Annotated in this window: 41 protein-coding genes and 1 riboswitch; of the genes, 17 read left to right on the top strand and 24 right to left on the bottom strand. The window is 71.2% G+C overall.

What is annotated here, in order from left to right:
• Window positions 1-134 precede the first annotated feature (134 nt).
• The gene (locus ACH5AO_RS23285; RefSeq protein ID WP_398927571.1) at window positions 135-1,001 is read right to left on the bottom strand and encodes a GNAT family N-acetyltransferase; all 867 of its coding nucleotides are present in this window, start codon (window positions 999-1,001) and stop codon (window positions 135-137) included.
• A gap of 198 nt (window positions 1,002-1,199) precedes the next feature.
• Between ACH5AO_RS23285 and ACH5AO_RS23280 the strand changes: the two genes are divergently transcribed.
• Window positions 1,200-1,829, top strand: a complete 630-nt coding sequence (locus tag ACH5AO_RS23280; protein ID WP_398927569.1) for an HAD family hydrolase — start codon at window positions 1,200-1,202, stop codon at window positions 1,827-1,829.
• 10 nt (window positions 1,830-1,839) lie between these two features.
• Here ACH5AO_RS23280 and ACH5AO_RS23275 read toward each other — a convergent pair whose 3' ends face one another.
• From ACH5AO_RS23275 to ACH5AO_RS23255, 5 genes are all read right to left on the bottom strand, one after another.
• Window positions 1,840-2,322: an NUDIX domain-containing protein gene (locus tag ACH5AO_RS23275; protein ID WP_398927567.1), complete on the bottom strand. Its 483-nt coding sequence runs from the start codon at window positions 2,320-2,322 to the stop codon at window positions 1,840-1,842.
• Between the two features lie 87 nt (window positions 2,323-2,409).
• Window positions 2,410-3,315 (bottom strand): LysR family transcriptional regulator, encoded by a 906-nt coding sequence (locus ACH5AO_RS23270; protein ID WP_398927565.1) that lies wholly within the window; start codon window positions 3,313-3,315, stop codon window positions 2,410-2,412.
• A 214-nt stretch (window positions 3,316-3,529) separates the two neighbouring features.
• Complete coding sequence (locus ACH5AO_RS23265; protein ID WP_398927563.1) at window positions 3,530-4,699, bottom strand: cystathionine gamma-lyase; 1,170 nt, start codon at window positions 4,697-4,699, stop codon at window positions 3,530-3,532.
• Window positions 4,696-5,187 (bottom strand): low molecular weight protein-tyrosine-phosphatase, encoded by a 492-nt coding sequence (locus ACH5AO_RS23260; RefSeq protein ID WP_398927561.1) that lies wholly within the window; start codon window positions 5,185-5,187, stop codon window positions 4,696-4,698. The genes ACH5AO_RS23265 and ACH5AO_RS23260 overlap by 4 nt, the downstream gene beginning before the upstream one ends.
• A gap of 4 nt (window positions 5,188-5,191) precedes the next feature.
• Window positions 5,192-5,569 (bottom strand): phage holin family protein, encoded by a 378-nt coding sequence (locus ACH5AO_RS23255; RefSeq protein WP_398927559.1) that lies wholly within the window; start codon window positions 5,567-5,569, stop codon window positions 5,192-5,194.
• Window positions 5,570-5,628: 59 nt separating this feature from the next.
• Here ACH5AO_RS23255 and ACH5AO_RS23250 point away from each other — a divergent pair, with 59 nt between their 5' ends.
• From ACH5AO_RS23250 to ACH5AO_RS23235, 4 genes are all read left to right on the top strand, one after another.
• A complete protein-coding gene (locus tag ACH5AO_RS23250; protein WP_030820180.1) occupies window positions 5,629-5,946 on the top strand; it encodes a cupin domain-containing protein in 318 nt (105 codons plus the stop codon).
• Window positions 5,947-6,095: 149 nt separating this feature from the next.
• Entirely contained in the window at window positions 6,096-6,308 is a 213-nt protein-coding gene (locus ACH5AO_RS23245; protein ID WP_398927556.1) for a DUF5326 family protein, read from the top strand.
• Window positions 6,309-6,499: 191 nt separating this feature from the next.
• Window positions 6,500-7,330: an IclR family transcriptional regulator gene (locus ACH5AO_RS23240; RefSeq protein ID WP_398927554.1), complete on the top strand. Its 831-nt coding sequence runs from the start codon at window positions 6,500-6,502 to the stop codon at window positions 7,328-7,330.
• A gap of 98 nt (window positions 7,331-7,428) precedes the next feature.
• A complete protein-coding gene (locus ACH5AO_RS23235) occupies window positions 7,429-7,863 on the top strand; it encodes an SsgA family sporulation/cell division regulator (RefSeq protein WP_398927552.1) in 435 nt (144 codons plus the stop codon).
• Window positions 7,864-7,930: 67 nt separating this feature from the next.
• On the opposite strand, the gene ACH5AO_RS23230 is transcribed toward ACH5AO_RS23235, so the two are convergent.
• Window positions 7,931-9,343 (bottom strand): YibE/F family protein, encoded by a 1,413-nt coding sequence (locus ACH5AO_RS23230; RefSeq protein ID WP_398927550.1) that lies wholly within the window; start codon window positions 9,341-9,343, stop codon window positions 7,931-7,933.
• Between the two features lie 71 nt (window positions 9,344-9,414).
• Window positions 9,415-9,605: riboswitch (TPP riboswitch) on the top strand.
• Here ACH5AO_RS23230 and thiC point away from each other — a divergent pair.
• Window positions 9,598-11,394, top strand: coding sequence for a phosphomethylpyrimidine synthase ThiC (gene thiC / locus ACH5AO_RS23225; protein ID WP_398927548.1), 1,797 nt, complete (start codon window positions 9,598-9,600; stop codon window positions 11,392-11,394). It overlaps the preceding riboswitch by 8 nt.
• Before the next feature lie 114 nt (window positions 11,395-11,508).
• The gene (locus tag ACH5AO_RS23220) at window positions 11,509-12,897 is read left to right on the top strand and encodes a VWA domain-containing protein (protein ID WP_398927546.1); all 1,389 of its coding nucleotides are present in this window, start codon (window positions 11,509-11,511) and stop codon (window positions 12,895-12,897) included.
• A gap of 157 nt (window positions 12,898-13,054) precedes the next feature.
• Here ACH5AO_RS23220 and ACH5AO_RS23215 read toward each other — a convergent pair whose 3' ends face one another.
• The 3 genes from ACH5AO_RS23215 to ACH5AO_RS23205 form a co-directional block, all read right to left on the bottom strand.
• Window positions 13,055-13,915 carry a hypothetical protein gene (locus ACH5AO_RS23215; protein ID WP_398927544.1) on the bottom strand — a complete coding sequence of 287 codons (861 nt, stop codon included), beginning with the start codon at window positions 13,913-13,915 and terminating at the stop codon, window positions 13,055-13,057.
• Window positions 13,916-14,098: 183 nt separating this feature from the next.
• Window positions 14,099-15,190 (bottom strand): metallophosphoesterase, encoded by a 1,092-nt coding sequence (locus ACH5AO_RS23210; protein WP_398927542.1) that lies wholly within the window; start codon window positions 15,188-15,190, stop codon window positions 14,099-14,101.
• A gap of 483 nt (window positions 15,191-15,673) precedes the next feature.
• Entirely contained in the window at window positions 15,674-16,786 is a 1,113-nt protein-coding gene (locus tag ACH5AO_RS23205) for a LacI family DNA-binding transcriptional regulator (RefSeq protein ID WP_398927540.1), read from the bottom strand.
• A gap of 439 nt (window positions 16,787-17,225) precedes the next feature.
• On the opposite strand from ACH5AO_RS23205, the gene hisC reads away from it, so the two are divergent.
• The 5 genes from hisC to ACH5AO_RS23180 all read left to right on the top strand — a co-directional run bounded on the left by hisC (window position 17,226) and on the right by ACH5AO_RS23180 (window position 25,793).
• Complete coding sequence (gene hisC / locus ACH5AO_RS23200) at window positions 17,226-18,305, top strand: histidinol-phosphate transaminase (RefSeq protein ID WP_398927538.1); 1,080 nt, start codon at window positions 17,226-17,228, stop codon at window positions 18,303-18,305.
• A gap of 238 nt (window positions 18,306-18,543) precedes the next feature.
• A complete protein-coding gene (locus ACH5AO_RS23195) occupies window positions 18,544-20,049 on the top strand; it encodes a cytochrome ubiquinol oxidase subunit I (protein ID WP_398927536.1) in 1,506 nt (501 codons plus the stop codon).
• Window positions 20,050-20,069: 20 nt separating this feature from the next.
• Window positions 20,070-21,074, top strand: a complete 1,005-nt coding sequence (gene cydB, locus ACH5AO_RS23190) for a cytochrome d ubiquinol oxidase subunit II (RefSeq protein ID WP_398927534.1) — start codon at window positions 20,070-20,072, stop codon at window positions 21,072-21,074.
• A 13-nt stretch (window positions 21,075-21,087) separates the two neighbouring features.
• A complete protein-coding gene (cydD, locus tag ACH5AO_RS23185; protein ID WP_398927532.1) occupies window positions 21,088-24,582 on the top strand; it encodes a thiol reductant ABC exporter subunit CydD in 3,495 nt (1,164 codons plus the stop codon).
• Between the two features lie 152 nt (window positions 24,583-24,734).
• Window positions 24,735-25,793, top strand: a complete 1,059-nt coding sequence (locus tag ACH5AO_RS23180; protein WP_398927530.1) for a M23 family metallopeptidase — start codon at window positions 24,735-24,737, stop codon at window positions 25,791-25,793.
• Window positions 25,794-25,797: 4 nt separating this feature from the next.
• On the opposite strand, the gene ACH5AO_RS23175 is transcribed toward ACH5AO_RS23180, so the two are convergent.
• The 5 genes from ACH5AO_RS23175 to ACH5AO_RS23155 all read right to left on the bottom strand — a co-directional run bounded on the left by ACH5AO_RS23175 (window position 25,798) and on the right by ACH5AO_RS23155 (window position 30,660).
• On the bottom strand, window positions 25,798-26,685 hold the full coding sequence (locus tag ACH5AO_RS23175; protein WP_398927528.1) for an HAD hydrolase family protein: 888 nt from the start codon (window positions 26,683-26,685) through the stop codon (window positions 25,798-25,800).
• An 88-nt stretch (window positions 26,686-26,773) separates the two neighbouring features.
• A complete protein-coding gene (locus ACH5AO_RS23170) occupies window positions 26,774-27,676 on the bottom strand; it encodes an LLM class flavin-dependent oxidoreductase (protein ID WP_398927526.1) in 903 nt (300 codons plus the stop codon).
• Window positions 27,677-27,734: 58 nt separating this feature from the next.
• On the bottom strand, window positions 27,735-28,181 hold the full coding sequence (locus ACH5AO_RS23165) for a hypothetical protein (RefSeq protein ID WP_398927524.1): 447 nt from the start codon (window positions 28,179-28,181) through the stop codon (window positions 27,735-27,737).
• Window positions 28,182-28,197: 16 nt separating this feature from the next.
• On the bottom strand, window positions 28,198-28,746 hold the full coding sequence (locus ACH5AO_RS23160; protein ID WP_398927522.1) for an RNA 2'-phosphotransferase: 549 nt from the start codon (window positions 28,744-28,746) through the stop codon (window positions 28,198-28,200).
• 147 nt (window positions 28,747-28,893) lie between these two features.
• Window positions 28,894-30,660 (bottom strand): SDR family oxidoreductase, encoded by a 1,767-nt coding sequence (locus ACH5AO_RS23155; protein ID WP_398927520.1) that lies wholly within the window; start codon window positions 30,658-30,660, stop codon window positions 28,894-28,896.
• A 219-nt stretch (window positions 30,661-30,879) separates the two neighbouring features.
• Between ACH5AO_RS23155 and ACH5AO_RS23150 the strand changes: the two genes are divergently transcribed.
• From ACH5AO_RS23150 to ACH5AO_RS23135, 4 genes are read left to right on the top strand one after another with little or no spacing between them, the layout of a single operon-like run.
• On the top strand, window positions 30,880-31,890 hold the full coding sequence (locus ACH5AO_RS23150; protein WP_398927645.1) for an ABC transporter ATP-binding protein: 1,011 nt from the start codon (window positions 30,880-30,882) through the stop codon (window positions 31,888-31,890).
• On the top strand, window positions 31,880-32,794 hold the full coding sequence (locus tag ACH5AO_RS23145; protein WP_398927518.1) for an ABC transporter permease: 915 nt from the start codon (window positions 31,880-31,882) through the stop codon (window positions 32,792-32,794). Before ACH5AO_RS23150 ends, ACH5AO_RS23145 begins: the two co-directional genes overlap by 11 nt.
• Complete coding sequence (locus ACH5AO_RS23140) at window positions 32,791-33,702, top strand: ABC transporter ATP-binding protein (RefSeq protein WP_398927516.1); 912 nt, start codon at window positions 32,791-32,793, stop codon at window positions 33,700-33,702. The genes ACH5AO_RS23145 and ACH5AO_RS23140 overlap by 4 nt, the downstream gene beginning before the upstream one ends.
• A gap of 10 nt (window positions 33,703-33,712) precedes the next feature.
• Window positions 33,713-34,432, top strand: a complete 720-nt coding sequence (locus ACH5AO_RS23135) for an ABC transporter permease subunit (protein ID WP_073933376.1) — start codon at window positions 33,713-33,715, stop codon at window positions 34,430-34,432.
• Between the two features lie 361 nt (window positions 34,433-34,793).
• Here ACH5AO_RS23135 and ACH5AO_RS23130 read toward each other — a convergent pair whose 3' ends face one another.
• The 9 genes from ACH5AO_RS23130 to ACH5AO_RS23090 all read right to left on the bottom strand — a co-directional run bounded on the left by ACH5AO_RS23130 (window position 34,794) and on the right by ACH5AO_RS23090 (window position 44,610).
• Window positions 34,794-35,609 carry an HAD family hydrolase gene (locus ACH5AO_RS23130; protein WP_398927513.1) on the bottom strand — a complete coding sequence of 272 codons (816 nt, stop codon included), beginning with the start codon at window positions 35,607-35,609 and terminating at the stop codon, window positions 34,794-34,796.
• On the bottom strand, window positions 35,606-36,883 hold the full coding sequence (gene serS / locus ACH5AO_RS23125; protein ID WP_398927511.1) for a serine--tRNA ligase: 1,278 nt from the start codon (window positions 36,881-36,883) through the stop codon (window positions 35,606-35,608). Before serS ends, ACH5AO_RS23130 begins: the two co-directional genes overlap by 4 nt.
• A 547-nt stretch (window positions 36,884-37,430) precedes the next feature.
• Window positions 37,431-38,363 carry a prephenate dehydratase gene (gene pheA / locus ACH5AO_RS23120; RefSeq protein ID WP_398927509.1) on the bottom strand — a complete coding sequence of 311 codons (933 nt, stop codon included), beginning with the start codon at window positions 38,361-38,363 and terminating at the stop codon, window positions 37,431-37,433.
• Window positions 38,364-38,451: 88 nt separating this feature from the next.
• The gene (gene efeB / locus ACH5AO_RS23115) at window positions 38,452-39,738 is read right to left on the bottom strand and encodes an iron uptake transporter deferrochelatase/peroxidase subunit (protein WP_398927507.1); all 1,287 of its coding nucleotides are present in this window, start codon (window positions 39,736-39,738) and stop codon (window positions 38,452-38,454) included.
• Between the two features lie 6 nt (window positions 39,739-39,744).
• On the bottom strand, window positions 39,745-41,664 hold the full coding sequence (locus tag ACH5AO_RS23110; protein WP_398927505.1) for a copper resistance CopC/CopD family protein: 1,920 nt from the start codon (window positions 41,662-41,664) through the stop codon (window positions 39,745-39,747).
• 13 nt (window positions 41,665-41,677) lie between these two features.
• The gene (locus ACH5AO_RS23105) at window positions 41,678-42,127 is read right to left on the bottom strand and encodes a copper chaperone PCu(A)C (protein ID WP_398927503.1); all 450 of its coding nucleotides are present in this window, start codon (window positions 42,125-42,127) and stop codon (window positions 41,678-41,680) included.
• A complete protein-coding gene (locus ACH5AO_RS23100; RefSeq protein ID WP_398927501.1) occupies window positions 42,124-42,780 on the bottom strand; it encodes an SCO family protein in 657 nt (218 codons plus the stop codon). The genes ACH5AO_RS23105 and ACH5AO_RS23100 overlap by 4 nt, the downstream gene beginning before the upstream one ends.
• A 92-nt stretch (window positions 42,781-42,872) precedes the next feature.
• On the bottom strand, window positions 42,873-43,628 hold the full coding sequence (locus ACH5AO_RS23095; RefSeq protein ID WP_398927499.1) for a YcnI family protein: 756 nt from the start codon (window positions 43,626-43,628) through the stop codon (window positions 42,873-42,875).
• A gap of 184 nt (window positions 43,629-43,812) precedes the next feature.
• The gene (locus ACH5AO_RS23090; protein ID WP_398927497.1) at window positions 43,813-44,610 is read right to left on the bottom strand and encodes a hypothetical protein; all 798 of its coding nucleotides are present in this window, start codon (window positions 44,608-44,610) and stop codon (window positions 43,813-43,815) included.
• A 220-nt stretch (window positions 44,611-44,830) separates the two neighbouring features.
• Here ACH5AO_RS23090 and ACH5AO_RS23085 point away from each other — a divergent pair, with 220 nt between their 5' ends.
• Window positions 44,831-45,295 carry an ATP-binding protein gene (locus tag ACH5AO_RS23085; protein ID WP_398927495.1) on the top strand — a complete coding sequence of 155 codons (465 nt, stop codon included), beginning with the start codon at window positions 44,831-44,833 and terminating at the stop codon, window positions 45,293-45,295.
• Window positions 45,296-45,736: the final 441 nt, after the last annotated feature.

Below are 45,736 nucleotides of genomic sequence, written 5' to 3'. Positions count from 1 at the left end.
GGGGGGCCCCCGCCCCCCCCCCCCGCCCCGGCCCGGGGCGCGCGGGGCCCCCCCCCCCGGGCCCCCCGGCCCCGGCGCCGGCCCCCCCCCCCCCCCCCCCGGGGGGCCCCCCCCCCCCCCACGTCCGGTAGATGTCAGGCCGCAGCGACTGTCACCGGGGCGAACCGCCGGCTCCAGTCCCCGGGCAACTGCGTGATCCCGTACGCCATGACGGCGTTCGACGCGACGGATGCCAGCCCGTGTGCCTTCACCCAGCTCAGCAGTTCCTCGTGCCGTACATCGATGTCGGTGCGCAACGGACGGTCGGTGCGGGCGGCGAGCGAAGCGAGCAGCGCCCCGGCCGTCGCCGTGTCGCGGGCGATGAGCGGACCCACGACATGGGTGTCCATGTTGGGCCAAGCGGCCGCGTAGCCGATGATCCGACCGTCCTCCTCGGCGACGCGCAGTTGATCGGCGAAGGCGGGCAGGCGGGTGACGATGTGCGTCCGGTCGGCACCGAACACCTCTTCGTCGAGCAGGACGAGCGCGGGGAGATCCTCCGCCGTCGCGGCCCGGGTGGCGACCTCCGGCCGGTCGCCCGTGAGGACGAAGCGGCCGCGCAGCATCTCGGCGTGGCCGATGACCTTGAACCCGAGTTCCTCGTACAGCGGACGGCCGTAAGAGGTCGCGTGCAGGGTGAGGGGGGTGGTGTCCATCGTCGAGACGATGTGCCGCATGAGCCGACGCCCCACCCCTCGGCGGGCATGACGTTCGGCGACCAGGACCATGCCGACGGCCGCGAGAGCGGGCTGTTCCCGAGGTCCGTACTCGGTGACGACGCAGGCGGCCACCAGACCCCCGTCGGGGTCGTCGATGCCGTACCCCTTCCCGGCCGTGAGGAGGAGGCCCCACTTGTGCTCCTCCCGTGGCCACCCCCGGTCCTCGGACAAGTCGGCGCAGGCGGTGAGGTCGCGGAGCGTCAGACGGCGGATGGGCAGAGAGGCAAGGGAAGGTGTCGGCACGCAGGTCAGGCTGTCCGACAGGGAGGTGCGGCGTCCACCCGTTTCAGGAGACTCGAGTGAGCTTTTGGCCAGGGCGTGGTCACGGACGGAGTACGGACACGGATGCGGGACGTTTCACGTGAAACATCTGGGAACGGCGCGTGGCCGGTTCCTTCCGCCGGAGGATGAGGAGAGCAGAGCTCGATAACCTCATCGCTCATGGCGAGGCTTCATCTCTTCGATCTCGACGGCACTCTGCTCCACGGCAGTTCGGCTCCGGTGGAGATCTCGCGACAACTGGGACTGGAAGCCGAGGCGGTGGCCCTCGACCGAGCGATCTCCTCCGGTCTCATCGGGCCACCGGAGTACGCCACACAGGTACACGAGCTCTGGGCGGGCCTCACGGAGGCGCATGTGGCAGCGGCGTTCGAAGCGGCTCCGTGGCTGGCTCGTATCCGCGAGGTCTGGGCAGAGCTCACACGGAACGGTGACTACTGTGCCGTTGTCTCGCTGTCTCCGTCCTTCTTCGTGGAGCGGCTCACCGACTGGGGTGCGCACGCGGCGTACGGCTCCCGCTTTCCCGCCGTGCCGTTCAGGGAACCCGTGGATCCGGCCGGCGTCCTCAGCGCGGCGGCCAAGGTCCGGATCGCCGACCGTCTGTGCGTGGAGTTCGGGGTGACCCGCGCGGACTGCGTCGCCTATGGCGACTCGATGTCGGACAAGGACCTGTTCGGCGCGGTGCCGGTCTCCGTCGCGGTCAACGCGGACCGGCATCTGGCCGGCCTCGCCACCCACTCCTACACGGGGCGGGACCTCTGGGAAGCCTACGAACTGGTGCGGGCCGCGTAAGGATCGGGCGTCACCCGAGGTCGGGGGCGTGCATGGCGCGTACGCCCTCGATATTGCCGTCCAGGTAGTGCCGCAGGGACAGCGGTACCAGGTGGACGGAGGCGATCCCGACGCGGGTGAACGGTACGCGGACGATCTCGTACTCGCCGACGGGCTCGTCGACCTCCGGACCGTGGCGCAGGGACGGGTCCATGGATTCCAGACGGCACACGAAGAAGTGCTGCACCTTCACGCCGGTGGCGCCGCCGTCCTCGCCGATGTGCTCCACGGTGTCGACGAAACAGGGCACCACATCGGTGATCTTCGCGCCGAGTTCCTCGTACACCTCCCGGTGCAGGGCGGCTACCACGGTGGAGTCCTCCGGCTCCACTCCGCCGCCAGGGGTGACCCAGTAGGGATCCATGCCGGGTTTGGTGCGCTTGATCAGAATCAGGTTCTCACCGTCCAGCAGAACGGCTCGGGCGGTGCGCTTGACCACGGGTCGGACGGTCATGGGGGAAATGTGGCCCGGTTGGTTCCACGTGAAACATCGCGAGAGGGCAGCGGCCGGATCCGCGGGGTGGGGCATCGCCCCGGCGGGTCAGCACCAGTCGGTGGCTGCCCGCTCCAGCCACTCGTGGGCCCGCGCGATGTGCGGCATCGCCAGTGTGCCGGTGCGGACCACCAGGAAGTAGGTGCGCAGCGGAGGCACCGCCGGTTCGTGCAGGGCCACCACGTCGCCCCGCTCGAGCGCGCCCGCGCAGAGGTAACGGGGCAGCACCGCCAGCCCCGCTCCCGCGGTGGCACAGGCCAGCACCGCGCGTAGATCCGGGACGATGACGGTGCCCGGGGCTACGGGGCGGGAGTCGAAGACGGAGGCCCAGTAGCGGGCGACGAAGGGCAGCGACTCGTGCACCTCGACCACCGGGACGTGTTCCAGGACCGAGGGGCCCGTGCGGTGGAGCGTGCCGGAGCCGATCCGCTCCGCCTGGTGCGGGGCGGCGACCAGGACGTGCTCCTCGTCACAGAGCGCGGTCGCCGAGAGCAGGGCGCCGCGTGGCCGCACCGTGCTGATGGCCAGATCGTGATGTCCGGCGGCCAGTCCCTCGAGGACCTCCTCGGCGGTACCGAAAGAGGCGCGCAGGGCGAAGCTCTGGCCGTCCTCTCCGGTCAGCTCCGTGAGCGCGGGCAGTGCCCGTTCGGCGGTGAACTCCGGAGGGCCGGCCAGGTGCAGTGTCCGTAAGGAGGAATCCTCCTCCAGCCCCGACTCGGCTATCTCCACCAGGGCGTCGAGGTGCGGCGCCGCCTTGTGGGCGAGCTCGTCCCCGATGGTCGTCGGTGTCACGCCGCGCGCCTGCCGGAGGAACAGGGGACGCCCCAGCTGCCGTTCCAGCGTCCGTATCTGTGAGGTGACGGCCGGTTGGGAGAGGCCGAGCAGGGCGGCGGCACGGGTGAAGGAGCCGGCCCGGTGCACGGTCACGAAGGTCCGTAGCAAGGCCAGATCCACGCCACACCCTCCCTAGCCGGTCCGCTCCGGGCCCGGACGTCCAACTATAAATAAGTCGATAGGTCGCTGTCGTTACTGTGATTGGACACTGACACTGAGTCAACTAGCCTTGGTCGCGCGGTTCTTCGCGCGCGGAACCGAGGACGGTCCGAGCCACGAGGGGGGAGGCTCGGACCGTCCGCCGCAGTGTGCCGGGCCCCGTCGGCCCGGCCGGTCAGCCGGCTGATTCGTCCAGGGCCCGCAGTACGTCCGCGATCAGGTCCTCCGGGTCCTCGGCACCCACAGAGAAGCGGATGAAGCCCTCCGACACCGCGTCCCCGCCCCAGCGTCCGCGCCGCTCCGCCGTGGACCGTACGCCGCCGAAGCTCGTCGCGTCGTCCACGAGCCGCAGCGCGTCGAGGAAACGGTCCGCACGCGCGCGCGTGGGCAGCGTGAAGGACACCACGCACCCGTAGCGCCGCATCTGCTGCGAGGCGATCTTGTGCGAGGGGTCGTCGGGCAGCCCCGGATAACGCAGCCCCGTGACCTCGGGCCGCTCCCGCAGCGCCCGGGCGAGCGTCAGCGCGGTGGCGTTCTGCCGGTCGACGCGCAGCTGGAGCGTGGCGATCGAGCGGTGCGCGAGCCAGGCCTCCATGGGCCCCGGGATGGCGCCGACGATCTTGCGCCAGCGGCGGACGGCGGCCATGGTCTCGGCGTTCCGGCCGGTGACGTACCCCAGGAGCACGTCGCCGTGCCCGGTGAGCTGTTTGGTGCCGCTGGCCACCGCGAAGTCGGCGCCGAGTTCCAGCGGACGCTGGCCGAGCGGCGTCGCGAGGGTGTTGTCCACGGCGACCAGGGCACCGCGCGCGTGCGCCGCCTCGGCCAGCCGTCGTACGTCGCACACGTCGAGCCCAGGATTCGAGGGCGTCTCGATCCACAGCAGCTTCGCGCCGTCGAGGACCTCGAGCTGGGCGTCGCCGCCCGTCGGCGCGGTCCGCACCTCGATGCCGTACGTCTCCAGCTGGTCCCGCACCAGGGGCAGGGCCTGGTAGCCGTCGTTCGGCAGGACGACCGCGTCCCCGGCGCGCAGCTGGGAGAAGAGCACCGAGGAGATCGCGGCCATGCCCGAGGCGAACACCAGGGTCTCGACGTCGTCCCGGCCGGGCGCCTCCAGCTCGCCGACGGCCCGTTCCAGCAGCGTCCAGGTCGGGTTCTCGTCCCGGCCGTAGGTGTACGGGCCGGTGGGGTCGCCCGGCAGGTGGAAGTGGGCGGCGAACACCGGCCCGGGCAGGGTCGGCTCGTGCTTGACCGGCTCGGGCAGCCCGGCCCGCACCGCGCGGGTGCCGTCGCCCGCCCCGTCCGGCAGCGCCGGCCCGTGGCACGCGCCCCTCGTCGAATCGTTCATGCCGCCTGTCCTTCCACCTGCTCGCGTACCGCGGCGAGCAGTCCGGTGCTCGCCGCCTCCACCATCTCAAGACACGCGTCGAATCCGTCCGCGCCCCCGTAGTAGGGGTCCGGTACGTCGAGATCGTCGCCGGCGTCGGGATCGTAGGAGCGCAGCAGACGCACCTTGTCGGCGTCCCGGTCCGTGGGCGCGAGACGGCGCAGCGACCTGAGGTGGCCGGAATCGAGTGCGACGACGAGATCGAGGCGGGTGTACCAGGACGGGTCGAACCGCCGGGCCGTGTGGCCGGTGCCGTAACCGTTCTCCCGCAGCACGGCCACCGTGCGGGGATCGGCGCCCTCACCCTCGTGCCAGCCGTCCGTACCGGCGCTGTCCACCTCGACCAGGCCGTCGAGCCCGGCCTCCGTCACCCGCGCGCGGAAGACGGACTCGGCCATCGGGGAGCGGCAGATGTTGCCGGTGCAGACGAAGCAGACGCGGTAGGTCATCGGTTCAGTCCCCGTCGGGCAGGACGACGTTGAGCGCCCAGGAGACGACGGAGATGATCAGACCGCCCAGGACGGCCGTCCAGAAGCCCTCCACGTGGAAGCTCAGGTCGAGCTGGTCGGCGAGCCAGGAGGTGAGCAGCAGCATCAGCGCGTTCACCACCAGGGTGAACAGCCCCAGCGTCAGGATGAGCAGGGGGAGGCTCAGCAGCTTCACCACCGGCTTGACCAGGAAGTTCACCAACCCGAAGAGCAGCGCGACCAGGAGAAGCGTGCCTATCTCCTTGCCCGTGCTGTCACCGGTCAGGGTGATCTTGTCGAGCAGCCACACCGCGACCGCCAGGGCGCCGGCGTTGGCGATCGTCTTGACTAGGAAATTCATCATGTGTCTGATCGTGACAGACACGATCGGACTCGGGCAGTGAGGCAGGGGCGGGACTAGGGATGAAGGCATTCCGGCTGGACGAACTGGAGGCGGAGCGCGCCGCCAACGACGGGGCATACCTGCAGTTCCTGCGCGAGCGGAACATGTCGGTCGGCCTCTACGCCCTGGACGCCGGGGCCCAGGACCCGCAGCAGCCGCACGGCCAGGACGAGGTGTACTTCGTCGTCAGCGGCCGCGCGGCGATCACCGTCGGCATGGAGACCACCCAGGTGGCACGCGGCAGTGTCGTGTACGTGCCGGCCGGGGTGGCCCACAAGTTCCACCACATCAGCGAGGACCTGCGGGTTCTGGTGGTGTTCTCTCCCCCCGAGAGCTGAGGGGCGCTGTCGGGGTTCCCTAGGGGAACGGTCAGGGGAGGACAAGGGATCCAGGACCCCCGCTGGAGCACCCGCCGCCCTAGCATCGAGTGCAGGACATCATCGAAGCGACCCGGTACTCGGCGGGCGGAGAGGTAAGGACGAGGGCGATGCGAGAGATTTTCACGGGACTGCCGTGGTGGGTGAAGTGGATCGCGGTGCCGGTCATCGCCCTGGTCGTGTTCGGCGGGCTGATAGCGAGCGTGGTCGGCTTCGTGATCGGACTGCTCTTCAAGGCACTGGTCTTCGTGGCGCTGGTCGGCGGGCTGATCTACGTCGTACGGAAGTTCACGTCGAGTTCCTCGTCGCGCAGCGACTGGTGAGCCGAGGGGGCCGGTGAAGCGGTAACAGGAATCACCGGTTCCCTCGCGCGGGGGAAGTTTCTCCGGCGGGCCGTCTGCGTGCGGTGACAGCCCGTTAGAGTCCGGAACCCGACGCGGGGGTGATCCCCGCGAGCGGCGACCCCGCCCGTGTTCCCCGCACGGGCTGCCCCCTCGCGTTTCGGGAGTGACCCTTGGCCACGACTGGCACCGGCTCCGCGCACCTGGCCGCGGTCCCTCCGCAGCCCCGCTCGCCGACGCCCACCGCACCGCCGTCCACCGCGACCCTCATCGGCTCCGTCCAGCGAGCCATGCGCCTGCTGGAGACCGTCGCCGGACACGAGTACGGGGCTCCCGCCAAACAACTGGCCCGGGAGACCGGACTGGCGCTCCCCACCACGTACCACCTGCTGCGCACCCTGGTGCACGAGGGCTATCTGCGCCGCGACAAGGGGCTGTTCTTCCTGGGGGAGGCGGCGGAACGGCTGAGCAGCGGCGCAGCGGAGCAGAAACGTCGCAGCACGGTGGCCGAGGTCCTCGCCCGCTGGCGGGACGCGATCGGAGCCCCCGTGTACTACGCCGTGTACCGCGAGGGTGAGATCGACGTCGTCTGCGTCTCCGAGACCTCCGCCCATCCCGCGGTGGCGGAGTGGGCCGACTTCCGGGAGACCGGACACGCCCACGCGATCGGCCAGTGCCTGCTCTCCCAGCTCGACGAGGAGGCGCGCCGCGACCACCTCGACCGCCATCCCGTGCGGTCCCTCACGCCGTACACCGTGCGCGACGACCACAGCCTGCTGAGGCGCCTGGAGCGGACGCGGCCGACGGAGCTGGTGATGGAACGTCAGGAGTACGTGCTGGGGACGGTGTGCGCGGCGATCCCCATCACCGTCGGCGGCACGGTCGCGTCGATGGCCATCTCGCTGCCCGCACACCAGGCCGACCGGCTCGTCCCCGCGGCACAGCGATTGCAGGCCGAGATGGGGCGTTTCGTCGGGTCGCTCACGCTGTCTATCAGTATCTGAAAACTCACTCCTTGTGATCTCCTGTGTACGTTCAGCAAGATTCCCTCTGGTGCCAGGGTCCATGCCCGGCCAGTCCGTGGCGAATGACGGGGTAGGCGATGCGCGAATCCGTACAGGCAGAGGTCATGATGAGCTTTCTCGTGTCGGAGGAGCTGTCCTTCCGCATCCCGGTGGAGCTCCGCTACGACACCTGCGATCCCTACGCCGTACGGCTGACCTTCCACTTGCCGGGGGACGCCCCCGTGACGTGGGCGTTCGGCCGGGAGCTGCTGATCGACGGCGTCGGCCGGCCGTGCGGGGAGGGCGACGTGCGCGTCTCACCGGTGGATCCCGACACGCTGGGCGAGGTGCTGATCCGGCTTCAGGTCGGCAGCGACCAGGCGCTGTTCCGATCGTCGACCGCACCGCTCGTGGCCTTCCTCGACCGCACCGACAAGCTGGTGCCGCTGGGCCAGGAGGGGGCACTCGCCGACTTCGACGCCCACCTCGACGACGCGCTGGACCGGATCCTGGCGGAGCAGAGCACCGGCTGAAGCGTTACGCCAGTCGGGTGGGCCGGTGGCGGAACGCTTCAGCGCGCTCCGCCCGCCACGCGGGACATCAGCGCTTACGGCGCCTGCCCCGACCGCCGCGCCCGGTGGCCGGCCGCGCGTCCGGTGCCTGCCCGGTCCCCGGTATCGGTCCGTGCCCCTGCGTCCGTGTCCGAGCCGTCGGGCGGTCGGCCGAGACCACCAGCGCGGCCAGCGCCGTGGTCACCGGCACCGAGGCCACCAGGCCGATCGAGCCGATCAGGGTGCGCACGATCTCCTCCGCCACCAGTTCGCTGTTGGCGACCGTCCCCACGCCGCTCTGCGCGATGGAGAACAGCAGCAGCAGCGGCAGTGCGGCGCCCGCGTAGGCGAGGACCAGCGTGTTCACCACGGACGCGATGTGATCACGGCCGATGCGGATGCCCGCGCGGTACAGCCCGCGCCAGCCCGTCGACGGGTTGGCCTCGTGCAGCTCCCAGACCGCGGACGTCTGGGTGACCGTCACGTCGTCGAGGACACCGAGCGAACCGATGATGACGCCGGCCAGCAGCAGACCGCTCATGTCGATCCCGGGGTACAGCCCGTGGATCAGACCGGTGTTGTCGTCGGTGTTGCCGGTCAGCGCGGCCCACCCGATGAACACCGAGCCGAGGACGCCGATCAGCAGCAGCGAGATCAGTGTGCCGAGCACCGCCACCGACGTACGCGCCGACGGTCCGTGACACAGGTACAGGGCGATCAGCATGATCGCGCTCGCCCCCACCACCGCCACGACCAGCGGGTTCGACCCCTGCAGGATCGCGGGCAGGATGAAGAAGTTGAGCACCAGGAAGCTGATCGCCAGTGCGACCAGCGCCATGACACCGCGCAGCCGGCCCACGGCCACCACGGCGAGCGCGAAGATGCCCGCGAGGAGCGCCATCGGGAAGCGCCGGTTCACGTCGGTGACCGAGTACTGGAGGTCCTCGGGCGCGGAGGGCTCGTAGGCGACCACGACCTCCTGGCCCTCGCTCAGCTGCCGGGACTGGTCCGGCTGCACGATCTCGTTGAACGTACGGCCCTTGTCGTCGCCGGTGTCGACCCGGATCGTCGCCTTCTTGCAGGTGCCGTCCGCCTGTTGCTGGGCGGACGAGCCCTCGGCCGTGGAGGTGTCGCCGGTCGGGACGCCGCCGGAGGCGTTGACGGACTGACAGCTCACCTCGACCACTTCGGTGACCGTGGCGTGCTGCGTCTGCCGGTCGAAGCCGACACCAGTGCGCTCGTGTGCCGGGGCACCGCCCGGCCACAGCACGGCGAGTCCGATCAGCACCGCCGCCGCGAACGGGATCAGGATCGCCGCGATGACCTTGCGCAGGTGCTGGGAGACGGGCGCCGCCGGGCCGTGACCGTGGCTGTGTCCATGCGCGTGTCCGTGACCACCGCCGTCGCCGGGCGTGGGCGATGGTTCGGGCGTTCGGTACGGAGGAGGTTGAGAGGGGGTCACCGCCCGATCATCGCAAGAACGGGATGGGCCCTCTGTTCACCGCGCCAGGAATGACGCTAGCGTGGAGGCGCTTTTGTACACGCGGGAGCTCGGAGCACCGGGCTGAGAGGGCGCTGACCTCCGTCCCAGCGATGTTTCACATGAAACGTCACCGGTTTGCGAGTGATGTTTCACACGGAACGTCGGCAGACGGAAACCGCTGCGCCGACCGCCGAACCTGTTACCGGGTAATGCCGGCGTAGGGAGTAGGTCTCATGACCAACAAGGACGCACGCACGCCTGCCTCCACGCAGAACCCGACGGAGACGTCGGTGAACGGGGAGGCCGGGAAGTCCATCGGCTGGCACAAGGCGTACGTCGAGGGCGCACGCCCCGACCTGCGGGTGCCGGTCCGGCAGGTGCACCTCACCAACGGGCGGTCGGTCACGTTGTACGACACATCGGGCCCGTACACCGATCCGCTCGTCGACACCGACGTCCGCCGGGGCCTGGCCCCGCTGCGGGAGAACTGGATCACCGCCCGCGGTGACACCGAGGAGTACGCGGGCCGTCCCGTCCGTCCCGAGGACGACGGGATCAAGCACACCTCTCCGCGCGGGGGCCTGCGCAATCTGGACGCCGTGTTCCCCGGCCGGCCGCGCCTGCCGCGCCGGGGCCGCGCGGGCCGGGCGGTCACACAGCTGGCGTACGCGCGCCGCGGTGAGATCACGCCCGAGATGGAGTTCGTGGCGGTGAGGGAGAACGTCTCCCCCGAGGTGGTCCGTGAGGAGATCGCGGCGGGCCGGGCGGTGCTGCCTGCCAACGTCAACCACCCGGAGATCGAGCCGATGATCATCGGCAAGAGGTTCCTGGTGAAGGTCAACGCCAACATCGGCAACTCGGCGGTGACGTCCTCCATCGAGGAGGAGGTCGAGAAGATGACCTGGGCGACTCGCTGGGGCGCCGACACGGTCATGGACCTCTCCACCGGCCGCAACATCCACACCACCCGCGAGTGGGTGCTGCGCAACTCCCCCGTTCCCATCGGTACCGTGCCGCTCTACCAGGCCCTGGAGAAGGTCGACGGCCGGGCGGAGGAGCTGACCTGGGAGATCTACAAGGACACGGTCGTCGAACAGGCCGAGCAGGGCGTGGACTACATGACGGTCCACGCGGGCGTGCGCCTGGCGTACGTACCGCTCACCGCGAACCGCAAGACCGGCATCGTCTCGCGCGGTGGCTCGATCATGGCCGCCTGGTGCCTGGCGCACCACAAGGAGTCGTTCCTGTACGAGAACTTCGAGGAGCTCTGCGAGATCCTCGCCGCGTACGACGTCACGTACTCGCTCGGCGACGGCCTGCGGCCCGGGTCCATCGCGGACGCCAACGACGAGGCGCAGTTCGCGGAGTTGCGCACGCTCGGGGAACTCAACACGGTCGCGAAGCGTTTCAACGTACAGACCATGATCGAGGGCCCGGGGCACGTCCCGATGCACAAGATCAAGGAGAACATCGACCTTCAGCAGGAGATCTGCGATGAAGCCCCGTTCTATACGCTCGGCCCGCTGACGACGGACGTCGCGCCCGCGTACGACCACATCACGTCCGGCATCGGCGCCGCGATGATCGCCTGGTGGGGCACGGCCATGCTCTGCTACGTCACGCCCAAGGAGCACCTGGGCCTGCCCAACCGTGACGACGTCAAGACCGGCGTCATCACCTACAAGATCGCCGCCCACGCCGCCGACCTCGCCAAGGGGCACCCGGGTGCCCAGGAGTGGGACGACGCGCTGTCCGACGCCCGCTTCGAGTTCCGGTGGGAGGACCAGTTCAACCTCGCCCTCGACCCGGACACGGCGCGCGAGTTCCACGACGAGACCCTGCCGGCGGAACCCGCCAAGACGGCCCACTTCTGTTCGATGTGCGGCCCGAAATTCTGTTCGATGAAGATCTCCCAGGACATTCGTCGTGAACACGGCGGAAGCCGGGAGGAGATCGAGGAGGGGATGGCGCAGAAGTCGAAGGAGTTCGCGGAGGCGGGCAATCGCGTGTATCTGCCGATCGCGGACTGAGCGTCCACCGCGGGCGGCGCGGGGGCGGTGCCCTTGGGGGGTGCCGCCCCTCCAGCGGGGCAGCGGTCGCGGTCGCCCCTCCCCTTCACCGGGGTGAATGGGCAGACTGGCCGCATGACAGCGAGTCCGATGAGCAAGGGGTCCAATCTTCCCGTCGATGCCCGCGTGGTGCGCGTTGAGCTCGCTTGGGTGACCGGTGCCGGTGTGCCCGACATCGACGCCTCGGCACTGCTCCTCACGGAGGCCGGGCGGGTGCGGGACGACGGGGACTTCGTCTTCTACAACCAGTCTCGTCACACGTCCGGCGCCGTGACGCATCTCGGGAAACAGCGCGGCACACGGGAGACGACCGACACCGTGGAGGTGGATCTGGGCGCCGTGGAAGGAACGGTCGAACGGATCGTGCTGTGCGCGTCGGCGGACGGCGGGACGTTCGGGCAGGTGCCGGGACTGGTGCTCAGGCTGCTCGACGCCGGGGCGGGGACCGAGCTGGCCCGGTTCGACATGGCGGCGGGGACGGAGACCGCGTTCATCGGCGGGGAGTTGTACCGGCGACAGGGGACGTGGAAGTTCCGGGCAGTGGGGCAGGGGTACGCCTCCGGGCTCGAGGGGCTGGCCACGGACTTCGGCATCACCGTGGACGACGCGGCCCCGGTCCCGCCGTCCCCGCCCGTTCCTCCCGTCGTGCCGGCCACGCCCGCCCGGCAGCCCTCGGTGTCCCAGCCCCACCCCGGTACCCCGCGGCTCACCAAGGGCGAGGAGCGGTTGCCCGTCGACATGCGCAAGCGGTTGTCGCTGCGCAAGGAGCAGGTGGCGGTCAGTCTGCGCAAGCACGGGGCCGCCGAGGTCACCGCGCGCGTCGTCCTCGTACTCGACGCCTCCGGGTCCATGTCCTTCCTGTACTCCAAGGGGGTCGTGGCCGATGTCGTCGAGCGGATGGCGGCGGTCGTGGCGCAGTTGGACGACGACGGTGAGATGCAGGCCTGGACGTTCGCCTCGAACCCGGCCCGGCTGCCGGACCTGCGGCTGGGGGAGCTTCCGGAGTGGCTGCGGCTGCACGTGCGCGTGGGGGAGGTGGGCCTGTTCCGGCGCGGGCGGAAGAAGGGGCTGGAGCCCAGCCAGGTCGACATGCGGGACGTGGGCATCCAGAACGAGGAGCAGAAGGTCATCGCCGAGGTGCGCGCGTTCGTGCGGGACCGTCCCGTCTCCGTCCCGACCCTCGTCCTGTTCTTCTCCGACGGTGGTGTCTACCGCAACAAGGAGATCGAGCGCGAGCTCCGCGAGGCGGTGGAGGAGCCGGTCTTCTGGCAGTTCGTGGGGCTGGGCAGGTCCAACTACGGTGTGCTGGAGCGGTTCGACACGCTGCCGGGCCGCCGCGTCGACAACGTCGGGTTCTTCGCCGTCGACGACATCAGCACCGTGCCGGACGCGGAGCTGTACGACCGTCTGCTCTCCGAGTTCCCGCAGTGGATCACGGCTGCGGGACGGGCGGGGATCCTCTGAGATCCGCCCCGTCCTTCCACCTGTCCTTCTGCCTCGTCCTTCCGCCCAGGCCCTCCGCCCCGCTCATCCGCCTCGCTCATCCGTCCTGTTCCTCCGCCCCGCCCTCCGGCTCGCGCTTCCGTCACGGGGAGCGCAAGCCGACGGACGGGCCGCCCGGTTACTCCGGCTGGTGCTCCGGTCCTCCGAAGTCCGGGCTCGAGTAGTCCGGGCTGGAGTAGCTCGGCCGTGTGCCGCGGGCCGCACCCGTCTCCGGGCTGGAGAAGCCCGGCCGTCCGTACCCCAGCTGCGGGATACGGCCTGTCGGCGGGGGCGGTGCCGTGTGCTGCAGCGCGGAGACCGTCGCCGGGTCGGTGAGCGCGTCCCGCAGGAACGGCAGGATCCCCTGCTCCAGCAGGGCCTCGCGCCAGGCGTCCCTGGCCCGGGCCACCTCCCCGTCGAGTTCGCGGTACGGCCCGCCGAGCGCCGAGGGTTTGTTGCGCAGCGCGGTGAGCAGCAGGCCCACGGCGGCGACGAGGATGGCGACCGCCGTCACCGCGCCGAACACCCACCCCGTGGTGAGCATGGTCCGGGCGAACGCGGCGCCGGGATCGAGCATCCGCAGGACGTAACCGACGAGCAGGAAGATCACGGACGCGGTTCCGGCCAGGACGGGTGCCAGGACGGCGACGACGGCGACGGCACCGGCCCCGGTGGCCTCCCCCATGGTGGCGGCGAGCCCCACCGCGTGCGTGCCCGGCTGGCCGGGACCGGACTCGTGGACGGACGGGGTGGACGACGCCGGTGGCCGGCGCAGTTCCTCGCGGACCTTCACATAGTGCTGGTACTCGGTCGCCGCGGCCGCCGTGATGATCGCGGTGGCGTTGAGTGCCATCGTGCGCAGTTGTTCCGAGTTGAGCCGCTGTCCGACCGCGGCCAGTTCCGGGTGGTGTGGCGCGGAGCGCAGCGCCTCATCGAGAATCCGCTGGTATTCCTGGCGGTCCTCGCTCAGCAGGTGCTGCGGAACGCTGTTCATGTGCATCCCCCGATGCTCCGTAGGGCTTGGGGCTCGGCATGCTGACGAGCCGTCGGGCAGAAACGGAGGGGAGCCTGCTACGGATAAGCCGATGGTAGAGCGGTGACGGTGCGCGGTGACAGGGGGTTTACCGAAATTGGCACGTGCACGGTGCGGTTGCGGGCCGCACGGTCACGGCCCGCCGAACCGTCAGACGCCCAGCGGCAGTTGCTGGACCAGCAGTTTTCCGGCCATGGTCACCCCGCCGTCCATCGCGATGGCGAGTCCGTCGGCGTAGACGTGGGGACCGGTGACCACGGGCCCGCCGCCGTCCTCGCCGTCCTCGGAGCCGACTTCACCCGTCAGGTACGGAATCGGGCTGTGGCCGTGAACGACCCGGGTGCCGCCGTACGTATCCAGCAGTGAGCGCACCGCGTCGGCGCCGCCCTCGTCACGGAAGGAGAACCGCTTGGTGAACTTGCGGAACAGGTCCCAGACCTCGTCGGCGTCGTTGCGGGTGAGCGTTTCGCGGACGGTGTCGTTGACCTCTTCGATGGAACGGCCGTAGTCGAGGTAGGCGGTGGTGTCGGAGTGCAGCAGTAGGTGGCCGTCGACCTCCTCGACGGCGTCGAGGCGGGCCATCCACTGCAGGTGGTGGTCCTGAAGGCGGTCCATGTCGGTCTTCTGCCCACCGTTGAGCAGCCAGGCCGCCTGGAAGGTGGCGGTGCCCGCGCCGGAGTTGACGGGGGTGTCGCCGAACCGCTTGGCGCCGAGCAGCAGCAGCTCGTGGTTGCCCATGAGGGCCTTGCAGTAGCCGCCGGCGGCGGCGGCCTCGGCGGACAGCCGCATCACGAGGTCGATGACGCCGATGCCGTCCGGGCCGCGGTCGGTGAAGTCTCCGAGGAACCACAGCCGCGCGGTGCCGGCGCACCACTGGCCCGCCGGGTCGAGCAGGCCCTGCTCCTGGAGGGCGGCCACCAGCTCGTCGAGGTAGCCGTGGACGTCGCCGACCACGTACAGCGGGCCCGGGCCGGTGGCGGGCTGCGGGGCGGGGACGGACGCGGGGTCGACGGTCACCTGAACAGTGTCACCCCGATTGATGACGGGGAGGTCCCGCTGGGTGGGTGTGTATCCCTCCGGGTAGGCCTCCTCGGAGGGCGGGACGACGTCGCCGGGGTGTGTGCTCTGGACGTACGGACCGGTCTCGTGGACGTACGCGGGCACCCGGAAGTCGCGCAACGTCGCCGTCCGCTCCACCTCGGGTCCCTGACCGGCCCCCTGAGTCATCGACCCCTCCACCATCGCGCCGCTCCTGCACCGCGTCGGACTGCCTGGTCGCAGCGGCCCGCGGTGTCGTGGGCCCATCATAGGAATGCGGATCGCGCCGTGTGATGACCCAGGGGTGGTGAATCGGAGCGAGAGTCCGGTACATCGCGGCTTTCGCCCCGTTTGAGTGGGTCTTCGGCGGCCCTGGTCGCACACCTTACGCCGTTGACCGGTCCGTCCTCTTCCGGGAGGCCGGCCCGTTTCTCCCGGAGGGTGCCCCGGGGACACCCTCACGTCGCCTCCCCGGAGTCGGGACCGTCCTGCTGGGCCCGGACCTGTCCGCACGGGACCCTCTCTCCGGAAGCGGAAGCTCCACACTTCAGACACGTCGTGCCCTGCCGGGCTCCGTGGCATGCCCTGCCGGGCCCTGTGACACGCCTCGACCAGCCCTGCGACACGCCCCGCCAGGCATGTGTCACGCCCTGCCGGGCCCTGCGACACGCCGTCGTGCCCCTTGCGTCACTCCCCCTTCGGCGACCTCGGTGGACTGACCGTCGTACGGGGCGGACGCCGCTGGGAGGAGGTCCGCACGATCAGCTCGGTCGGTATCACCTGCTCCACCGGCTGGTCCGGGTCGACCCCCTCGATGGCGTCGATGAGCAGTTGGATCACCGCCGTGCCGATGCGGCGCGGTTTGAGGGAGAGCGTGGTGACGGGCGGTTCGGTGTTGGCGTAGACCGTGGACTCGCTGCAGCAGACGAGCAGCAGGTCGTCCGGGACGCGCAGGCCGTAGCGGCGGGCGGCGGCGAGCAGATCGGTGCCGTTCGGATCGAACAGGCCGTAGACGGCGTCGGGCCGGTCGGGGCGGGCGAGCAGCCGGTCGGCGGCGACGGCGCCCGCACACGGATCGTGCGCCGGGTAGGCCTCGTAGACCGGGTCCTGGCCCACGCGCTCGCACCAGCGCAGATACGCGGTGGTCGACAGGTGGGTGTACGTGTCGGTGGTGGTGCCGGTGAGCAGGCCGATGCGGCGGGCGCCGGCGTCGGCGAGGTGGTCGAGGATGCCCGTCACGGCGGCCTCGTGGTCGTTGTCGACCCAGGCGGTGACCGGCAGCGAGCCGGCCGGGCGGCCGTCGGAGACGACCGGTAAGCCCTGGCGGACCAGCTCGCTGACCACCGGGTCCTGGTCGGAGGGGTCGATGACGACCGTGCCGTCGAGGGCGACGTTGGACCACACGTCGTGGCGGGAGGTCGCGGGCAGGATGACGAGGGCGTAGCCGCGGGCGAGCGCGGCGGAGGTGGCGGCGCGCGCCATCTCGGCGAAGTACGCGAACTCGGTGAAGGTGAAAGGTTCATCCCCGTACGTCGTCACGGTCAGGCCGATGAGCCCGGACTTCCCGGTGCGGAGCGTTCGGGCGGCGGCCGAGGGGCGGTACCCCAGTCTGTCGGCCACCTCGCGGACGTGGCGCCGGGTGGCGTCCGGGAGCCTGCCCTTGCCGTTGAGGGCGTCGGAGACGGTCGTGATGGAGACTCCGGCGGCGGCGGCCACGTCCCTGATGCCCGCCCGACCCGGCCGGCTGCCTCGGCGTGAGGTTTCCGCGCGGCTCACCTGGTGCTTCCCTGCTGCTGTCATGGCGAGCCGATAGTAGGGCTCATGCGGCGGGGTAGGGCGGACGCATATGCACGCGTTGACAGGCACGTTTCTGCATGATCATTAAAGCTTAATGGGCTTGAAAGCGAAGGGAGTTGAACGTTCCAATGCCAAGACCTGACGTGTGGGCGCATGCGGACCTGTCGAGGGTGTGATGTTGCGAAGAGGTCTCAACTCACCTGCACGGGGGATGCGCGCCACGGCGTAAGCCAGGGGCGCGTAGATATATGTACGGCACGCCCCTGACCCGCACGCCATTCGTACACCTTCGGAATGTGTTGCCCTTGTTGTCACTGTGACGGACGGGGCCGTGAGGCGACCGCCGCTCCTCTACGCGGCGGCGCCGAATCCTCATAAGGTGAGCAGTATTGGATGTCGGCGGCGGACACGGGTGCCGCCGGTCTTCGCGAGGAGGACTGCGGTGAGCGAGACGAGCCCCAAGCTGCGCGCCGAGCTGGAGGGGATCCCCATGTACAAGCCGGGCAAGCCGGCGGCGGCCGGTGGACCGGTGGCGTACAAGCTGTCCTCCAACGAGAACCCCTACCCGCCGCTGCCGGGCGTGATGGAGACCGTGACGGCCGCGGCGTCCTCCTTCAACCGGTACCCGGACATGGCCTGTACGGCGCTGACGGCCGAGCTGTCCGAGCGCTTCGGCGTCCCGGTGTCCCACGTGGCCACCGGTACCGGATCGGTCGGTGTCGCCCAGCAGCTGCTGCAGGCCACGTCGGGTCCGGGCGACGAGGTGATCTACGCCTGGCGGTCCTTCGAGGCGTACCCGATCATCACGCAGATCAGCGGTGCCACCTCGGTCCAGGTACCGCTGACCCCGGGCGATGTGCACGACCTGGACGCGATGGCCGGAGCGATCACCGACCGGACCCGGCTCGTCTTCGTCTGCAACCCCAACAACCCGACCGGCACGGTCGTGCGGCGGGCCGAGCTGGAGCGCTTCCTCGACCGGGTGCCGAGCGACGTCCTGGTGGTGCTCGACGAGGCCTACCGCGAGTTCATCCGGGACACCGAGGTGCCGGACGGCGTCGAGATCTACCGCGAGCGGCCCAACGTCTGCGTCCTGCGGACCTTCTCCAAGGCGTACGGACTGGCGGGGCTGCGCGTCGGTTTCGCCATCGCCCACGAGCCGGTGGCGGCGGCGCTGCGCAAGACGGCGGTGCCGTTCGGGGTGAGCCAGATCGCACAGGACGCGGCGATCGCCTCGCTGCGCGCCGAGGACGAGCTGATCGGCCGGGTCGGCTCGCTGGTCTGCGAGCGCAACCGCGTGATGGACGCGCTGCGGGACCAGGGCTGGACGGTGCCCGAGACCCAGGCCAACTTCGTCTGGCTGCGACTGGAGGAGCGTACGGCGGCGTTCGCGCAGGCGTGCGAGCAGGCGGGTGTGGTCGTCCGGCCGTTCCCCGGGGAGGGCGTGCGGGTCACGGTCGGCGAGACCGAGGCGAACGACATCTTCCTGAAGGTGACGGAGGGCTTCCGCAAGGGGCTCTGACCGGTGCGTACGTCCAGGCGGCCGACGGCTCTCCCGTCGGCCGCCTTCGTGTGCGCCGGAAGGGCGCGCGAAGGGGTTGACGTCACAGGGGACCCCCCTTCCCGGTCGGAAAAGCGGTAGGCCATAATTGCTTGTGAATGTGAACGCGTTCACAAGCGCATCCCGTTTTCCCCGGTATGTCGGGGACGAACGGGATCAAGCAGGCCGCCGCGACCACGGCGAAGTAAGGAGCGACGACGTGGATCTGGCTCTGGCGCCGGAGACCCTGGCGCGATGGCAGTTCGGCATCACCACCGTCTACCACTTCCTCTTCGTTCCCCTGACGATCTCGCTCGCCGCCCTCACCGCGGGGCTGCAGACCGCCTGGGTGCGCACGGAGAAGGAGAAGTACCTCAGGGCGACGAAGTTCTGGGGCAAGCTCTTCCTGATCAACATCGCGATGGGTGTGGTCACCGGCATCGTGCAGGAGTTCCAGTTCGGTATGAACTGGTCCGACTACTCGCGGTTCGTCGGTGACGTCTTCGGCGCCCCGCTCGCCTTCGAGGCCCTGATCGCCTTCTTCTTCGAGTCCACCTTCATCGGCCTGTGGATCTTCGGCTGGGACAAGCTGCCCAAGAGGATCCACCTGGCCTGCATCTGGATGGTCTCGATCGGCACCCTGCTGTCGGCGTACTTCATCCTCGCCGCCAACTCCTGGATGCAGCACCCGGTCGGCTACCGGATCAACGAGGAGAAGGGCCGCGCCGAGCTCACCGACTTCTGGCTGGTGCTCACCCAGAACACCACGCTCAACCAGGTCTTCCACAGCTTCTCGGCGGCCTTCCTGACCGGCGGCGCCTTCATGGTGGGCATCGCAGCCTTCCACCTGATGCGCAGGAAGCACATCCCGGTGATGCGGACCTCGCTCCGGCTCGGCCTGGTCACCCTGGCGGTCGGCGGCCTGTTCACCGCGATCAGCGGCGACACCCTCGGCAAGGTCATGTACGAGCAGCAGCCGATGAAGATGGCCGCCGCCGAGGCCCTGTGGGACGGCGAGGAACCGGCGCCGTTCTCCGTGTTCGCCTACGGCGACGTCGACGAGGGGCACAACAAGGTCGCCCTGGAGATCCCCGGCCTGCTGTCCTTCCTGGCCCACAGCGACCTCGAGTCGTACGTGCCCGGCATCAACGACACCAACGAGGCCCTCCGGGAGAAGTTCGGCCCCGGCGACTACAAGCCCATCGTCCCCGTCGCCTACTGGGGCTTCCGCTGGATGATCGGCTTCGGCATGGCCTCCTTCACGCTCGGCCTCCTCGGGCTGTGGCTCACCCGCAAGAAGTTCCTGCTGCCGGCCGCCCACCGCACCGGCGAGGACGAGGTCCCGCGCCTGGTGCTGCTGAAGCAGCCCCTCGGCTCCCGGCTCACCCGGCTCTACTGGCTCCTCGCGCTGTGGACCATGGCGTTCCCGCTGATCGCCAACGCCTGGGGCTGGATCTTCACCGAGATGGGCCGGCAGCCCTGGGTGGTCTACGGCGTCATGCAGACCCGGGACGCGGTCTCCCCCGGCGTCTCCACCGCCGAGGTCCTCACCTCGATGTCCGTCTTCACCCTGCTCTACGCCGTCCTGGCCGTCATCGAGGTCAAGCTGCTCGTCAAGTACGTCAAGGCGGGCCCGCCCGAGCTCGGCGACTTCGACCTCAACCCGCCCACGAAGCTCGGCGGCGACCTCCGTGACGCCGACAAGCCGATGGCCTTCTCGTACTAGGCCGAGGGAGCTGCACCGTCATGGAACTGCACGACGTCTGGTTCGTCCTGATCGCCGTCCTGTGGACCGGCTACTTCTTCCTGGAGGGCTTCGACTTCGGGGTCGGCGTCCTCACCAAGCTGCTCGCCCGGGACCGCGCCGAGAAGCGGGTGCTGATCAACACCATCGGCCCCGTCTGGGACGGCAACGAGGTGTGGCTGCTCACGGCCGGCGGCGCGACCTTCGCCGCCTTCCCCGAGTGGTACGCCACGCTCTTCTCCGGCTTCTACCTGCCGCTGCTGGCCATCCTGGTCTGCCTGATCATCCGCGGTGTCGCCTTCGAGTACCGGGCGAAGCGGCCGGAGGAGAACTGGCAGCGCAACTGGGAGACGGCGATCTTCTGGACCTCGCTGATCCCGGCCTTCCTGTGGGGCGTGGCCTTCGGGAACATCGTGCACGGCGTGAAGATCGACGCCGAGTTCGAGTACGTGGGGAACGTCGCGGACCTGCTCAACCCGTACGCGCTGCTGGGCGGTCTGGTCACGCTGACGCTCTTCACCTTCCACGGCACGGTGTTCACCGCACTGAAGACGGTCGGGGAGATCCGGGAACGAGCACGGAAACTGGCCCTGCGCGTGGGCCTGGTCACGGCCGTCCTGGCGTCGGCCTTCCTGCTGTGGACCCAGGCCGACCGCGGCGACGGCACCAGCCTGGTCGCGCTGGTCGTGGCGGTCGCCGCGCTGGTCGCCGCCCTGCCGGCGAACCAGGCGGGCCGTGAAGGGTGGGCGTTCGCCCTGTCCGGCGTCACCATCGTGGCCGCCGTGGCGATGCTCTTCCTGACGCTCTTCCCGAACGTCATGCCGTCCACGCTGGACGCCGACTGGAGCCTGACCGTCACCAACGCCTCCTCCAGCCCCTACACCCTGAAGATCATGACCTGGCTCGCGGTGATCGCCACACCGGTGGTGCTGCTCTACCAAGGCTGGACCTACTGGGTGTTCCGCAAGCGGATCGGTACCCAGCACATCGCCGACCCCGTGCACTGAGGGTGTGTTTCACGTGAAACCGATCGACCCGCGCCTGCTCCGGTACGCCCGCGCCACCCGTGGCTTCCTGGCGGCGGTCGTCGGCCTGGGGGCCATGGGCGCGGTGCTGGTCATCGCCCAAGCCATGCTCATCGCCGAGATCGTGGTGGGCGCGTTCCGGGACGGGCTGTCCGCCGGTGCGCTCGGCACTCCCCTGCTGCTTCTCGTCGTCGTGGCGGCCGGCCGCGGGCTGGTCGGCTGGCTGACCGAGCTGGCCGCGCACCGGGCGAGCGCCGCGGTCAAGTCGGAGCTGCGGGGGCGGCTGCTGGAGCGGGCGACGGCGCTGGGGCCGGGATGGCTGGACGGTCAGCGCACCGGATCGCTGGTCGCCCTGGCCACCCGGGGGATCGACGCCCTCGACGGCTACTTCTCGCGTTACCTCCCCCAGCTGGGACTCGCGGTGGTCGTCCCGGTGGCGGTGCTGGCACGGGTCGTCACCGAGGAATGGGTCTCGGCGGCGATCATCGTGGGCACCCTGCCGCTCATCCCGGTCTTCATGGTGCTGATCGGCTGGGCCACCCAGTCCCGGATGGACAGCCAGTGGCTGGTGCTGTCCCGGCTGTCCGGCCACTTCCTGGACGTCGTCGCCGGACTGCCGACGCTGAAGATCTTCGGACGGGCCAAGGCCCAGGCGGAGTCGATCCGCCGGATCACCGCCGAGTACCGGCGGGCGACCATGCGGACGCTGCGGATCGCCTTCATCTCCTCCTTCGCGCTGGAACTGCTCGCCACGCTCTCGGTGGCGCTGGTCGCGGTGACGATCGGCATGCGGCTCGTCCACGGCGAACTGGACCTCTACACCGGACTGATCGTCCTGATCCTGGCGCCCGAGGCCTACCTGCCGCTGCGGCAGGTCGGCGCCCAGTACCACGCGGCCGCGGAGGGACTCGGAGCGGCCGAGGAGATCTTCTCGGTACTGGAGACACCGGTGCCCGCGCCGGGGACGGCGGCGGTGCCGACGGGCGCCCTCGCCTTCGAGGACGTGACGGTCCGCTATCCGGACCGGTCCACGGACGCGGTGACGGACGTGTCCTTCACCGTCGCCCCCGGAGAGACGGTCGCACTCGTCGGACCGAGCGGCGCGGGCAAGTCGACCCTGCTGAACGTGCTGCTCGGGTTCGTCCGCCCCACCGGGGGCCGGGTGCGGATCGGGGGAGCCGACCTCGCCGGACTCGACCTCGCCGAGTGGCACGCCCGCGTCGCCTGGGTGCCGCAACGGCCGCACCTGTACGCCGGGACGATCGCCGAGAACGTACGGCTGGCCCGGCCCGACGCGGACGACGACGCCGTGCGGCGCGCCCTGCGGGACGCCGAGGCGCTGGAGTTCGTGGACGCGCTGCCCGACGGCGCCGAGACCGTGCTCGGCGAGGACGGAGCAGGGCTGTCGGCCGGGCAGCGGCAGCGGCTTGCGCTGGCCCGGGCGTTCCTCGCGGACCGGTCCGTCCTGCTGCTCGACGAGCCGACGGCGGCGCTGGACGGCGCCACCGAGGCCGATGTCGTGGCGGCGGTCCGGCGGCTGGCCGCCGGACGGACGGTGCTGCTCGTGGTGCACCGGCCGGCGCTGCTGGCCGTCGCGGACCGGGTGGTGCGGCTCGCCGAACCGGCTGCCGCGGGCGTCCACGGGGAGCCCGTACACCGGGCGGCCGACCCGGCACCGGTCGCGGAAGCCGCTTCCGCACCGGCCGGCGGGCCCGCCGAGTCCGAGGCGGACACGGTCCCGGGCGGTGTCCTCGCCCGCGTCCGTGCCCTGTCCGGCGCCCGGCGGGGGAGGATCACCCTCGCGCTGCTGCTCGGCACCCTCGCCCTGGGCAGCGCCGTCGGGCTCATGGCGACGTCCGGGTGGCTCATCTCCCGGGCCTCCCAGCAGCCGCCCGTGCTGTACCTGATGATGGCCGTGACGGCGACCCGCGCCTTCGGCATCGGCCGGGCCGTGTTCCGCTACGCCGAGCGCCTCGTGTCGCACGACGCCGTGTTGCGCATGCTGGCCGACACCCGGGTCGCGGTGTACCGGCGCCTGGAGCGGCTGGCGCCCGCCGGACTGCGCGGTGCCCGCCGGGGCGACCTGCTCTCCCGGCTGGTCTCCGACGTGGACGCGCTCCAGGACTACTGGCTGCGCTGGCTGCTGCCGGCCGGTGCGGCCGTCGCCGTCTCCGCCCTGTCCGTCGGCTTCACCGCCTGGCTGCTGCCCGAGGCGGGCGCCGTGCTCGCGGCCGGGCTGCTCGCGGCGGGCGCCGGTGTGCCCCTGCTGACCGGTGCCGTGGCCCGCCGCGCGGAACACAGGCTGGCACCAGCGCGTGGCGTCCTCGCCACCCGGGTGACCGATCTGCTCACCGGCACCGCGGAGCTGACCGTCGCCGGTGCCCTGCCCGCGCGGACCGCCGAGGCGCGCCGGGCCGACGGCACGCTCACCCGGACCGCCTCGCGCGCCGCCACCGCCACCGCGCTCGGCGACGGGCTCACCGCGCTGATCTCCGGACTGACCGTCGCGGCCGCCGCCCTCGTCGGCGTCCGGGCCGTGGCCACCGGCCGACTGGACGGTGTGGCCCTCGCCGTCGTCGTCCTCACCCCGCTGGCCGCGTTCGAGGCCGTCCTCGGGATGCCGCTCGCCGTGCAGTACCGGCAGCGGGTGCGCCGCAGCGCCGAGCGCGTGTACGAGGTCCTGGACGCCCCGGCCCCCGTGCGGGAACCGGAGGCGCCGCGGCAGGTGCCCGCGTCGCCGTTCCCGCTCGTGGTCAAGGGGCTGGCCGCCCGGCACCCCGGGCAGGACCGGGACGCGCTCGCCGGGGTGGACCTGACACTCGAGCGGGGCCGCCGCATCGCGGTGGTCGGCCCCTCCGGGTCGGGCAAGACGACCCTCGCACAGGTGCTGCTGCGGTTCCTGGACCCGGACGCGGGCTCCTACACGCTGGCCGGGGTGGACGCGTACGCCCTGGACGGCGACGACGTGCGGCGGCTGGTCGGACTGTGCGCGCAGGACGCCCACCTCTTCAACAGCTCGGTACGGGAGAATCTGCTGCTCGCCAGGAAGGACGCGACCGAGGACGAGCTGCGCGACGCTCTTTGCCGGGCCCGGCTGCTGGAGTGGGCCGACGGCCTGCCCGACGGGCTCGACACGTTCGTCGGCGAGCACGGGGCACGGCTGTCCGGAGGACAGCGGCAGCGGCTGGCGCTCGCCCGTGCGCTGCTCGCGGACTTCCCCGTGCTGGTGCTGGACGAACCCGCCGAGCACCTCGACCTGCCGGCCGCCGACGCGCTCACCGCCGACCTGCTGGCCGCCACCGAGGGGCGTACGACGCTGCTCATCACCCACCGGCTGGCCGGCCTGGAGGAGGTGGACGAGGTCGTCGTACTGGACGGGGGACGGGTGGTGCAGCGTGGTCCGTACGACGAACTCGTGGCCGTGGCAGGCCCGTTGCGGGCGATGGCGCGCAGGGAGGAACGGGCCGGACTCCTGGCGGCGGCCCGCTGACCCCGGCGTGTTCCTCCCGCGTGACGGAACGTCAAGCTTCCGGAGGGATACCGCTGTTCGGCGGTATCCCTGGTCCGTCCGGGGGCGCGTGGTCCCCCATGTGTACGACATGAACAGGACCGTGCGCCGGGGCGGGGTCCAGGATCGCAGTCATGCGCTTCACCCGCCGCCATCCGCTGCTCACCGCCGTGCTGCTGTGCGCGCTCGCCGTGCTCGCCGCCCGGCCCGCCGACGGCGACGGCGCCCACGCCCCCGGTCACGGCTCCGCGTCCGGCGTCGGCGCGGAAGTGGCGCGACTGTACGAGGAAGCGGCGGCGGCGACGGAGCAGTACGAGACCGGCCGGCGCGAGGCCGAGGAGCAGCGGGCCAGGGCGCAGCGGCTGGAGAGGCGGCTCGAGCGTGAGCGGCGGGAGACGGCCGGGCTCCACGAGGACCTGGGCCGGATCGCGAGCTCCCAGTACCGGGACGGCGGCGGGCTGCCGCTCACCGCGCACATGCTGCTCGCCGACGACCCCGAAGAGCTGATGCGCGGTCAGCGGGTGGTGCGGCAGGCGGAGGTGTCGCTCGACAAGGCGATCGGCAGGAGCGAACGGGCCGAGGCCCGGCTCGCCCGCGACGAGGCGAAGGCCGCGGCGGCGTGGAAGAGGCTGGAGAAGCGGAACACGGAACTCGCCGCCCTGCAGCAGGACATCGAGCGGAAGCTCGAAGCGGCACGGTGGAAGCTGCAGGGACAGGCGGACGCCTCCGTCGCGGCCGGCGCCTGCCGCGGCGCGGTCCGCCTCGACCAGCCGGAGACGCGGTTCACCACCCGCTGGGTGGCGCCGGTGGAGACGTACGAACTGTCCGCCTCCTACGGCAGCGGCGGCGCCCGGTGGGCGAACCGGCACACCGGGCAGGACTTCGCGGTGCCGATCGGCACGCCGGTGCGGGCCGTGGGCTCCGGGAGGGTGGTGAGGGTGTCCTGCGGGGGCGCCTTCGGTATCGCGATCGTGCTCCGGCACACGGACGGCTACTACACGCAGTACGCCCACCTCGCCGCAGTCGCCGTCGACCAGGGGGACCGGGTGTCGCCCGGGCAGTGGATCGGCCAGTCCGGCACCAGCGGCAACTCCACGGGCCCGCACCTGCACTTCGAGGTGCGGGTCACACCGGAGATGGGGTCGGCGGTGGATCCCGTGTCGTGGCTGGCACGGCGCGGGGTGTCGCTCTGAGCGGCTACGGCCGCTCGTTCAGCAGCCGCTCGATGACCACGGCCACCCCGTCGTCGTTGTTGGCGACCGTGCGGCCCGAGGCGGCGGCGATCACGTCCGGGTGGGCGTTGCCCATCGCGTAGGAGCGTCCGGCCCAGGTCAGCATCTCGACGTCGTTCGGCATGTCACCGAAGGCGACGACCTCCTCGTGCGAGATGCCCCGCTCGGCGCAGCACAGGGCGAGCGTGCTGGCCTTGGACACGTCGGGGCCGCTGATCTCCAGCAGGGCGCTGGGGCTGGAGCGCGTGACGTTGGCCCGGTCGCCGATGGCGAGCCGGGCCAGGGTCAGGAAGGCGTCGGGGTCGAGTTCGGGGTGGTAGGCGAGGATCTTGAGCACCGGCTCGCCGGCGGTGTGGGAGTCCGGAGCCAGCAGGTCCTCGGCGGGAGCGAGCGTGTCCGGGACCTCCATGTGCAGCTTCGGGTACGCCGGCTCCTGGTTGAAGCCGAAGGTCTGCTCCACGGCGTACACCGTGCCCGGCGCGGCCTCGCGCAGCAGCCGCACGGCGTCCAGCGCGTTCCTCCGGGGCAGCTCGCGCACCTTCACGAAGCGGTGCGCGCCGGGGCCGCCGTGCAGGTCGACGACGGCCGCGCCGTTGCCGCAGATGGCGAGACCGTGGCCGTGGACGTGGTCGCTGACGACGTCCATCCAGCGGGCCGGGCGGCCGGTGACGAAGAAGACCTCGACGCCCGCCTCCTCGGCGGCAGCGAGCGCGGCGACGGTGCGCGGGGACACCGACTTGTCGTCGCGCAGCAGGGTGCCGTCGAGATCGGTGGCGATGAGCCGCGGTCGAGTGGTGGTTGCCTGGGGCTCGGACTGTCGGGTCGCTGAGGTCACCCGGTCATTGTCCCGCATATGCCCGCACGGTCGTGCGAGAGTGCGCACATCTGAGTGGTTACCGCCGTCATCAGCGGTCTCTTCCCGCGCTCCGGGACGGCCGGGGTCACCGCAGCTGTGCCGGCGCCTCCATGGCGATCCGTTCGAAGATCTTCTGGTCCGCGGCGAAGTCGGAGTCGGGGATGGGCCAGTGGATCACGATCTCGGTGAATCCCAGCTCGGCGTGGCGGCCCGCGAAGTCGACGAAGGCGTCCAGGGACTCCAGCGGACGGCCCCGGTCCGGGGTGAATCCGGTGAGCAGGATCTTGTCCAGTCCGGTCACGTCCCGGCCGAGCTCGGCGCAGGCGTCGGCCAGCTTCTCCGCCTGGCCGCGAATGGCCTGAACCGACTGTTCGGGCGTGCCGTCCTCGTACAACCGGGGGTCACCCGTGGTCACCCAGGCCTGCCCGTGACGTGCCGCGAGCCGCAGTCCGCGCGGTCCGGTGGCCGCCACGGCGAACGGCAGCCGGGGTCGCTGCACGCAGCCCGGAATGTTGCGCGCCTCGTGCGCCGCGTAGAAGTCGCCCTCGTACGACACCGAGTCCTCGGTGAGCAGCCGGTCGAGCAGGGACACGAACTCGGCGAAGCGGTCGGCGCGCTCACGGGGTGTCCAGGGCTCCTGGCCGAGTGCCGTGGCGTCGAAGCCGGTGCCGCCCGCGCCGATTCCGAGCGTGACGCGTCCGCCGGAGATGTCGTCGAGGGAGATGAGCTCCTTGGCGAGGGTCACCGGGTGCCGGAAGTTCGGCGAGGTCACCAGCGTGCCCAGCCGCATCCGGTCGGTCACGGCCGCGGCGGCGGTCAGGGTGGGGACGGCACCGAACCAGGGACCGTCCCGGAAACTGCGCCAGGACAGATGGTCGTAGGTGTATCCCGCGTGGAAGCCGAGTTCCTCGGCACGCACCCACGCCGAACGGCTGCCCTCGTGCCAGCGGCGGTACGGGAGGATCACGGTGCTCAGGCGCAGACTCATGTCGCCGAGCCTATGCGGCGCCGCGGGTTTCACGTGAAACGTCCCGCGTGCACGTCCGTCACCGTACGCGTGAGCTCAGCCAGGGGGTGAGGACGATCATGGGGATGAACTCCTTGTGCGTCCGGTCTCCGGGCAGCGGCACGATCAGGAAATAGCCCGGCGGGAAACGCCGTGCCCTCACATGCGCCAGACCGTCGAAGAGGGAACGCAGGAAGGCCGGCACGTCGTCGCGGGGAATGTCGGGGCACTCCACGCCCTCGACGTCGATCAGCGCGTCGCCCTCGGGGTAGAGCCGTACGCTCACCCGGGGCAGGCCGCCGAACTCGACGCATGCCTCGTGGGGGAGGGAGCCGTCGGGATCGGTGATGACGCCCACACCCGCCGCGGTGCGGCGCGAGGTCTGATCCGCGCCGATGTCATGGGTGACCTCGATCTCACGCTCATAGGTGTCCGCGAGCACGCGGAGGGCGGTGACGGCGGCCTCGGTGCTGGGCAAGTGGTCCATACCACTGATCATGGCATCAGCGGCTGCCGGGAAAACGCAGATACCGGCTCGGCACGGCCCGGGTCAGCCACACACCGTTCGCGCTCACGTGGAAGACATGGCCGTCCCGGTGCATGGCCGCCGCGTCCACGGACAGGACGACCGGGCGGCCCCGGCGGGCGCCGACACGGGTCGCCGTCTCCCGGTCGGCGGAGAGGTGTACATCGTGCCGGTTCATGGGCCGCAGCCCCTCGGCGCGGATCGCCTCCAGGTTCCGGGCGACGGTGCCGTGGTACAGGTACGGCGGTGGGGTGGCCGGTGCCAGTCCGAGATCGACCTCGACGCTGTGGCCCTGGCTGGCGCGGATCCGGGTGCCCTCGACGGCGAAGCGCCGCTTGTCGTTGGCGGCGACGACGTGGTCCAGCTCCTCCCGGGTGAACCGGAAGCCGTGCGCGGACGCCGCCGCGATCAGCGCGTCGATCTCGACCCAGCCGCCTTCGTCGAGCGTGAGCCCGATCCTTTCGGGCTGATGGCGCAGATGCTTGGCGAGGTACTTCGACACCTTCACGGTGCGTCTTTCATCCATCCGTTCAGGGTGCCGGGAGAGACGCGCATCACGCGATCGATTTAGCTCCGGAGGTTTGATCCACAAACAAGTGCGGTTATCCACAGGGGAATTGACCTCCGCTGTGGACAACCGGCCGCACATGGACCGCCTTTGCCCGGACCGCTCTCACACCGGCGGCCTCACCCGCGCGATCCTCCGCAGCACCCCCGGCATCCACCGCGAGAGCGCGTACGCCGTCCGCGCCTCCGGGGTGACCGGCACCACCGCCTCGTCACGCACCACCGCCCGCAGGATCGCGGCGGCGACCTTCTCCGGCGGGTAACCGCGCAGCCCGTACAGGCGCGCCGCCCGTCTCCGCAGCCGCCGCTCCTCCTCGGCGTCCGCGCCCGCGAAGCGCGCGGTGGAGGTGATGGGGGTGTTCACGAACCCGGGGCACACCGCCGTCACGCCGATGTCCCGGCCCGCCAGTTCCGCCCGCAGGCACTCGCTCAGCATCAGCACGGCGGCCTTGGACGTGCCGTAGGCGGGCAGCGCCCTGGACGGCTGGAACGCGGCCGCCGAGGCGACGTTGACGATGTGGCCGCCCTGTCCGCGCTCTGCCATCCGCCGTCCGAAGAGCCGGCAGCCGTGGATCACCCCCCACAGATTGACGTCGAGGACCTCCTTCCAGTCCTCCGGGGTGGTGTCGAAGAAGGAGCCGCCCAGCCCGATGCCGGCGTTGTTCACCAGGACGTCCACCACGCCGTGCTCCGCGGTGACCCGCTCGGCGAGCTTCTCCATGGCCTGCTCGTCGGACACGTCCGCCGTCTCCGCCCAGGCCGCCGCCGCTCCGCGACCGTGGGCCTCCCCCGCGGTACGGGCCGCGGCCCGCGCGTCCCGGTCGACCGCCAGCACGCGCGCGCCCGCCTCCGCGAACGCGAGCGCGGTCGCCCGCCCGATGCCGCTGCCCGCCCCCGTGACCAGGACCAGCTGTCCGCCGAAGCGGTCGGCGTACCGGCCCGGAGCCGTCACCTCCGGCCGACCGTCCTCCACGGACGCCACGAACTCGCCGATCCACGTCGCCAGCAGGTCGGGGCGGGTGCGCGGGATCCAGTGCCGGGCCGGCAACGTCCGCCGGGTCAGCCGCGGCACCCACCGCTCCAGGTCCTCGTGGAGCCGCTCCGAGAGGAACGCGTCCCCCAGCGGCGTGATGAGCTGCACGGGCGCGTGCGCGTAGGCGTCGGCGCGCGGGCTGCGCAGCCGGGGCCGCACGTTGTCCCGGTAGAGCCAGGCCCCGTGCGCCGCGTCCGACGGCAGGGACGAGGTCGGGTAGCCGCCGCCGGCCGGCACCTTCTCGACACGCTCCAGGATCCGCGGCCAGCGCCTGCCCAGCGGACCGCGCCAGGCGAGCTCGGGCAGCACGGGCACGTGCAGCAGGTACACGTACCAGGACTTGGCGCCCTGGCCCAGCAACTGGCCGACCCGGCGCGGGGTGGGCCGCTTCAGACGGCGGCTTATCCAGTGCCCGAAGTGGTCGAGCGACGGCCCCGACATCGACGTGAAGGAGGCGATCCGACCCGCGGTGCGCCCGACCGTGACGAACTCCCAGGCCTGCACCGAACCCCAGTCGTGTCCCACCAGATGCACCGGCCGGTCCGGACTGACCGCGTCGGCGACGGCCAGGAAGTCGTCGGTCAGCTTCTCCAGGGTGAACCCGCCGCGCAGCGGACGCGGCGCCGTGGACCGGCCGTGCCCCCGGACGTCGTACGCCACGACGTGGAAACGCCCGGCGAGCCGGGACGCGACCTCGGACCACACCTCCTTGCTGTCCGGGTAGCCGTGCACCAGGACGACCACCGGCCGCCCGCGCTCACCCAGTTCGGCCACGCACAGCTCGACCCCGCCCGTACGCACCCGGCGCTCCCGCGCCCCCGCCCACACCGTCCCCGACAAGCCGTCACCCCCGCGGTCATGACTGCGCTACGTGTCCGTAACGTGACACGGCGAATCTCGCAGCCGTCCAGGACCCCGTCAAGAGCGGGCCCGTCGGCTGTGGATAACTCCCCGGAAGGAGATTCCCCTACGGGCCCGTACGCCTCCAGACGGACCCCAAGACGGCTCTCCGGTCTGACGACCGGAGTGGTGCGGGTCACTAGTGTCATGGACGTGACTGTGATCGTGACCGAAAGCCTGAGCAAGCGGTTCCCCCGGGTGACCGCTCTTGACCGGCTCTCCGTGGACGTCGGGCCCGGTGTGACCGGACTCGTCGGAGCCAATGGAGCCGGCAAGTCCACACTGATCAAGATCCTGCTGGGTCTGTCCCCCGCCACCGAGGGCCGCGCCGAGGTGCTCGGCCTCGACGTCGCCACCGAGGGCGCCGCCATCCGCGAGCGGGTCGGCTACATGCCGGAGCACGACTGCCTGCCGCCGGACGTCTCGGCCACCGAGTTCGTCGTCCACATGGCACGCATGTCCGGCCTGCCGCCCACCGCCGCGCGGGAGCGCACCGCGGACACCCTGCGCCACGTCGGCCTGTACGAGGAGCGCTACCGCCCCATCGGCGGCTACTCCACCGGCATGAAGCAGCGCGTGAAGCTCGCGCAGGCCCTCGTGCACGACCCCCAGCTGGTCTTCCTGGACGAGCCCACCAACGGCCTCGACCCGGTCGGCCGCGACGAGATGCTCGGCCTGATCCGCCGCATCCACACCGACTTCGGCATCTCGGTCCTGGTCACCTCCCACCTGCTGGGCGAACTGGAACGCACCTGCGACCACGTCGTCGTCGTCGACGGCGGCAAGCTGCTGCGCTCCAGCTCCACCACGGACTTCACCCAGACCACCACGACCCTCGCGATCGAGGTCACCGACACCGACGAGCACCCGGACGGAACCCGCGCGGTGCGCGACGCGCTCCACGCGCGCGGGGTGACCGTCGAGGACGGCAGCGGACTGCCGGGCGCCGGGCACATCCTGCTGCTCACCGCGCAGGGCGAGGACACCTACGACCTGGTCCGGGACGTCATCGCCGACCTCGGCCTCGGCCTGGTGCGCATGGAACAGCGCCGGCACCACATCTCCGAGGTCTTCACGAACAGCGACCGGAACAGCGAAGTCAACAGTGACGGCGACAACGACGGCGACAACGGCGAGCAGCGGAAGGAGGCGGTCGGCCATGGCAGCTGAGCAGTCCATGCAGGCACCAGCCACTGCATCGGGTGACACCCGTATCCACAACATCGGCTACCGCTCCTACGACGGCCCCCGCCTCGGCCGCTCCTACGCGAGGCTCTCGCTGTACTCGCAGTCCCTGCGCGGCGCCTACGGCCTCGGCCGCTCGGTGAAGTCCAAGGTGCTGCCGATGCTGCTGTTCGTGGTGATGTGCGTGCCCGCCGCCATCATGGTGGCCGTCGCCGTCGCCACCAAGGCCAAGGACCTGCCCGTCGACTACACCCGCTACGCGATCGTCATGCAGGCCGTCATCAGCCTGTACGTCGCCTCGCAGGCACCCCAGTCCGTCTCCCGCGACCTGCGCTTCAAGACCGTACCGCTGTACTTCTCGCGGCCCATCGAGACCGCCGACTACGTACGCGCCAAGTTCGCCGCGCTGGCGTCGGCCCTGTTCATCCTCACCGCCGCGCCCCTGCTGGTGCTGTACATCGGCGCCCTGCTGGCCAAGCTCGACTTCACCGACCAGACCAAGGGATTCGCGCAGGGACTCGTCTCCGTGGCACTGCTCTCGCTGCTCTTCGCCGGCATCGGCCTGGTCATCGCCTCGGTGACCCCGCGCCGCGGCTTCGGCATCGCGGCCGTCATCGCCGTCCTGACCATCACCTACGGCGCGGTCTCCACCCTCCAGGCGATCGCCGACGTCCAGAGCAGCGGCGACGCCATCGCCTGGATCGGCCTGTTCTCGCCGATCACCCTCATCGACGGCGTGCAGTCCGCCTTCCTGGGCGCGACCTCCGCCTTCCCCGGCGGGGTGGGCCCGACCAACGCCGAGGGCGTCGTCTACGTCCTGTTCACCCTCGGCCTGATCGCCGCGAGCTACGGCCTCCTGGTGCGTCGCTACAAGAAGGTGGGATTGTGACCACGCTCAGCATCGACCACGTCTCCCGCTGGTTCGGCAACGTGGTCGCCGTCAACGACATCACCATGACCGTCGGCCCCGGCGTCACCGGTCTGCTCGGCCCCAACGGCGCCGGGAAGTCCACCCTCATCAACATGATGGGCGGCTTCCTCGCCCCCTCCACCGGCACCGTCACCCTCGACGGACAGCAGGTGTGGCGCAACGAGGCCATCTACCAGCACATCGGCATCGTCCCCGAGCGCGAGGCGATGTACGACTTCCTCACCGGCCGCGAATTCGTCCTCGCCAACGCCGAACTCCATGGCCTGGGGGCCAAGGCGGCACAGAAGGCGCTCGCCACGGTCGAGATGGAGTACGCGCAGGACCGCAAGATCGCCACGTACTCCAAGGGCATGCGGCAGCGCGTGAAGATGGCGTCCGCGCTGGTCCACCAGCCGTCGCTGCTCCTCCTCGACGAGCCCTTCAACGGCATGGACCCGCGCCAGCGCATGCAGTTGATGGACCTGCTGCGGCGGATGGGCGACGAGGGCCGCACCGTGCTGTTCTCCTCCCACATCCTCGAAGAGGTCGAACAGCTCGCCTGGCACATCGAGGTCGTCGTCGCCGGCCGGCACGCGGCCAGTGGTGACTTCCGCAGGATCCGCCGCCTGATGACGGACCGCCCGCACCGCTACCTGGTGCGCTCCAGCGACGACCGCGCCCTCGCGGCCGCGCTGATCGCCGACCCGTCGACGTCCGGCATCGAGGTCGACCACGCCGAGGGCGCGCTGCGCATCCAGGCCGTCGACTTCGGCCGCTTCACCGCCCTGCTGCCGAAGGTCGCGAAGGAGCACGGCATCAGGCTGCTCACGGTCTCGCCGTCCGACGAGTCCCTCGAGTCCGTCTTCTCGTATCTCGTCGCGGCGTAGGAGGCCGAAGATGTACGACCCCACAGTCGCCCGGCTCACCTACCGGGCCCTGCTCGGCCGCCGCCGGGCCCTCATCCTGGGCGCCCTGCCCCTGCTGCTGATCGCGATCTCCCTGGCGGTGCGCGCCCTCGCCGGCGCCGACGACCAGACCGCGGCCGACGTCCTCGGCGGGCTCGCGCTCGCCACCATGGTGCCGATCATCGGCGTCATCGCCGGAACCGGGGCCATCGGCCCCGAGATCGACGACGGCTCGGTGGTGTACCTGCTGTCCAAGCCGATCAAGCGGCCGACCATCATCTACACCAAGCTGATCGTCGCGATCGCCGTCACCATGGTCTTCTCGGCGGTGCCCACCCTGATCGCGGGCTTCATCCTGAACGGCAACGGACAACAGGTCGCCGTCGCCTACACCGTGGCCGCGCTGGTCGCCTCCATCGCGTACGCGGCGCTCTTCCTGCTGCTCGGCACGGTCTCCCGGCACGCGGTGGTCTTCGGGCTGGTCTACGCGCTGGTCTGGGAGGCGTTGTTCGGCTCCCTGGTGCCCGGCGCGCGCACGCTGAGCGTCCAGCAGTGGTCGCTGGCCGTGGCGCAGAAGGTCTCCGGCGGTGACCTGGTCACCTCGGACGTGGGCCTGACGACCGCGACGGTGCTGCTGGCCGCGGTCACCGTGCTGGCCACCTGGTACGCCGGGCAGAAGCTGCGCTCGCTGACGCTCGCCGGCGAGGAGTGAGGCGTTCGCCCGCCGGTTTATTCGGTGGCGTCCGACGCGCCCGGCGGGCAGAGTGGTTGTGTCCGCATCGCCGGGAAAGTCCGGCGTCATCTGCTGGGAGAGGAGTGGGACGGTGTCCATGCACGGCACGTCCCACTTCTGTCAGGGCAGCCCGCGGCGGACTCCGGAGTCATCTCTACGGCTCCGTTGAGTCCGCCCGTACGGGGAACTGCCCGGGGCGGCCGCTTCGAGCACGCGCGGTCTGTCGCGTGGGCCGCCCCTCCCTGCTTCGTCGCGGCGGGGCGGGTGGGGTTGCGCAGCCCGGCGCTGCGAGGTGCCGTCTGCGCCCACCCGTGCCGCCCTGCGGCACGATTGCCCGCAGTTACGACGGCAGAAGGCGTTCCAGGACTACCGCGATGCCGTCCTCCTCGTTGGAGGTGGTCACCTCGTCGGCCACCGCCTTCAGTTCCCCGTGCGCGTTGGCCATGGCCACGCCGTGGGCGGACCAGGCGAACATCGGGATGTCGTTGGGCATGTCACCGAAGGCGATCGTCTCCGCGGCCTTCACCCCCAGCCGGCGCGCCGCCAGGGACAGCCCCGTGGCCTTCGACAGGCCGAGCGGGAGCAGTTCGACGATGCCCTCGCCCGCCATGGTGACGGTGACGAACCCGCCCGCCGCGCGGGTGGCCGCGTCGGCGAGCTCGTCCGAGGTCAGCGTCGGGTGCTGGATGTACAGCTTGTTCAGCGGTGCCGTCCACAGGTCCGACGCGTCCGTGAACGGCGTCGCGGGCAGCCCGCCCACGACCTCGTAACCGGGGCCGACCAGCACCTCGCCGTCCAGCCCGTCGCGGCTCGCCGCCAGGTACAGCGGGCCGACCTCCGCCTCGATCTTCGCCAGTGCCACCCCGGCCAGTTGCCGGTCCAGGGTCACCGACGTCAGCAGGCGGTGCGCCCCGGCGTCGTACACCTGGGCGCCCTGGCCGCAGACGGCGAGCCCCTCGTAGCCGAGGTCGTCGAGGATCGGGCGGGTCCACGGCACCGCGCGGCCGGTGACGACGATGTGCGCGGCGCCCGCCGCGGTGGCCGCGGCGAGCGCGTCACGGGTGCGGCCGGAGACCGAGTGGTCGTCCCGCAGCAGCGTGCCGTCGAGGTCGGTGGCGATGAGCCGGTACGGGAAGGTCGCGGGGGCGGTGCTCACTTGGTGACCGGCTCCAGGATCTCCCGGCCGCCCAGGTACGGACGCAGCACCTCCGGCACGCGCACGGAGCCGTCGGCCTGCTGGTGGTTCTCCAGGATCGCCACGATCGTGCGCGGTACGGCGCACAGTGTGCCGTTGAGCGTGGCCAGCGGGCGCACCTTCTTGTCCTCACGGACGCGGATCGACAGCCGGCGCGACTGGAATTCGGTGCAGTCCGAGGTCGAGGTCAGCTCGCGGTACTTGCCCTGGGTCGGGATCCACGCCTCGCAGTCGTACTTGCGCGCGGCCGAGGAGCCCAGGTCGCCCGAGGCGACGTCGATCACGCGGAACGGCAGCTCCAGCGAGGTCAGCCACTGCTTCTCCCACTCCAGCAGCCGCTGGTGCTCCGCCTGGGAGTCCTCCGGGGCGACGTACGAGAACATCTCGACCTTGTCGAACTGGTGCACGCGGAAGATGCCCCGGGTGTCCTTGCCGTGCGAGCCGGCCTCGCGGCGGAAGCAGGGCGAGAAGCCCGCGTACCGCAGCGGCAGCCGGTCGGCTTCGATGATCTCGTCCATGTGGTACGCGGCCAGCGCCACCTCGGACGTGCCGACCAGGTAGAGGTCGTCCTTGTCGAGGTGGTAGACGTCCTGGGCCGCCTGGCCGAGGAAGCCGGTGCCCGCCATCGACTGGGGGCGCACCAGCGCGGGGGTCAGCATCGGCGTGAAGCCGGCGGCCGTGGCCTGGGCCATCGCGGCGTTCACCAGGGCGAGCTCGAGCAGCGCGCCGACGCCGGTCAGGAAGTAGAAGCGGGAGCCCGAGACCTTGGCGCCGCGCTCGACGTCGATGGCGCCGAGGAGCTGGCCGAGCTCCAGGTGGTCCTTGGGCGCGAAGCCCTCGGCGTCGAAGTCACGGATGCTGCCGTGCGTCTCCAGCGTGACGAAGTCCTCCTCGCCGCCGACGGGCACGTCGGGGTGGACGAGGTTGCTCAGCTTGAGCAGGAGCTCCTGGGTCTCGGTCGCGGCGGCGTCGCGGTCGGCGTCGGCCGCCTTGACGTCGGAGGCGAGCTGGCCGGCCCGCTTCAGCAGCTCGGCCTTCTCGTCACCGGCGGCCTTGGGAATGAGCTTGCCGAGCGACTTCTGCTCGGCGCGCAGTTCGTCGAAGCGGACGCCGGACGACCTGCGCCGCTCGTCGGCAGACAGGAGGGCGTCGACGAGTGCGACGTCCTCTCCACGGGCGCGCTGCGAAGCACGCACACGGTCGGGGTCCTCACGAAGCAGGCGAAGGTCAATCACGCGGTCAAGGCTACCGGTGCGGTGCGACGCCTCACGACCCACTATTGCGGTGCGGCGGCGCACGTTCCGTTATAGGTGAATTGCGCACAGTGTTCCGCAAGGTCAATGAATGGGGCACTCCCCCCGGAACGGGTCAGTTCACGGGTCGGCGGTTGACCGGAATGCCCTGCGCGACAGGGAACTTGGGCTTCGGTTGTCCACAGGAGTCCCCATCTTCGGAAAGTTATCCACAGGTTGTGGGGAAGAACTGTGGACTTCGGAATCGACCGCTCCGAAACGTCTGATCAAAGCCGAGGAATCCCAGGGTGAACCCCCTTTCTCCCCGCTTTTGAGCGGAAAGTGATCACTCTAAAGGGTTGACCAAAGGAAAAGGATGGACGAATCGTGATGCGCGGGACGATGAAGAAGATCATCCCCCGTGGAGTGATTTGTCGACCGAGCGCCGCTTCGGTGTCGACTTGTCCCCAGGTGGAGAAGCGGACCTGTGGATAACTCCTGTGGACAACGAAAATCAGCAGTTAGGACCGGCCCCGTCCTCCCGACCTCGTCAGAACCGCCCGTCCTGGCACCGCGCGACCCAGTCCGCCGCCCCCATGAACTCCTCGTCCGACGTCCCCGGGAACAGGGGACGCACCTCCCCGGGCCGTACGTCCGCACGCGGGTACGAGCCGAGGAAACGCACCTGAAGACAGATCCGCTTGAGCCCCATCAGCGCCTCGGCCATCCGGCGGTCCGAGATGTGCCCCTCGGCGTCGATGCAGAAGCAGTAGTTGCCGATACCTGCACCGGTCGGCCGGGACTGGAGCAGCATCAGGTTGATGCCGCGGGTGGCGAACTCGCCCAGCAGGTCGCGCAGCCCGCCGGGGTGGTCGTCACGCTGCCACAGCACCACGGAGGTCTTGTCGGCGCCCGTGGGCGCGGCGGGCCGGGCGGGGCGGCCCACCAGCACGAACCGGGTCTGGGCGTTCTCCGCGTCGTGGATCTCCGTCTCCAGGGCCTCCAGGCCGTACCGGGCGGCGGCGAACTCACCGGCGAAGGCGGCGTCGTAACGGCCCTCCTGGACCAGTCGCGCGCCGTCCGCGTTGGAGGCGGCCGATTCCCAGACGGCGTCCGGGAGGTGGGTCTTGAGCCAGTTGCGGACCTGCGGCTGGGCGGCCGGGTGGGCGGTGACCGTCTTGATGTCCGACAGCTTGGTGCCCGGACGGACGAGCAGCGCGAAGGTGATCGACAGCAGCACCTCGCGGTAGATCATCAGGGGGGTGCCCGCGACCAGTTCGTCGAGGGTGGTGGTGATGCCGCCCTCGACCGAGTTCTCGATGGGGACGAACGCGGCCTCGGCCTCACCGGTGCGCACCGCGTCGAGCGCGGACTGCACGGACACGTACGGGATCAACGCGCGGGTGGCCGCCTCGGGAAGCGTGCGCAGGGCGACTTCGGTGAAGGTGCCCTCTGGACCGAGATACGCATAGCTCGCTGGCATGACCTCACCCTAATGGGCCCCGGCCGACGGCAGTCCCGCACCGGGCTCAGAGGGTGACGCGGGACGGCTCTCATCCCTCCAGCAACTCTCATCCCTCCAGCAACCGCTGCCCCACGTACTCTCCCTCCGCCGCGCCGCCCGGCACCGCGAACAGTCCGCTCGCCTCGTGGCGGACGAACGGGGTCAGGGCGTCCCCCCGGTCGAGCTTGCGCTGCACCGGCACGAAGCCGCGCAGCGGATCGGCCTGCCAGCAGATGAACAGCAACCCCGCGTCCGGCACCCCGTCCGTGTCGATGCCGTCGTGGTACGAGAACGGGCGGCGGAGCATGGTGGCGCCGCCGTTCTGGTCGGGCCGGGTGATCCTGGCGTGGGCGTTGAGGGGGACGACCAGGTTGCCCCGGGAATCCGTCTTCTCCAGGTCCATCTCGGACGTCTCGGTGCCCCCGGACAGCGGCGCTCCGTCGGACTTGCGGCGCCCGATGACGCTTTCCTGCTCCTTGACCGGCAGCTTCTCCCAGTCGTCCAGCAGCATGCGGATACGGCGTACGACGACGTAGGAGCCGTTCGCCATCCAGGCCGGCTCGCCCTTCTCGGGGACGAAGATCCGCTCGTCGAAGTCGGAGTCGGCGGGCCTGGGGTTGCGGGTGCCGTCGACCTGGCCCATCAGGTTGCGGGCGGTCATGGGATGGGCGGTGGCGCCGGGGGAGCGGTTGAAGCCGTTCATCTGCCAGCGCACCCTGGCGGCCGAGCCCGCGTCCTTCTGGACGGCGCGCAGGGCGTGGAAGGCCACGAGGGCGTCGTCGGCGCCGATCTGCACCCACAGGTCGCCGTTGCTGCGGTTCTTGTCGAGGTGGTCGGAGGAGAAGTCGGGCAGCGGGTCCAGGGCGACCGGGCGCTGCTTCTCCAGGCCGGTGCGCCCGAAGAAGCTGTGGCCGAAGCCGAAGGTGAGGGTCAGCGAGGAGGGCCCGGCGTCGCGGGCCACGCCGGTGTCGTCCTGTGCGCTGGGCTCGCCCGCCATCAGCCGGCGGGCGGTGTCCGACCAGCGACGCAGCAGTGCGGCCGCCTCCGTGCGTCCGGCTCCGGGGGCGAGGTCGAAGGTGATGAGGTGGCCGCGGGCCTGGAGCGGCTGGGTGATGCCGGGCTGATGTTTCACGTGAAACTCGACCCGGCTGTCGCCCACCGACGTCAGCGGGGTGGCTCCGGCGGGCGCCGACGCGTATCCCGCGACCCCGCCCGCCGCTCCCAGGACGAGTCCGGTGGCGCCGGCCGTGCCGAGCAGCCGGCGTCGGGAGAGGCCGTTCCCGGTGGTCCGGGCCCCGGGCTCCCCCTGGGGCGTCCTGGGGGTCCGGACCTGCGGAATGGACTGGTCAGCCATGGTGGTTCAGCCGATCTGCGCGTTCTTCGAGACGGTCACCTGGTCGATGTCGGAGGTCCGCACGGTCACCTCGATCTTCCAGTCGCCCGTCATGGGGATCTGTACTCCGCTCGCCGACCAGTGCCCGGTGGTGACGCGGTCGGGGACGACGGGCAGTGGCCCGATGTCCTTGGCGGAGAGGGTGAGGGCGACCTTCACCTCGGGGACGTCGACGGCCTGGCCGTCCGGGCCTTCCACATAGAGGTGCAGGTCGTTGTCGCCGACCCGGGCGGGGTCGAGGTCGACCGTGACGACGCCCTTGCCGTTCTCACCGCCGGTGTCGTAGGGCATGTTCAGCGTCACCGCTCCGGTGCCCTGACCGGTCGAGGCGGACGAGGACGAGGTGGAGGCGGCCGCCCGGGCCTCCTGTTCCGTACGTCCCGGTTCGGTCTGCGTCAGCACGGTGGTGACGGCGAGCAGGACGACGGCGATGCCCGCCTCGGCGAGTACGGAGCGGCGCAGTCCGAGGCGGTGGGGGTCGGCGTCGCGCAGTCGCTTCTGCCGGGCGCTCTCCACCGCGGCCCGCTGCCGGGCGAGCTGAGCGGCCCGGACGTCACCGCCCTTCTCGGCTCCGGTGGCTTCGGCCGGCTGCTTCTCCTCCTCGGGCGCCGTCCCGGCCGGCTGCTTCTCCTCCTCCTCGCGCTCCGCCGGGGCCGGCGCTTCGGCCAGCCGTGCCGTCCAGCGTCGTGAGAGGGAGGCGACCGCGACCAGGACCGCCATGAGCCCGATCTTGGCGAGCAGCAGCTGCCCGTAGCGGGTGTCGGTCAACGCCGACCAGGAGCCGAGCTGCCGCCAGCTCTGGTAGACACCGGTGACGACCAGTACCACCACGCTGCCGAAGGCGAGCCGGGAGAAGCGCTGGACGGCGCCCTGGTCGACCGGCGTGTCGGCGGGGGCCCGGTAGAGGGCGACGAGCAGGGTGGTGAGTCCGCCGAGCCAGGCGGCGACGGCCAGCAGGTGGAGCACGTCGACGGGCATGGCGATGCCGGGCTGGAGCCCCTGGGAGGCGTGCTCGGACATGGCCCAGCTCGCGGCGAGCCCGGCCGCCACGACCGTCCCGCCGATCGCCAGCCCGAAGGTCAGGTCCCGCTTCTCCTCGTCCTCCCGCTTGTCGTGGGCGCCGAACAGCACCGCGATGAACAGGGCCGCCGCGGCGAGCAGCAGCAGCCGGGAGACCAGTGCCGCGCCGGTCTTCGTCTGGAGGACGTCCCCGAGCAGCGACAGGTCGAAGACGTCGCCGACCGCCCCGGAGGTGGTGTAGGAGCCGCGCAGGAGCAGCAGTGCGAGGGTGGCCGCGGTGAGTGTCAGCCAGCCGGAGACGACCAGCCGCTGCACCGCCCGCACCCCGGAACCACGCCCCCAGCAGGCGAGCACGAAGGCGGCCCCGCCGGCCATGACGACGAAGCCGGCGTACGACACGTAGCGGCCGATGCCGTACAACCAGCCGATCAGGCCGTCGTCGGAGGCCTGCGCGGAGACGGAGACGGAGGTCTCGGAGGGTGCGCCGATGGAGAAGGTGAAGGCTCCGGCGACGGGATGGCTGTCCGCGGACACCACCTGGTAGGCCACGGTGTAGGTGCCGTCGGGCAGTCCGCCGAGCAGCCGCACGGTGTACGTCGTGCCGCTGGGGTTGGCCGGGTCGCCCTTGTCGACCCGCTGGCCCTTGGGGTCGAGGACGCGCACGGCGTCGTCGCTCACCGCGATCTGCTCGGAGAAGGTGAGCGAGACCTGGGTGGGCGCCGTGTCGACCACCGCCCCCTGCCCGGGGTCGCTGCCGGTCAGCGCGGCGTGCGCGGAGGCGGGAGCGGCTCCGGCGAGGAGCGCACCGGTGACCGCCAGGAGCAGCAGCACCAGGATCCGCACGCGGGGGGCGATGGTCTGGGTCACAGGGGTGTCTCCCTCAGTGTCCGGTCTTCGGGGTGTAGGTGGCCGACTTCACCGGTATCTCGACCGTGACGGGGTCCGACTCGGCGAAGCGCAGTTCGACGGAGACCTTCTGACCCTGCTTCGGCTTCCGCTTCAGCTGCTCGAACATCAGATGGTTTCCGCCGCTCTCCAGCACCAGGCTGCCGTGGGCCGGGATGTCGAGGGCTTCGACCTCCCGCATGGCCCCGTCGACGGTCTCGTGCACGGTGACCTGGCCGGCGGCGTCACTGCTGACCGAGGTCAGCCGGTCCGCGGAGCCGCCGTCGTTGGTGATGGTGAGGAAGCCGGCGGCCATGTCGGAGACCGGCTGCGGCATGTACGCGGAGCCGACGGACAGCTCCGCCGGGCCGTTGTCGGAGCCACCGCAGCCGGCCAGGGCCAGGGCCCCGGCGACGACCACGGCCGCTGCTGCCGGGCGCCTCACGGGTTCTCACCCTTGATGATCTTGGGGAGGTCCTTGGTGTAGTCCTCGACGGTGGCGTCCTCGCCGTAGAGGACGTACCCGCCGTCGGTCTTCGGCGAGAAGGCGATGACCTGGGTGCCGTGGTCGGAGACGGTCTTGCCGTTGTCGTCCTTGCGCGGCGGGTCGATCGAGATGCCGAGGGTGCGGGCACCGGCCTGGATGGTGTCGAAGTCGCCGGTCAGGCCGACGACCTGGGAGTCGATGCCCTTGAGCCACGTGTCCAGCGCGGCGGAGGTGTCACGCTCCGGGTCGGTGGTGACGAACACGATCCGCAGTTCGTCCTGCTGTTCCCGGGGCAGCTGCTTCTTGGCCACGGCGAGGTTGTTCATCGTCAGCGGGCAGACGTCGGGGCAGTGCGTGTAGCCGAAGTAGATCAGGGTCGGCTTGCCCGCGGTCTCCTCACGGAGGTCGTACTCCTTGCCGTCCGTGTCGGTGAGGACGAGGTCCGGCTTCTCGAACGGATTGTCGAGGACGGTGCCCGCCTTCTGGGCGCCGGCCTCCTCGGACACCACGGCGATGGGATCGCCGCTGTCGCCGGACCCGCTCCCGCAGGCGGAGAGGGTGAGGGAGGCGACGGCGAGCAGGGCCGCGGCCGCGAAGGTCTTCTTGCGCATGAATGGTCCTGAGAGGTGAGTGCTCCGGCGCGCACCAGGAGGTCACGTGGGCCGTGAGCGGCCCGGTGCGCGCCGTCGAGAAGGAGGAGGGGTCAGGCGGTGGTGCGCCGACGGCCGGCGAGGACGCCGTAGGCGACGCCCGCGGCGCCGACCACGATGCCGACGACGCCCAGGACGCGGGCGGTGGTGTCACTGCCGCCGGAGTCGCCCCCGTCGTCGGAGGCGGTGGTCTCGGTGGAGGCGTTCTCGGCCTCCGCGGTGTCGCCGGAGGCCTTGTCGTCGGCTGCGGCACCGTGCGAGTGGCCGTCCTCGGAGGCCTCGGACAGGGTGAGCACGGGAGCGGGGTGCTCGGGTTCCTCCTGGCCCTTCTGCGGCACCTCGATCCAGCGGACGACCTCCTTGTTGGAGTACGTCTGCAGGGCCTTGAAGACGAGTTCGTCGGCGTCCTCGGGCAGCGTGCCGACGGAGACCGGGAACTTCTGGAAGAAGCCGGGCTCGATGCCGTCGCCCTCGGCGGTCCAGGTGACCTTGGAGACCGCCTCGTTGATCTTCTCGCCGTGCATCTCGAGCGGCTTGTCCAGCTTGGACTTGGTGACCTCGACGTCCCAGCCCTCGACCGGCTGCGGCATCACGGACGCCAGCGGGTGGTCCGTGGGGAAGGTGATCTCGAGCTTGGTGGTCGAGGCGTTGTCCCGCTCGTTGGGGACCTTGAAGCCGACGACCGCGTAGCCGCCCTTCGCGGCCTCACCCTCCGGCTGCACGCTGACGTGCGCGAAGCAGGGGGTGGACACGGCGAGGACGGCGGCACCGGCGACGGCACCGGCGGCGGCGATACGGGAAGCCTTCATGGCAGAAGCACTCCGCTTCGGTTGGGGTTTCACTGACGGTGAGGGATGTGCCGCGCGTCCGGCCGGCCGGGCCTTTCGGGCAGGACGGCCGGGCGCACACGGGAAAACGGCCGCACGCGCGCGTGCCGCACGCCGGCGCCCCTCTCCTCGGCCCCCGAAGACCCGGAGTGGTGGTCGCCTCGCGTCAGGCGGCGAGGGCGAGTGCGGTGACGGAGGCCGGCGGGCCCCGGCGGATCACCGTGTGGTGCAGCCCGGCGGAACGGGGCGGGAGCGGGGCGAGCAGCGCGGTGCGCACCATGCGCGGGGCCCCTTCCGGCGCCCCCGGAAGCCCCGCGCGCAGGGCACGCACCAGGGCGAGCGCCGCGCGCAGGGACCGTACGAGGGCGCCTTCGGCGACACCGTGCGCCGACAGTTCGGCCAGCCGCAGCAGGGCCAGGTCACCGCGGCGCAGCAGCCATCCCGCGGCCAGCGCCGCGAGGAGGTGGCCGAGCAGCATCGGCAGTGACGGGAGCAGGGACGCCGGGGCGTCCGCGGCGGCCTCCGCGTGAGCGACGGTCCCGGTGTGGTGGACCCGCGCCTCGACGAGGACGCGTTCGGCCTGCGCGGGGCTGAGCCCCGCCGCGGCGGTCCCGCACAACAGCCGCGCGGCCCGCTCGACCAGCGCGGCGTCGGAGAGCGCGGACGACGGACCCGTGGCGGGCGCGCCGTGCTGTCCCAGGCCGAACAGTGTGTGCAGGACCGTCTGGCCGCACGCCAGCAGCACCGCGATCCCCGGCAGCGACCTGGCGCGTCCGGCGAGCGGCGCGGCGACCGCGAGGACCCCGAGGAAGCCCGCACCCAGCGTCCACAACGGTACGGCGGCGCAGGAGGCGAGCGTGTGGCCTGCCCCGGCCAGCACGACGCAGACCGCGGCGAACACCGCGGCCCGCAGGGTCCGGAGTCCTCGTCCGGAGCGCGCCGTGCGCGGGTGGGGGGCAGACATGGCGCGCTCATCATCGCACCAGCCCACCGGTCGCCGTACGGCAGGTCCGCAAGATGAGGTACGACCGGAAGGTCACGTCTGCCACGGCACGCCCCACATACACCGGTCGGTCGCACGGCGCACCCGCCATATGGGCGGTTTCACGTCAACTCCACGCTTACGAGCGAGAACCCAGGGCAATACGTAACGGTATGTCGAGCCGCGGCCGGGAGGCTGGAGCATGAGCATCTGGTGGTCACTCCGTCTGCGGCGTGATGCCGCCAGTGTGCCGCTCGCCCGGCGCCTGCTGCTCGGCACCATGGAGACCGCGGGCGTCGACCCCGACATCTCCTACGACCTTTCCGTCGCCCTCAGCGAGGCCTGCGCGAACGCGGTCGAGCACGGTGGGGGCACCGCGCGGGGTGACACCTCGGAGGCGTTCCGGGTGACGGCCTACCTCGACGGCGAGAAGTGCCGCATCGAGGTCGCCGACGCGGGCCCCGGCTTCCCCGGCGCGACCGGGGACCGCTCCCGCCCGCCGTCCCGTCCCGCGCCGCCCGACGCCGAGCACGGACGGGGCCTGTGCCTCATCCGGGAACTCACCGATCACGTCCACATCGGCAACAAGCCGGGCCGGGGCGGCACGGTGGTGAGTTTCGACAAGATCCTCAAGTGGAGGAAGGACGCGCTGCTGGTGGCGGTGTAGCGGCAGGCGGGAGGGCTCCTGCCGGAGGGCCGGGAAGGACCCTCGGCCGTCCCCGCGGGTGCCGCGGGCGTCGGTCCCCGGCGCCCGCCCGGCGGCGAGGCCACCGGACGAGTGCGCCGCCGTCAGGGTCCTTCGGCCCGCCCCTGGGCCCGGGGCGGCGGGGACGTGGACGCCGCCGCTCTGCTCGCGCGCGACGGCGGTCTCCGGCTCGATCCGGTGGCGGAACCCGGCCCGGCGGGGGAGACCGTCGCGCCGGGGCAGCGCGTTCATGAGGTCGCGGCCCGCGTCGGTCCCGGGGTGGTCCATTCCGTCGCGGCACGGAGGAGGGGGGGGGCCCCGCCCGGGGCCCGCCCCCCCCCGCGGGGGGGGCGCCCCCCCACCCCCCCCCCCCCCCCCCCCCCCCCCCCCCCCCCCCCCGCCCCCCCCCCCGCCCGGGGCGCC

It is taken from the genome of Streptomyces sp. NPDC018964, from assembly GCF_044390325.1.
Classification (GTDB): Bacteria; Actinomycetota; Actinomycetes; order Streptomycetales; family Streptomycetaceae; genus Streptomyces.
The sequence above is the reverse complement of the archived record's forward strand: the minus strand, read 5'-3'. Positions and strand labels throughout refer to the sequence as shown.

What these genes read in the sequence shown, in the direction of transcription:
- ACH5AO_RS23280 (WP_398927569.1), top strand. Translation starts at nt 1,200, where the DNA reads ATGGCGAGGCTTCATCTCTTCGATCTCGACGGCACTCTGCTCCACGGC.
- ACH5AO_RS23275 (WP_398927567.1), bottom strand. Translation starts at nt 2,322, where the DNA reads ATGACCGTCCGACCCGTGGTCAAGCGCACCGCCCGAGCCGTTCTGCTG.
- ACH5AO_RS23265 (WP_398927563.1), bottom strand. Translation starts at nt 4,699, where the DNA reads ATGAACGATTCGACGAGGGGCGCGTGCCACGGGCCGGCGCTGCCGGAC.
- ACH5AO_RS23260 (WP_398927561.1), bottom strand. Translation starts at nt 5,187, where the DNA reads ATGACCTACCGCGTCTGCTTCGTCTGCACCGGCAACATCTGCCGCTCC.
- ACH5AO_RS23255 (WP_398927559.1), bottom strand. Translation starts at nt 5,569, where the DNA reads ATGATGAATTTCCTAGTCAAGACGATCGCCAACGCCGGCGCCCTGGCG.
- ACH5AO_RS23250 (WP_030820180.1), top strand. Translation starts at nt 5,629, where the DNA reads ATGAAGGCATTCCGGCTGGACGAACTGGAGGCGGAGCGCGCCGCCAAC.
- ACH5AO_RS23245 (WP_398927556.1), top strand. Translation starts at nt 6,096, where the DNA reads ATGCGAGAGATTTTCACGGGACTGCCGTGGTGGGTGAAGTGGATCGCG.
- ACH5AO_RS23235 (WP_398927552.1), top strand. Translation starts at nt 7,429, where the DNA reads ATGCGCGAATCCGTACAGGCAGAGGTCATGATGAGCTTTCTCGTGTCG.
- thiC (WP_398927548.1), top strand. Translation starts at nt 9,598, where the DNA reads ATGACCAACAAGGACGCACGCACGCCTGCCTCCACGCAGAACCCGACG.
- ACH5AO_RS23220 (WP_398927546.1), top strand. Translation starts at nt 11,509, where the DNA reads ATGACAGCGAGTCCGATGAGCAAGGGGTCCAATCTTCCCGTCGATGCC.
- ACH5AO_RS23215 (WP_398927544.1), bottom strand. Translation starts at nt 13,915, where the DNA reads ATGCACATGAACAGCGTTCCGCAGCACCTGCTGAGCGAGGACCGCCAG.
- ACH5AO_RS23210 (WP_398927542.1), bottom strand. Translation starts at nt 15,190, where the DNA reads ATGGTGGAGGGGTCGATGACTCAGGGGGCCGGTCAGGGACCCGAGGTG.
- ACH5AO_RS23205 (WP_398927540.1), bottom strand. Translation starts at nt 16,786, where the DNA reads ATGACAGCAGCAGGGAAGCACCAGGTGAGCCGCGCGGAAACCTCACGC.
- cydB (WP_398927534.1), top strand. Translation starts at nt 20,070, where the DNA reads ATGGAACTGCACGACGTCTGGTTCGTCCTGATCGCCGTCCTGTGGACC.
- ACH5AO_RS23180 (WP_398927530.1), top strand. Translation starts at nt 24,735, where the DNA reads ATGCGCTTCACCCGCCGCCATCCGCTGCTCACCGCCGTGCTGCTGTGC.
- ACH5AO_RS23175 (WP_398927528.1), bottom strand. Translation starts at nt 26,685, where the DNA reads ATGCGGGACAATGACCGGGTGACCTCAGCGACCCGACAGTCCGAGCCC.
- ACH5AO_RS23170 (WP_398927526.1), bottom strand. Translation starts at nt 27,676, where the DNA reads ATGAGTCTGCGCCTGAGCACCGTGATCCTCCCGTACCGCCGCTGGCAC.
- ACH5AO_RS23165 (WP_398927524.1), bottom strand. Translation starts at nt 28,181, where the DNA reads ATGGACCACTTGCCCAGCACCGAGGCCGCCGTCACCGCCCTCCGCGTG.
- ACH5AO_RS23160 (WP_398927522.1), bottom strand. Translation starts at nt 28,746, where the DNA reads ATGGATGAAAGACGCACCGTGAAGGTGTCGAAGTACCTCGCCAAGCAT.
- ACH5AO_RS23145 (WP_398927518.1), top strand. Translation starts at nt 31,880, where the DNA reads ATGGCAGCTGAGCAGTCCATGCAGGCACCAGCCACTGCATCGGGTGAC.
- ACH5AO_RS23135 (WP_073933376.1), top strand. Translation starts at nt 33,713, where the DNA reads ATGTACGACCCCACAGTCGCCCGGCTCACCTACCGGGCCCTGCTCGGC.
- pheA (WP_398927509.1), bottom strand. Translation starts at nt 38,363, where the DNA reads ATGCCAGCGAGCTATGCGTATCTCGGTCCAGAGGGCACCTTCACCGAA.
- efeB (WP_398927507.1), bottom strand. Translation starts at nt 39,738, where the DNA reads ATGGCTGACCAGTCCATTCCGCAGGTCCGGACCCCCAGGACGCCCCAG.
- ACH5AO_RS23100 (WP_398927501.1), bottom strand. Translation starts at nt 42,780, where the DNA reads ATGCGCAAGAAGACCTTCGCGGCCGCGGCCCTGCTCGCCGTCGCCTCC.
- ACH5AO_RS23095 (WP_398927499.1), bottom strand. Translation starts at nt 43,628, where the DNA reads ATGAAGGCTTCCCGTATCGCCGCCGCCGGTGCCGTCGCCGGTGCCGCC.
- ACH5AO_RS23090 (WP_398927497.1), bottom strand. Translation starts at nt 44,610, where the DNA reads ATGTCTGCCCCCCACCCGCGCACGGCGCGCTCCGGACGAGGACTCCGG.
- ACH5AO_RS23085 (WP_398927495.1), top strand. Translation starts at nt 44,831, where the DNA reads ATGAGCATCTGGTGGTCACTCCGTCTGCGGCGTGATGCCGCCAGTGTG.